The 41,130-nt window shown below is 65.7% G+C and carries 39 protein-coding genes, 1 tRNA gene and 1 riboswitch; of the genes, 34 read left to right on the top strand and 6 right to left on the bottom strand.

The window, feature by feature from the left end; genetic code table 11:
• Positions 1-182 precede the first annotated feature (182 nt).
• From DU475_RS08495 to DU475_RS08475, 5 genes are all read left to right on the top strand, one after another.
• The gene (locus DU475_RS08495; RefSeq protein ID WP_164631706.1) at positions 183-977 is read left to right on the top strand and encodes an ABC transporter permease; all 795 of its coding nucleotides are present in this window, start codon (positions 183-185) and stop codon (positions 975-977) included.
• Between the two features lie 58 nt (positions 978-1,035).
• On the top strand, positions 1,036-2,061 hold the full coding sequence (locus DU475_RS08490) for an ABC transporter substrate-binding protein (protein ID WP_164631704.1): 1,026 nt from the start codon (positions 1,036-1,038) through the stop codon (positions 2,059-2,061).
• A 10-nt stretch (positions 2,062-2,071) separates the two neighbouring features.
• Entirely contained in the window at positions 2,072-2,788 is a 717-nt protein-coding gene (locus tag DU475_RS08485; protein ID WP_047310015.1) for a hypothetical protein, read from the top strand.
• A 172-nt stretch (positions 2,789-2,960) separates the two neighbouring features.
• The gene (locus tag DU475_RS08480) at positions 2,961-3,251 is read left to right on the top strand and encodes a type II toxin-antitoxin system TacA family antitoxin (protein WP_164631702.1); all 291 of its coding nucleotides are present in this window, start codon (positions 2,961-2,963) and stop codon (positions 3,249-3,251) included.
• Positions 3,248-3,742 (top strand): GNAT family N-acetyltransferase, encoded by a 495-nt coding sequence (locus DU475_RS08475; RefSeq protein ID WP_164631700.1) that lies wholly within the window; start codon positions 3,248-3,250, stop codon positions 3,740-3,742. Before DU475_RS08480 ends, DU475_RS08475 begins: the two co-directional genes overlap by 4 nt.
• A 181-nt stretch (positions 3,743-3,923) precedes the next feature.
• Here the strand turns inward: DU475_RS08475 and bioB are convergent, their stop codons facing one another.
• Positions 3,924-4,934, bottom strand: a complete 1,011-nt coding sequence (bioB, locus tag DU475_RS08470) for a biotin synthase BioB (protein ID WP_013503150.1) — start codon at positions 4,932-4,934, stop codon at positions 3,924-3,926.
• A 249-nt stretch (positions 4,935-5,183) separates the two neighbouring features.
• On the opposite strand from bioB, the gene DU475_RS08465 reads away from it, so the two are divergent.
• The 17 genes from DU475_RS08465 (at position 5,184) to DU475_RS08385 (ending at position 23,827) form a co-directional block, all read left to right on the top strand.
• Positions 5,184-5,336 carry a hypothetical protein gene (locus tag DU475_RS08465; RefSeq protein ID WP_164631698.1) on the top strand — a complete coding sequence of 51 codons (153 nt, stop codon included), beginning with the start codon at positions 5,184-5,186 and terminating at the stop codon, positions 5,334-5,336.
• Positions 5,337-5,432: 96 nt separating this feature from the next.
• Positions 5,433-7,007 (top strand): 2-isopropylmalate synthase, encoded by a 1,575-nt coding sequence (locus DU475_RS08460; protein ID WP_164631696.1) that lies wholly within the window; start codon positions 5,433-5,435, stop codon positions 7,005-7,007.
• 225 nt (positions 7,008-7,232) lie between these two features.
• A complete protein-coding gene (locus DU475_RS08455; protein ID WP_013503148.1) occupies positions 7,233-8,231 on the top strand; it encodes a TRAP transporter substrate-binding protein in 999 nt (332 codons plus the stop codon).
• Positions 8,232-8,293: 62 nt separating this feature from the next.
• Positions 8,294-8,851: a TRAP transporter small permease gene (locus tag DU475_RS08450; RefSeq protein WP_047310017.1), complete on the top strand. Its 558-nt coding sequence runs from the start codon at positions 8,294-8,296 to the stop codon at positions 8,849-8,851.
• Positions 8,848-10,140, top strand: a complete 1,293-nt coding sequence (locus tag DU475_RS08445) for a TRAP transporter large permease (protein WP_047310018.1) — start codon at positions 8,848-8,850, stop codon at positions 10,138-10,140. Before DU475_RS08450 ends, DU475_RS08445 begins: the two co-directional genes overlap by 4 nt.
• Before the next feature lie 141 nt (positions 10,141-10,281).
• Positions 10,282-10,884: a Spy/CpxP family protein refolding chaperone gene (locus tag DU475_RS08440; RefSeq protein WP_047310019.1), complete on the top strand. Its 603-nt coding sequence runs from the start codon at positions 10,282-10,284 to the stop codon at positions 10,882-10,884.
• 348 nt (positions 10,885-11,232) lie between these two features.
• Positions 11,233-11,308, top strand: a tRNA-Lys gene (locus tag DU475_RS08435).
• A gap of 389 nt (positions 11,309-11,697) precedes the next feature.
• Entirely contained in the window at positions 11,698-14,055 is a 2,358-nt protein-coding gene (locus DU475_RS08430; RefSeq protein ID WP_164631708.1) for an Orn/Lys/Arg family decarboxylase, read from the top strand.
• A gap of 81 nt (positions 14,056-14,136) precedes the next feature.
• Positions 14,137-14,622, top strand: a complete 486-nt coding sequence (locus DU475_RS08425; protein ID WP_246700278.1) for a GNAT family N-acetyltransferase — start codon at positions 14,137-14,139, stop codon at positions 14,620-14,622.
• 120 nt (positions 14,623-14,742) lie between these two features.
• Positions 14,743-15,102: a hypothetical protein gene (locus DU475_RS08420; protein ID WP_164631692.1), complete on the top strand. Its 360-nt coding sequence runs from the start codon at positions 14,743-14,745 to the stop codon at positions 15,100-15,102.
• Positions 15,103-15,156: 54 nt separating this feature from the next.
• Complete coding sequence (gene ihpA / locus DU475_RS08415; protein WP_142882419.1) at positions 15,157-16,428, top strand: divalent metal ion exporter subunit IhpA; 1,272 nt, start codon at positions 15,157-15,159, stop codon at positions 16,426-16,428.
• The gene (ihpB, locus tag DU475_RS08410; RefSeq protein ID WP_164631690.1) at positions 16,425-17,420 is read left to right on the top strand and encodes a divalent metal ion exporter adaptor subunit IhpB; all 996 of its coding nucleotides are present in this window, start codon (positions 16,425-16,427) and stop codon (positions 17,418-17,420) included. Before ihpA ends, ihpB begins: the two co-directional genes overlap by 4 nt.
• Positions 17,421-17,450: 30 nt before the next feature.
• Entirely contained in the window at positions 17,451-20,630 is a 3,180-nt protein-coding gene (locus tag DU475_RS08405; protein WP_164631688.1) for an efflux RND transporter permease subunit, read from the top strand.
• Between the two features lie 85 nt (positions 20,631-20,715).
• On the top strand, positions 20,716-21,168 hold the full coding sequence (locus DU475_RS08400) for an NUDIX hydrolase (protein WP_164631686.1): 453 nt from the start codon (positions 20,716-20,718) through the stop codon (positions 21,166-21,168).
• Positions 21,169-21,390: 222 nt separating this feature from the next.
• Positions 21,391-21,555 carry a hypothetical protein gene (locus DU475_RS08395; RefSeq protein WP_013503134.1) on the top strand — a complete coding sequence of 55 codons (165 nt, stop codon included), beginning with the start codon at positions 21,391-21,393 and terminating at the stop codon, positions 21,553-21,555.
• A gap of 150 nt (positions 21,556-21,705) precedes the next feature.
• Complete coding sequence (locus DU475_RS08390; RefSeq protein ID WP_164631684.1) at positions 21,706-22,011, top strand: hypothetical protein; 306 nt, start codon at positions 21,706-21,708, stop codon at positions 22,009-22,011.
• Positions 22,012-22,054: 43 nt separating this feature from the next.
• A complete protein-coding gene (locus DU475_RS08385; protein WP_164631682.1) occupies positions 22,055-23,827 on the top strand; it encodes an SDR family oxidoreductase in 1,773 nt (590 codons plus the stop codon).
• A gap of 27 nt (positions 23,828-23,854) precedes the next feature.
• Here DU475_RS08385 and DU475_RS08380 read toward each other — a convergent pair whose 3' ends face one another.
• Complete coding sequence (locus DU475_RS08380) at positions 23,855-24,139, bottom strand: DUF2249 domain-containing protein (protein WP_164631680.1); 285 nt, start codon at positions 24,137-24,139, stop codon at positions 23,855-23,857.
• Between the two features lie 60 nt (positions 24,140-24,199).
• Positions 24,200-25,105, bottom strand: coding sequence for a ferritin family protein (locus DU475_RS08375; RefSeq protein ID WP_164631678.1), 906 nt, complete (start codon positions 25,103-25,105; stop codon positions 24,200-24,202).
• Positions 25,106-25,283: 178 nt separating this feature from the next.
• On the opposite strand from DU475_RS08375, the gene DU475_RS08370 reads away from it, so the two are divergent.
• The 12 genes from DU475_RS08370 (at position 25,284) to DU475_RS08315 (ending at position 38,147) form a co-directional block, all read left to right on the top strand.
• A complete protein-coding gene (locus tag DU475_RS08370; RefSeq protein WP_349644171.1) occupies positions 25,284-27,539 on the top strand; it encodes a 4Fe-4S binding protein in 2,256 nt (751 codons plus the stop codon).
• 17 nt (positions 27,540-27,556) lie between these two features.
• On the top strand, positions 27,557-29,494 hold the full coding sequence (nosZ, locus tag DU475_RS08365; RefSeq protein WP_013503129.1) for a TAT-dependent nitrous-oxide reductase: 1,938 nt from the start codon (positions 27,557-27,559) through the stop codon (positions 29,492-29,494).
• A gap of 2 nt (positions 29,495-29,496) precedes the next feature.
• Complete coding sequence (locus tag DU475_RS08360; RefSeq protein ID WP_164631674.1) at positions 29,497-30,861, top strand: nitrous oxide reductase family maturation protein NosD; 1,365 nt, start codon at positions 29,497-29,499, stop codon at positions 30,859-30,861.
• A complete protein-coding gene (locus tag DU475_RS08355; RefSeq protein WP_164631672.1) occupies positions 30,858-31,763 on the top strand; it encodes an ABC transporter ATP-binding protein in 906 nt (301 codons plus the stop codon). Before DU475_RS08360 ends, DU475_RS08355 begins: the two co-directional genes overlap by 4 nt.
• Positions 31,760-32,587 (top strand): DUF2705 family protein, encoded by an 828-nt coding sequence (locus DU475_RS08350; RefSeq protein ID WP_013503126.1) that lies wholly within the window; start codon positions 31,760-31,762, stop codon positions 32,585-32,587. Before DU475_RS08355 ends, DU475_RS08350 begins: the two co-directional genes overlap by 4 nt.
• Positions 32,584-33,135, top strand: a complete 552-nt coding sequence (locus DU475_RS08345) for a nitrous oxide reductase accessory protein NosL (protein WP_164631668.1) — start codon at positions 32,584-32,586, stop codon at positions 33,133-33,135. Before DU475_RS08350 ends, DU475_RS08345 begins: the two co-directional genes overlap by 4 nt.
• A gap of 11 nt (positions 33,136-33,146) precedes the next feature.
• On the top strand, positions 33,147-34,145 hold the full coding sequence (locus DU475_RS08340; protein ID WP_047309070.1) for an FAD:protein FMN transferase: 999 nt from the start codon (positions 33,147-33,149) through the stop codon (positions 34,143-34,145).
• A gap of 38 nt (positions 34,146-34,183) precedes the next feature.
• Positions 34,184-34,654, top strand: coding sequence for a membrane protein (locus DU475_RS08335; protein ID WP_013503123.1), 471 nt, complete (start codon positions 34,184-34,186; stop codon positions 34,652-34,654).
• An 86-nt stretch (positions 34,655-34,740) separates the two neighbouring features.
• Positions 34,741-35,031, top strand: coding sequence for a DUF2249 domain-containing protein (locus DU475_RS08330; RefSeq protein WP_164631667.1), 291 nt, complete (start codon positions 34,741-34,743; stop codon positions 35,029-35,031).
• Positions 35,028-36,308: a hypothetical protein gene (locus DU475_RS08325; RefSeq protein WP_164631666.1), complete on the top strand. Its 1,281-nt coding sequence runs from the start codon at positions 35,028-35,030 to the stop codon at positions 36,306-36,308. The genes DU475_RS08330 and DU475_RS08325 overlap by 4 nt, the downstream gene beginning before the upstream one ends.
• A gap of 16 nt (positions 36,309-36,324) precedes the next feature.
• On the top strand, positions 36,325-36,834 hold the full coding sequence (locus tag DU475_RS08320) for a hemerythrin domain-containing protein (protein ID WP_013503120.1): 510 nt from the start codon (positions 36,325-36,327) through the stop codon (positions 36,832-36,834).
• Positions 36,835-36,958: 124 nt separating this feature from the next.
• A riboswitch (cobalamin riboswitch) is annotated at positions 36,959-37,161 on the top strand.
• A 32-nt stretch (positions 37,162-37,193) separates the two neighbouring features.
• Entirely contained in the window at positions 37,194-38,147 is a 954-nt protein-coding gene (locus DU475_RS08315; protein ID WP_164631665.1) for an ABC transporter substrate-binding protein, read from the top strand.
• A 38-nt stretch (positions 38,148-38,185) separates the two neighbouring features.
• Here the strand turns inward: DU475_RS08315 and cobA are convergent, their stop codons facing one another.
• The 3 genes from cobA to cobM are packed head-to-tail and all read right to left on the bottom strand — an operon-like array spanning position 38,186 to position 41,062.
• Complete coding sequence (gene cobA, locus DU475_RS08310) at positions 38,186-38,935, bottom strand: uroporphyrinogen-III C-methyltransferase (protein ID WP_164631664.1); 750 nt, start codon at positions 38,933-38,935, stop codon at positions 38,186-38,188.
• Positions 38,935-40,296, bottom strand: a complete 1,362-nt coding sequence (locus tag DU475_RS08305) for a cobyrinic acid a,c-diamide synthase CobB (protein WP_164631663.1) — start codon at positions 40,294-40,296, stop codon at positions 38,935-38,937. The genes cobA and DU475_RS08305 overlap by 1 nt, the downstream gene beginning before the upstream one ends.
• Positions 40,283-41,062 carry a precorrin-4 C(11)-methyltransferase gene (gene cobM, locus DU475_RS08300; RefSeq protein WP_164631662.1) on the bottom strand — a complete coding sequence of 260 codons (780 nt, stop codon included), beginning with the start codon at positions 41,060-41,062 and terminating at the stop codon, positions 40,283-40,285. The genes DU475_RS08305 and cobM overlap by 14 nt, the downstream gene beginning before the upstream one ends.
• Positions 41,063-41,130 lie beyond the last annotated feature (68 nt).

The raw sequence follows: 41,130 nt of genomic DNA, 5'->3' as shown, positions 1-41,130 counted from the left end.
CCCTCTCCCGCTTGCGGGGGAGGGTTGGGGTGGGGGCGCCGCGCGGACGGCGCCTCGGTTCTGCGAAGCTCCAAGGATAGGCTCCCGCTGTGGACCCCCACCCCCGACCCCTCCCCGCAAGGGGGAGGGGAGAAGAGGGTGCCTCGCTTCGGTGCTACCTGGTCACTTGGAGGGGGTGCCGCATGTCTCGCGTAAAGCTCCTGACGCTGCAATTTCTCGTCGCGGTCGTCGCGCTGACGGTGTGGCAGGTGCTCACCACTGTGCCGATCGCCGGCAGGCTGCTGCTGCCGCCGTTCTTCTTCTCGACGCCGGTGGATGTGGCCAAGCAGGTGATCGCCTGGTTCGCTTCCGGGATGATCTGGAAGCATCTGTGGATCACGCTGCAGGAGTCGCTGCTCGCCTTCGTGATCGGCTCGCTCGCCGGCGTGCTGGTCGGGTTCTGGTTCGCCCGGCAGCCGCGGGTGGCGGCGGTGTTCGATCCCTATGTGAAGATGGTCAACGCACTGCCGCGCGTGGTGCTGGCGCCGATCTTCACGCTGTGGCTGGGGCTCGGGATCTGGTCCAAGGTTGCGCTCGGCGTGACGCTGGTGTTCTTCGTGGTGTTCTTCAACGTCTATCAGGGCGTCAAGGAGACCAGTTCGACGCTGGTCGACAACGCCCGGATGCTCGGGATGAGCGAGCGGCAGATGATGCGGCATGTGTTCTGGCCGTCGGCGCTGTCGTGGATGTTCTCGTCGCTGCATACTGCGATCGGTTTTGCGGTGGTCGGTGCAGTTGTCGGTGAGTATCTCGGCGCGGCCGCCGGGCTCGGCTATCTGATCCAGCAGGCGGAAGGGACCTTCGACGTCGCCGGCGTATTCGCCGGGATGTTCGTACTGTCTGTGTTCGTGATCCTGATCGACCTCGCGGTCAGCCTGGTCGAGCGGCGCCTGCTGGTGTGGCGGCCGCAGCCGAGCGGGGCGCAGCAGGCGGACTAGAGGGAGGCGCGGCTTTGGCTTATTGTCCTGGCCGCTTCGTCTGGGGAGAACCAACGCCATGAAGGCCGGCTTTCGACACCTCGCTGCGGCGCTTGCCGCGCTCCTGCTCACCGCCGGCGCCGCGCAGGCGCAGAGCAAGGTGACGATCGCGATCGGCGGCGGCGCCTGCCTGTGCTATCTGCCGACCGTGCTGGCCAAGCAGCTCGGCGAATACGACAAGGCCGGGCTCGCCGTCGAATTGGTCGACCTCAAGGGCGGCTCGGATGCGCTGAAAGCCGTGCTCGGCGGCAGCGCCGACGTCGTCTCCGGCTATTTCGACCACACCGTCAACCTCGCCGCCAAGAAGCAGGAGATGCAGAGCTTCGTGGTCTACGACCGCTATCCCGGTCTGGTGCTGGCCGTATCTCCGGCCCACACCGCGGAGATCAAGTCGATCAAGGATCTCGCCGGCAAGAAAGTCGGCGTCAGCGCGCCGGGATCGTCGACCGACTTCTTTCTGAAGTATCTTTTGAAGAAACACGGCGTCGATCCGAACAACGTCGCGGTGATCGGCGTCGGGCTCGGCGCCACCGCGGTGGCGGCAATGCAGCAGGGCCAGATCGACGCCGCGGTGATGCTCGATCCGGCCGTCACGATTTTGCAGGCGGCGCATGCCGACCTGCGCATCCTCAGCGATACCCGCACCGAACATGACACCCGCGAGGTGTTCGGCGGCGACTATCCGGGCGGCGCGCTGTATTCGACCGTGGCCTGGATCAAGGCGCATCCCAAGGAGGCGCAGAGCCTCACCAATGCGATCCTCGCCACACTGCAATGGATCCACAGTCACTCCGCCGAGGAGATCGCCGACAGGATGCCGCCGAACATCGTCGGCAAGGACAAGGCGCAATACGTTGCCGCGCTGAAGAACACGATCCCGATGTATTCGACCACCGGCCTGATGGATCCGAAGGGCGCGGACGCCGTGCTGACGGTGTTCAGCACCGGCTCGCCCGACGTGGCGAAGGCCAATATCGACGTCACCAAGACCTACACCAACGCCTTCGTCGAACAGGCGGCGAAGGGTGCGGGTGGTTCGAAGTGAAGGTGCGTGCGTGAGTGATCCGGGGCCCGTCACGATCCACCGGGTGAACAATCTCGATCTGTGGGTCAGTAGCTTTGCCTGGCCGTTCGCGGACAAGCGCCGCGCCGAGATCGACGCGCATTTTGCGCAGCGCCAGGTCGCGCAGCCGAAATTGTGGAACGGCCGTGTGCTACTCGGCCGCCGGCCGCGGTTCGACCGGGACTGCTTCAGTGCCGAGTATTTCGAGGTCGACTACGCCAGCTTCCTGTCCTGGCGGGACTGGGACTTTCCCGACCCGTCGGTGTTCAACGGCTTCGGCATGGGGGTGATCCGGGCCGCTGACGGCGCGATCGTGCTGGGCGAGATGGGCGCGCACACCGCCAATGCCGGCAAGGTGTATTTCGCCGGCGGCACGCCCGATCTGTCCGACGTTCGCAACCACCGCCTCGACATCGCCGCCAGCGTGACGCGCGAGGTCAAGGAGGAAACCGGACTGGTGCGGTCCGATTATCGCGCGGCGGATCACTGGCACTGCGTCGAGGCCGGCGCGCTGGTGGCGATGCTGCGGATCCTCGACGTGTACTTGCCGGGCGAGGCGCTGAAAGAACGGATCGAGGCGCATCTGGCGCGGGACGAAGAGCCGGAGTTCAGCCGCGTGCACCTGGTGCGATCGAAGGACGATTTCCTACCCACCATGCCGCGCTTCGTCACCACCTACCTGACGATGCTGCTGCGCGGGGAGGATTAGTCGTCACGATCGACCGGTCATATCCTGACGTTGCTGGACGCATCGCCGAGGTCGCCAACGACGACAACGCGCCGCGATCCAGGGCGGGTCCTCAACTCGGGATATATCGCGTCGCACGAAATGTCTTGACAATGTCTGGCGCACAGGCAGGGTGCGTTCAGGAGACCGCATCATGGCCCCACGCATCAACCGCACTGAAAAGCTCGACCTCCGGCTGACGGCGGAGGCCAAGCACACCCTGACGGCGGCCGCGCAAGCGCAGCGCCGCTCCCTGAGTGAGTTTGTGCTCGAGAGCGCCCTTCGCCGCGCCGAGGAAACTCTTGCCGACCGTCGCGTTTTCCAGCTTCCCCCGGAGCAGTGGGAAGCCTTCGTCGCCGCGCTGGATGCCCCACCGCGCGATCTGCCGCGGCTGCGTACACTGTTGGAAGAGCCGGGGGTGTTTGCGCACGGCAAGCAGGCGTGACAGTCTTTCGCATCGAAAAATTGCACCGCCGTCACGCCGTCGAGACATTTGATTGCGGCGAGGACGGACTGAATCGTTTTCTGGTTCGCTTCGCACTTCCGAACCAGATGGCGAACGCCTCGCAGACTTATGTCGGCCTTGCGGATGACGATATCATCGCAGGCTTTTACACGCTCGTTGTCGGAGAGGTGCGCTATGAGGGCGCGCCGGAGCGGCTAACCAAGGGGCTGGCCCGGCATCCTGTTCCGGTCATGCTTCTGGCCCGGCTCGGAGTAAGCCGGCAGTGGCAGGGCAGGAGAATAGGCGCGGGGCTGTTGCGCGACGCCGTTCTGCGCACGCTGCAAGTCGCCGACATTGCCGGCGTCCGCGCGCTCGCGGTTCACGCCAAGAACGACGCCGCACGATCGTTCTATGAGCGGTTCGACTTCCAGCCGTCTCCGACCGATCCGCTGCATCTGTTCGCGCTTATCAAGGACTTGAAAAGCCTCTGAACAACAAAGACGTCGCCACGCTCCGTGCCGCCGGTGCTACCCGCTGCTCATCCAACCATCAGCGAGAAATTTTCGTCGACGATCAGTTGCGCCACTGCCTCGAACCCGCCGGGTGCGAAGCGCCGTCTCGAACCATGAGGCCGTGCACGCCGCTCAGCACCATGTCGTGTTCGCCAGCCTCTCAGCCGTGGGCGTGAACGCCGAGGTCGTCGCGCGGGGTGATGCCGAGGCGGTTGAACAGCATGCGGTCCTTGCTGTCTCCCGGGTTCGGCGTCGTCAGCAGGGTGTCGCCGATGAAGATCGAGTTGGCGCCGGCGAGGAAGCACAGCGCCTGCATCTCGTCGCTCATCGCGGTGCGACCGGCGGCAAGGCGGACGTCGGACTTCGGCATCATGATCCGCGCCAGCGCGATGGTGCGAACGAACTCGAACGGGTCGACCGGCGTCGCGGTCTTGGCGATCGGGGTGCCTTCGATCGGGATCAGCATGTTGATCGGAACGCTCTCCGGATGCTGCGGCAGGTTGGCCAGCGTGCGCAGCATCTCGACGCGATCGGTCGGCTTCTCGCCGAGGCCGAGGATGCCGCCGCAGCACACCTTGATGCCGGCGTCCTGCACCTTCTCCAGCGTGTCGAGGCGGTCGCCGAAGCTGCGGGTCTTCACCACCGAGGCGTAAAACTCTTCCGAGGTGTCGATGTTGTGGTTGTAGTAGTCGAGCCCGGCGTCGGCGAGCTGCTTGGCCTGATCGTCGGTCAGCATGCCGAGTGTCATGCAGGCTTCCATGCCGAGCGCCTTGACGCCCTTTACCATCTCGATCACCGGAGCCATGTCGCGCTCCTTCGGTGAGCGCCATGCCGCGCCCATGCAATAGCGCGTCGCGCCGGCGTCGCGGGCAGCCTTGGCGGCTTCGATCACCTTGGCCGGCTCCATCAGCTTGGAGGCGGGCAGGGCGGTGTCGTGATGGGCGGACTGGCTGCAATAGCCGCAATCCTCGGCGCAGCCACCGGTCTTGACGTTGAGGAGCTGATTGCACTGCACCTGGTTCGGATCGAAGGTCTGGCGGTGGATGGTCTGCGCCCGGAACATCAGATCGGCGAATGGCGCGTGATAGATCGCCGCGGCTTCCTCACGGGTCCAGTCGTGGCGGATGGTGGGGCTGGCGGCGGCGAGCGTGGAAAGGTCGATCGAGTTCAACGTCGGTGCTCCGGTCGGGGTCGTGCGGCTGGTGCACAGCCATAAGCGGTTTCGGCGGGTGAAGAAACCCACGGCGGCGCATCGCCAACCCGACCATGGTTTAGGTCAGTGTTTCTGACGCTTTATCGCGGGTTTTGACCATGATTTGGCGTTGCGAAACGGTGGCGAGGTCGTTTACAAGATTAATCGTTCGGTCCGTCGGACACTTGCGTCAACCTTCTCTCAACAGAAGTCGACGACGATCGGGCCATGAAGGTGTCGGGAATGACGATGGGTCGCGCCAGTATCGGGATGGAAGGAACGGCGGTTTCCGCCGCGTCCGCGATTCCGACCGCGCCGATCTCGACCCTCGCGCTCGAAACCCTCGCGCTTGGCGGGCTGCTGCTTCTTAGCCGCCCCTGAGCGCCGTCTGGGCAGTTTTGCCTGGGCACTCAGGGGATCGCACGACAGTCAGCCCCTCATGCGCCCGCGCGGCGCCCCGACCAAAGGACATTCTTCATGACCACCACCACCCAGTCCGAACAGGACCGCGTCATCATATTCGACACCACCTTGCGCGACGGCGAGCAGTGCCCCGGCGCCACCATGACGTTCGAGGAAAAGCTGAACGTCGCCCGGATGCTCGACGACATGGGCGTCGACGTGATCGAGGCCGGCTACCCGTTTGCCTCCGATGGTGACTTCGAAGCGGTGCACGAGATCGCCAAGCGCTCGAAGAACTCGGTGATCTGCGGGTTGTCGCGCGCGGCCCACAAGGACATCGACCGCTGCGCCGAGGCGATCAAGCCGGCCGAGCGTGGCCGTATCCACACCTTCCTGTCCACCTCGCCGGTGCACATGAAGTACAAGCTGCAAATGGAAGCCGCCCAGGTCTACGAGATGGTGATCTCGTCGGTGACCCGCGCCCGCAATCACACCGACGACGTCGAGTGGTCCGCCGAGGACGCCACCCGCACCGAGTTCGATTTCCTGTGCCGCTGCATCGAGGCGGCGATCAAGGCCGGCGCCACCACCATCAACCTGCCGGACACCGTCGGCTACGCCGTCCCCGAGGAGTATCGCGAGCTGTTCCGCAAGGTGCGCGAGACCGTGCCGAACTCCGACAAGGCACGGTTCTCGGTGCACTGCCACAACGATTTGGGCCTGGCGGTCGCCAATTCGCTGGCCGGCGTCGAGGGCGGTGCGCGCCAGATCGAATGCACCATCAACGGCATCGGCGAACGCGCCGGCAACGCCGCCCTGGAAGAAGTGGTGATGGCGATGCGGGTGCGGCAGGACAAGTTGCCGTACTGGAACCGGATCGAGACCACGGTGCTGACCCACGCCTCCAAGACGGTGTCGGCGGCGACCTCGTTCCCGGTGCAGTACAACAAGGCGATCGTCGGCCGGAATGCGTTCGCGCACGAGAGCGGCATCCACCAGGACGGCATGATCAAGAACGCCCAGACCTACGAGATCATGACCCCCGAGACGGTGGGGGTGAAGGGTACTTCGCTGGTGATGGGCAAGCACTCCGGCCGCGCCGGCCTGATCCACAAGTTGGAAGAGCTCGGCTACAAATTGTCGCGGAACCAGATCGAGGACGTGTTCGTGCGGTTCAAGGCTTTGGCCGACCGCAAGAAGGACGTCTACGACGAGGACATCGAGGCCTTGGTCGACGAAGAGATGACGCTCGGCCAGGACCAGATCAAGCTGAAGTCGCTGACCGTCATCGCCGGCACCCACGGCCCGCAGCGCGCCACCATGAAGCTCGACGTCGACGGTGCGATCCGGATCGAGGAAGCCGAAGGCAACGGCCCGGTGGACGCGGTGTTCAACTGCATCAAGGCGTTGGTACCGCACGACGCCAAGCTGGAACTGTATCAGGTCCATGCCGTCACCGAGGGCACCGACGCGCAGGCGGAAGTCTCGGTGCGGCTGAGCCACGAGGGCCGCTCGATGACCGCACGCGCCGCCGATCCGGATACCCTGGTGGCGTCGGCGAAGGCGTATCTGGGGGCGCTCAATAAGATCGTCGCGAAGCGTCAGCGCAGCTCGCGCGAGGAGACGCCGGCGGTGGCCGTGGCCGGCTGATTGTGTGAAATGGTCGCACAACCGGACGCGCGACCCACAACTTTTCGAATGTGACAAACAGGGCGGTGCCGTTGTGCACCGCCCTTTCTTTCGCGTTGCAGCAGTTGTTGACGGCACCCCTGCGAAGGGGCAATAGCCTTTCGTAGTGCTTCTCTGTATTGGTGCGGCTGGTAATCGAATGGGCGGGAACGCGGGTGCGTTCCTCACAAGGAATCGGGAGAAAACATGCGAAAATCCATTCTAGCACTCGCGTCGATCGCCGTGTTCGGGCTGGTGGGACCGGCCGCAGCGCAGTCGCCGATCGTCATCAAATTCAGCCATGTAGTAGCTCCCAACACTCCGAAGGGCTTGGCCGCGGAGAAGTTCAAGGAGCTGGCCGAGAAGTACACCGACGGCAAGGTCAAGGTCGAAGTCTACCCGAACTCGCAGTTGTTCGGCGACGCCAAGGAGATGGAAGCGGTCGCGCTCGGCGACGTGCAGTTCATCGCGCCGTCGCTGTCGAAGTTCGACAAGTTCACCAAGAAGATCCAGTTGTTCGATCTGCCGTTCCTGTTCGACGACATCGCAGCGGTTGATCGCTTCCAGGCGGGGCCGGCCGGCCAGGAGCTGTTGAAGTCGATGGAGGCCAAGAACTTCCTCGGCCTCGCTTACTGGCACAACGGCATGAAGCAGATCTCGGCGAACAAGCCGCTGCTGGTGCCGGAAGACGCCAAGGGCCTCAAGTTCCGCATTCAGGCGTCCGACATTCTCGCCGCGCAGTTCCAGCAGCTCGGCGCCGTGCCGCAGAAGCTCGCGTTCTCGGAAGTGTATCAGGCGCTGCAGGTCGGCACCGTCGACGGCCAGGAGAACACCTGGTCGAACATCTACTCGCAGAAGTTCCACGAAGTGCAGAAGGACATCAGCGAGTCCAACCACGGCGTGATCGACTACATGGTCGTCGTCAATGCCAAGTGGTGGAACGGCCTGTCCAAGGAGATGCAGGGCCAGTTGAAGAAGGCGATGGACGAGGCCACCAAGGTCAACAACGACGTCGCCAACAAGCTCAACGAGGAAGCCAAGCAGAAGATCGAGGCCTCCGGCGTGAGCAAGGTGCATCAGTTGACTCCCGAGCAGCGCAAGCAGTGGGTCAACGCGATGAAGCCGGTCTGGGCCAAGTTCGAAGGCGCCATCGGCAAGGATCTGATCGACGCGGCGGTCGCATCCAACCAAACGAAAACCAACTAGTCGAACGGTCGGCCGCGGTGATCCGCGGCCGACCTCGTCTCGGCTGACATAGGGGGCGCGCGGTGACGCTGCGGAAGATCTTCCACCGCGTCGAGGAGGGGCTTATCGCCTTCATCCTCGGCGCGATGACTTTGTTGACCTTCGTGCAGGTCGTGCTGCGCTACGGTTTCAATTCCGGTTTCATCTGGGCGATGGAGGCGAGCTTCTACATGTTCGCCTGGCTGGTGATGATCGGCATCGCCTATTGCGTGCGGGTTCGCGCCCATATCGGCGTCGACGCCCTGGTCAACCAGTTGCCTCCCACGCCGCGCCGGTTGGTCGGACTGCTGGTGGTGGCGTTGGCCCTGCTTTACGCCGGGCTGATGATCTACGGCTCCTACGAATACGTGTACCGGCTGTTCATCATCGACGTCGAGGCCGAGGACATTCCGGTCGCGCGCTGGATCCTGTCGCTGTGCCTGCCGATAGGATTCATCTTGCTGGCGGTCCGGCTGATCGAAATGGGCTGGCGCATCGTCACCGGCCGCTCCGGCGGCTACGAACTCGCCGACGAGGCGCGCGAAGCGGTTCACCACGTGCAACATCATCCCGAACTCGACGCCACGACGGTGCAGCGATGAACACCATCTTTCTGTTCGCCTCGCTGTTCAGCTTTCTCCTCATCGGCATGCCGATCGCGATCTCGCTCGGCCTGTCCTCGATTCTCACGATCCTGCTGTTCCAGAACGACAGTCTGGCGTCGCTGTCGCTGAAATTCTTCCAGACCACCGAACAGTTCACCCTGCTGGCGATCCCGTTCTTCATCCTTGCCGGCAACTTCCTCACCACCGGCGGCGTCGCCAAGCGAATGATCAATTTCGCGATCGCGGCGGTCGGGCATCTGCCCGGCGGTCTGGCGATCGCCTCGGTGCTCGCCTGTATGCTGTTCGCGGCGGTGTCCGGCTCGTCGCCGGCAACCGTGGTGGCGATCGGCTCGATCGTGATCGCCGGCATGGTGCGGGTGGGCTACTCTCAGGCTTTCGCCACCGGCGTGATCGTCAATGCCGGCACGCTCGGCATCCTGATTCCGCCTTCGATCGTGATGGTGGTGTTCGCCGCGGCGACCGAGTCGTCGGTCGGCCGGCTGTTCGTCGCGGGCGTGATTCCCGGCCTGCTGCTCGGTCTCGCCCTGATGGTGGCGATCTATGTCGCCGCGCGGATCAAGAAGCTGCCGCGACAGCCGAAGGTGCCGTGGCGCGAGCGGCTGACGCTGTTCCGCGAGGCGCTTTGGGGCCTGATGCTGATCTTCATCGTGATGGGCGGCATCTACGGCGGCGTGTTCACGCCGACCGAAGCTGCCGCGGTGGCGGCGGTCTATGCCTTCATCGCCGCCGTCTTCATCTACCGCGATCTCAGGATCGTCGACGTGCCGCAGGTGCTGCTCGACTCCGGGCGGGTGTCGGTGATGCTGATGTTCATCATCTGCAACGCCTTCCTGTTCGGCCACGTGCTGACCACGGCGCAGATTCCGCAGGACATCGCCCGGCTGATTATTGATGCGCAGCTTCAGCCCTGGCACTTCCTGCTGATCGTCAACATCATCCTGCTGGTCGCCGGCAACTTCATGGACCCGACGGCGATCGTGCTGATCACCGCCCCGATCCTGTTCCCCACGGCGATGCAGCTCGGGATCGACCCGATCCATCTCGGCATCGTTTATGTCGTGAACATGGAGATCGGGCTGGTGACGCCGCCTGTGGGACTCAACCTGTTCGTGGCGTCCGGTATCACCGGAATGCCTCTGATGCAGGTGGTGCGGGCCGCGCTGCCGTGGCTGATGGTGCTGCTCAGCTTCCTGATCCTGATCACTTACGTCCCGATCATCTCGACGTTCCTGCCGGATTTGTTGTTCGGTCCAGCGCTGAAATGATCTAGTCGATCGCCGATCGCGCGATGGTCTCGAAAGCGGCCGGGTTACCGAAAGGTAATCCGGCCGTTTCTGTCCAAACCTTAAGTTGCACCCCGGCCTGCGCCGAACGATCCTTGCGGCACCTTTTCGAAGGAGGTTGCCATGAAGAAGGTTCTGCTCGCCGGCGTCGCCGCGCTGGTGTTCGCCGGCTCGACTGCCGCCTACGCCGATCACCGTGGCTGGTTCGGGCACGGCCGGCACGCATTCAGCGCTCAGGATCGCAGCGCGTTCGCCGATGCCAAGATCGCTGCGGTGAAGGCCGGGCTTCAGCTCACGCCGGATCAGGAGAGGCTGTGGCCGCCGGTCGAGGCCGCGGTGAAGGACATGGTCAAGCTGCGGATCGACCGCGCCGAGGCGCGGATGAAGGCGCGCAACGACGACCGCGATCCGCGCGACGTCGATCCGGTGGCGCGGCTGCGCGACCGCGCCGAGCAGATGGCCGCCACCGCCGCCGCGATGAAGAAAGTCGCCGACGCCGCCGACCCGCTGTACAAGTCGCTCGACGACGGCCAGAAGCGCCGGCTGCGGGTGCTCACCCGCATGGAGGGCGGCGGCTTCGGTTGGCACCACCATGGTCACGGCTTCATGCATCGCGACCGGGACGGCGACGACGATCGCGGCCCGCGCTGGGAGCGCGGCGGCCGCGGTCCGATGATGGATCGCCGCGGCCCGATGGACGATGGCGACGGCCCCAGCCGGCTCTAGGACGGACTGCAGGATTGACATCCGGCGCGCCGCTGCGCGCGCCGGATGCTCTCTTCGCAGGTCGGTGACGGCATTGTCCCTGCGACCGGCCATGCGCCTGCGGCGCAGCGCCAGCCGAGCGCCGGAAACGCTCGCCGTGGCCTGTCTTGACATCGGCGAGGCGGGGAGGCGCCGCAGCGCGCACCCGGGCCGCCTTCGGGCGCTCAAAACCCGCTGAAACCGCAGCTATTTTCGTCCGCCGAATATTCTCGTCACAGAACCGAAAAAAGTCGTCCGCATTGCTGGACATCCCGGGTGGGCTTTGCTAAACGACGCCGTCCCCGCAAGGGACCCAGCCGAAACGGCTGCGGGCGCATAGCTCAGTTGGTAGAGCAGCTGACTCTTAATCAGCGGGTCCTAGGTTCGAGCCCTAGTGCGCCCACCAAGCCCACCCTTAAGACGAGACATAGCAATCAAAGGGTCGGTTTAGGTGGTGTCCGCCGCAATCTTCAGTGCGAGCCGGTTTCTCAATCTCTTTCGATGCTCAGCGAATACGGCTTGACGCGTGTCGCGGATATGCTCGCCCCCGTGGGGCTCGTGCGATTTACTTGGTCGTCGTGGTGGCCATGGGACCGGCTGATTAGTCCGCAGGCCCATCGTCCGCATTGCGAGGCCTTGAACTCGCACCAGAAGTCCAATGGGTCGATCCAATCTGAAGCTTTCGCCGTTGGCTGTTGCGGCCGGCCTCGCGCCATCCTGCGCGTCTAAGGTTCACGTCACCACACTGTCACACAACCCGGCGAGAGAGTGTCGGCGATTCACGTGGGCACCCTCATGGACTATTTCAGGCGTTTCACCTTCCTGTTCTCGGCCCCCACCTTCGAGGCGGATGATCTCGAGGGCATCCGGTTCAACCAGATCGTCGCCGAGATCGAGCGGTCCGGCTTCGAGATCGTCAAGGCGCGCAAGCTCGAAGATGCCGAGATCGCGGTGCAGACTGACGCTGCCATCGGCTGCATGGTGGTCGACTGGGGCAAGAAGGGACTCGAGGGCAAGACCGCCGCGCTGATCAACCTGATGCGCCGACGCGGTCTCGATTTTCCGATCGTGCTGCTGATCCGCCGCAAGCGGTTCGAGGAAGTGCCGGTCGAGGTGCTGGATTTCATCGACGGCTACGTCTTCCTGTCCGAGGAGACACCGACCTTCATCGCCCGCAACCTGATCAGCCGGCTGAAGCAATATGCCGACACGCTGAAGACGCCGTTCTTCGGCGCGCTGGTCGACTATGCGGAGGAGGGCAACCAGCTCTGGACCTGTCCCGGCCATAACGGCGGCATGTTCTACAGCCGCAGCCCGATCGGCCGGGTGTTCATCGAGCATCTCGGCGAGGCGGTGTTTCGCGACGACCTCGACAATTCGGTACTCGACCTCGGCGATCTGCTGACACACGAGGGGCCGGCGCTGCGCGCGCAGAAGGAAGCCGCGCAGATCTTCGGCGCCGAGAAGACGTACTTCGTGCTCAACGGCACCTCGACCTCCAACAAGGTCGCGCTCGGTGCGCTCGTCACCGACGGCGACCTCGTCCTGTTCGATCGCAACAACCACAAGGCGGCGCATCACGGCGCGCTGATGATGGCCGGCGGGATTCCGGTCTACATACCCACCGTGCGCAATGCATGGGGCCTGATCGGACCGATGGCATGGGGCGCGCTGGACGAAGACGCGCTACGCGAACGCATCCGCAGCCATCCGCTGGTCAAGGACCCGGAAGCGTGGCGCAGGCCGCGTCCGTTCCGGGTCGCGGTGGTCGAGCAGTGCACCTATGACGGCACCATCCACAGCGCCGAGATGATCCTGCGCCGCATCGGACATCTGTGCGACTACATCCTGTTCGACGAAGCCTGGGCCGGCTTCATGAAGTTTCATCCGCTGTATGCGGGCCGTTTCGCGATGGGGCTCGCTAATCTCGGCGAGGACGCGCCCGGCATCATCGCGACACAGTCGACCCACAAGCAGCTCGCCAGTTTTTCGCAGGCGTCGCAGATCCACATCAAGGATCGCCACATCCGCGGCCAGAAGCGGCGGGTCGAGCATCGGCGCTTCAACGAGAGCTTCATGCAGCACGCCTCGACGTCGCCGTTCTATCCGCTGTTCGCTTCCCTCGATGTCGGCGCGCAGATGATGAAGGGCCGCTCCGGCGAGGTGCTGTGGGACGATACGATCCGGCTCGGCATCGAGCTGCGCAAGAAGATCCGCGCGGTGCGGCGCGAGTTCGAAGAGAAGGAGGCGAGGCCGGAGCGGCGCTGGTTCTTCGATCCGTTCGTGCCCGATCGGGTGACGATCGCCGACACTGCGCGCGAAGGCGCGGTGCACGACGTCGCATGGGAGGCGGTCAGCACCGATCAGCTCGCGACCCATCCGGCGTTCTGGCAGATCGCACCGGACGCGAGCTGGCACGGCTTCGCGAACATGACGCCAGGCTTCGTCATGACCGATCCGAACAAGCTGACGCTGCTGACGCCCGGCTTTGATCGCGCCACCGGCCGCTATGCCGGGCACGGCATTCCGGCGCCGGTGGTGGCGCAATATCTGCGCGAGAACCGCATCGTTCCGGAGAAGAACGATCTCAACTCGCTGCTGTTTCTGCTGACGCCCGGCGTCGAGGCGAGCAAGGCCGGCACGCTGATCAGCGGCTTGGTCGCTTTCAAGAAGCTGCACGACGACAATGCCCCGCTCGAAGAGGTGATCCCGGAGTTCTGCCGGCGCCGGCCGGCGCGCTATGCGGGCGTGCGGCTGCGCGATCTGTGCGGCCAGATGCATAGATTCTTCCGCGACGCCGATGTCAGCGGCCTGCAAGCCAAGCAGTTTCTGGCCGAACACCTGCCCGAGATCGCGATGTCGCCGCACGACGCGGCGCGCTGCCTGGTGCGCAACGACGTCGACTATCTGCCGATCAGCCGGATTGCGGGCCGGATCGCCACCACGCCGTTCGTGGTGTATCCGCCGGGGATCGCGACCATCGTGCCCGGCGAGCGGCTGAGCGAGCGGGCCAAGCCGATGCTCGATTACTTGCAGATGTTCGAGCGCAGCTTCAACGAATTCCCCGGCTTCGACGTCGAGATTCAGGGCGTCTATCGCGAGTTCGACGAAGCCGGCCGGGTGTGTCTCCACACTTACGTCGTGGCCGAATAGGCTCGTCCCGTTTTCGGAGTTGCCGTGGACAGCGCCTTGCCGATCCTGATCCGTTCGTCGCACGACGGCGATGTCGAGGCGATGCTCGACATCTATCGCTACTACATCCGTCGCGGGCTTGATGAAGGGATCGACGACAACGGCATGCCGCAGCCGGACGATCTGAAGGAACGGCGCAAGAACCTGCGCAACCGCCGCTTTCCGCATCTGGTGGCACTCCGTGGCGAGGCGGTGGCCGGCTATGCCTACGTCGTGCTGTTCCGCAAACGGCCGGCCTATCGCTACACCGTCAAGCATTCGATCTATGTGCACCCGGATCACCTTGGCTGCGGCATCGGCCGATTGTTGATGCACGAGCTGATCGATGCCTGCGCCGCCGCGGGATTCCGCCAGATGATCGGCTATATCGACGCCGACAACACCGCCTCGCTCGGCCTTCACCATAGTTTCGGCTTCGCCACCGTCGGGCGGCTGCCCGGCGTCGCCTATCGCTACGGCCGCTGGGCCGATACGGTGATGGTGCAGCGATCGCTCGGCGCGGGGGCGACCACGCCTCCGGTGGTTTGATCGCCAGCGGCGGGTTCCACGGCTGCGACAGATCGATCCGACGCCATGTGTTACGTTATTGCGGATCGACAGCGATGCAAAACGCGTGTTATCCGCTGGTCTCGACCCGTGAGAGCCATCGTGACGCCATCCGCCAGCATCTTTCAGCATCGCCTGCTGCGCATCTCGCGCAGAGTCGTCGCTGCGTTCGTGCTGGCGGTGTATCTGTTCGCGGGCGCCGTGCACGGGGTGCACGACCTCGATGTAACCTCCGGTTCCGCCACGGCGATCGTGACTCTGGCGTCCTCCGGCGGCGATCATTCCGACCAGGCGATCGTGGGCGAGCACCATTGCCACGGCTGCTTCTCGGTGTCGCTGCCGAGCCCAAGCGTTGTGGCGACCACATCCGAGCTCACCAGCGCGCCGCTGCGGCATCAGGATGCCGAACGCCGCAGCATCCTGCGCGTCATCGATCCCCCGCCACCAAAAGCCCTGATCTGAATATGACCGCCGGGCGCAGCGCGCCCTGAATCCGTCGTTCGTCAGGTCTTCATCATGCTGTTTCCGATCGCCACGCGGTTCGCGTGCGCGACTGTCTTGATCGCCGGTTGTGTGCTGGCGGGACAGGCGTGCGCGCAAACGCTGACCATGGGCAATGCGCTGCAACGCGCGCTCAACGCCAGCCCGCGGCTCACCGCCGCCGAACGCGACGTCGGCATCGCGCGCGGCCAGCGCATCCAGTCGGGCGCGCTGATCAATCCCGAAATCTCCTACGAGCAGGACAATTCGTTCGGCTCCGGCGCGTATCGCGGCACCCGTTCGGCGGAATCGACGCTGCAGATCAGCCAGATGTTCGAGCTGTGGGGCAAGCGCGACGCCCGCATCGCTGCCGGTCAGGCCGGGCTCGATGCAGCCTCTATCGGCCGTCAGGCGGTGCGGCTCGAAGTGCTGTCCGAAACCGCGATCGCCTTCGTCACCGTGCTCGGTCTGCAGCGGCGAGTTCAGATTCTCGACGAGCAGATCGCCGCGATCGACGCCATCACGCCGCTGCTGCAGCGCCGCGTCGAAGCGGGGGCATCGTCGGTTGCCGAGACCGGCCGAGCCGAGGTTGCTTCCGCGCTGGTGAAGGCGGACCGCGAGCGGACCAAATCGGCTCTGCACACCGCGCGCCGCGAACTGGCGATCCTGATGGGCGACACCGCGCCGAAATTCGCCGCGGTATCCGGACGGCTGGAGGCGATCGGCAAGCCGCCGGCGTTCAGCTCGGTGGTCGCGGCGATCGACGCCAATCCGCAACTGGTGCGCTGGAAGGCGGTGTACGCGCAGCGCAATGCCGAGCTGTTGCTGGCGCGGCTGAAGCCGTATCCCGACGTCACCGTGTCGGCCGGACTGCGCCGCTACAATGAGACCGGTGACAGTGCCGTCCGCCTGTCGGTATCGGTGCCGATCCCGCTGTTCGATCAGAACCAGGGCAACATCCTGTCGGCGCAGCAGAACCTGGCGAAGATCGCGGCCGAGCGTCAGGCCAATCGTAACACCCTGATCGTGGTCGCCGGCCGCGCCTACGACTCGCTGCAAGGCGCGCTGCGTGAACTGGCGATCCTGCGCGACACCGCGATCCCGAAAGCCAGAGATGCCGCCGCCGCGATTTCCGAAGGCTACGGCCAGGGGCGCTACTCGCTGCTCGAACTACTCGATGCACAGTCCAGCGTCGCGCAGGCCAGGCTGCGCGAGCAGGAGGCGCAACAGAATTTCCATGTCGCCGTCGCCACCATCGAGGGGCTGGTCGGCAATCCGTTCGCACTGGCGCGGGGAGGCGCGCGATGATGAAGCCGTTGATGATGATCTGCGGCGCCGCCGCGATGTTCGCGCTCGGCGCCGCCGTGTCCGCCTACGCGCCGATCGGATTCGGCCATCCGCCGCACCAGGAGTCGAAAGTCACCAAGGGGCACGCCCACGGCGAAGGCGAGAAGGGCCACGATCACGATGGCCACGGCGAGGACGGCGTGGTGGAGATGAACGACGCCAAGGTGGCGGCGTCGGGCATCGAGATCCGCACCGCCAAGGCCGAGACGCTGCACGACTCGCTGGTCCTGAACGGTATCCTGCAGCCCAATCAGGAGACGCTGGTTCAGGTCACGCCGCGGTTTCCCGGCGTGGTCCGCGAAATCAAGAAGCGGATCGGCGACACGGTCGACAAGGGCGAACTGCTCGCCCGGATCGAAAGCAATCAGAGCCTGAGCGTCTACGAGATGCGCGCGCCGATCTCCGGCACGGTGATCGATCGCCAGATCTCACTCGGCGAATACGCCTCCGAGCAGAAGCCGGCGTTCATCGTCGCCGACGTTTCAACCGTGTGGGTCGACCTGTCGGTGTATCGGAGCGATCTGCCGCGGGTGAGGATCGGCGACCAGATCCTGATCGATGTCGCCGACGACGGCGCGCCGATCGAAGCGCGGCTGTCCTACATCTCGCCGGTCGGCAGCAGCGACACCCAGAGCGCGCTGGCCCGCGCTGTCGTGCCCAACGACGGCTTGCGTCTGCGCACGGGTCTGTTCGTCTCGGCGCGGCTGATCCTCTCGGCAAAGCCTGTGCCGGTTGCGGTGCGCGCCTCGGCGATCCAGACGATCGAGAACCGCAGCGTGGTGTTCATCCGCATCGGCGACACATTCGAGAGTCGCCACGTCGAGCTCGGCGCCCGGGATGGCGATCACGTCGAGATTGTCGCCGGCCTGGACGACGGCGACCGCTACGCGGCCGGTAACAGCTTCGTCGTCAAGGCGGAACTCGGCAAGGGATCGGCATCGCATGAGCACTGAATTGGTACTGCCGGTGGCCGGGGGGCGCGCATGATCGACCGGATTCTCGCATTCTCCGTCCGGCAGCGCTGGCTGGTGATGATCGGCGCGCTGATGATGGCGGCGTTCGGCGCATGGAATTTCACCCGGCTGCCGATCGACGCGGTGCCGGACATCACCAACGTCCAGGTTCAGATCAACACCAATGCGCCCGGCTATTCGCCGCTCGAGGTCGAGCAGCGGATCACGTTTCCGATCGAGACCGCGATGGGCGGGCTGCCCCGCCTCGTCAACACGCGGTCGCTGTCGCGCTACGGGCTCAGCCAGGTCACCGTGGTGTTCAAGGAGGGCACCGACATCTACTTCGCCCGGCAACTCGTCAACGAGCGCATTCAGCGCGCCAAGGACGTGCTGCCGGCCGGAATCGACACCGCGATGGGGCCGGTCTCGACCGGCCTCGGCGAAATCTACATGTACACGGTCGAGGCGAAGCAGGGCGCGACGCGCGCGGATGGCAAGCCGTTCACGCCGAGCGATCTGCGCACCGCGCAGGACTGGATCGTCAAGCCGCAACTGCGCAACGTTCCGGGTGTCAGCGAAGTCAACAGCATCGGCGGCTTCGCCAAGCAGTTCCACGTGCTGCCCGATCCCGCACGGCTGATGGCCTACCGACTCAGCTTCCGCGACGTGATGACGTCGCTCGCCGCCAACAACGCCAATGTCGGCGCTGGCTATATCGAGAAGAACGGCGAGCAGTATCTGGTGCGCACCCCGGGGCAGGTCAGCGACATCGAGGAGATCCGGCAGATCGTGATCGGTTCGCGCGGCGGCGTGCCGGTCCGGATCATGGATGTCGCCGAGGTGGCGGAGGGGACCGATCTGCGCACCGGCGCCGCGACCCTGAACGGTCAGGAGGTCGTGCTCGGCACCGCGATGCTGCTGATCGGCGAGAACGGCCGCACCGTGGCGCAACGTGTCGCCGCGAGGCTGGAGCAAATCGAGAAGTCGCTGCCGGAAGGCATGTCGCTGCGCGCGGTGTACGACCGTACCCACCTGATCGACGCCACCATCGCCACGGTGGAGAAGAACCTGGTCGAAGGCGCGCTGCTGGTGATTGCGATCCTGTTCCTGATCCTCGGCAATTTCAAAGCGGCGATCGCCACCGCGCTGGTGATCCCGCTGTCGATGCTGTTCACCGTCACCGGGATGTTCCAAAACAAGGTCAGCGCCAATCTGATGAGCCTCGGCGCGATCGACTTCGGAATCATCATCGACGGCGCGGTGATCATCGTCGAAAATTGCCTGCGGCTGCTGGCTCACGAGCAGCAGCGGCGGGGCAGGCTGCTGAGCCGCCAGGAACGGTTCGACACCATCATCGCCGGCTCGCGCGAAGTGATCAAACCGAGCCTGTTCGGCACGCTGATCATCGCGGTGGTGTACCTGCCGGTGCTGACGCTGACCGGCGTCGAAGGCAAGATGTTCACCCCGATGGCGCTCACCGTGCTGATGGCGCTGCTCGGCGCCAGCCTGCTGTCGATGACGTTCGTGCCCGCCGCGGTGGCGCTCCTGGTCACTGGGAAAGTGTCCGAGAAAGAAAACTGGTTCATGCGCCTGGCGCACCGCGCCTATCTGCCGCTGCTCGATCTGGCGATCCGGATGCGCGGCTTCGTTGTGGTTGTCGCGGTGGCGCTGGTGGTGGTGAGCGGCACCGCCGCGACGCGGATGGGCGGCGAGTTCATCCCGAGTCTCGACGAAGGCGACGTCGCGATCCAGGCGATGCGCATCCCCGGCACCAGCCTGACGCAGTCGCTCGACATGCAGATCGCGCTGGAGAAGCGCGTCCTGGCGATCCCGGAGGTGAGCAAGGTGTTCGCCCGCACCGGCACCGCCGAGGTCGCGACCGATCCGATGCCGCCATCGATCTCCGACGGCTACGTGATGCTGAAGCCGCGCGCGCAATGGCCCGATCCGAACAAGCCGAAGGCCGATGTAGTCCAGCAGATCGAACTGGCGGCCGAGCAGGTGGCTGGCAGCCTCTACGAATTGTCGCAGCCGATTCAATTGCGCTTCAACGAGCTGATTTCCGGCGTCCGCAGCGACGTGGGTGTCAAGATCTTCGGCGACGATCTCGATGTGCTGATGCAGCTCGCCGGTCAGGTGCAGTCGGTGTTGCAGAGCGTCAAAGGCGCCGCCGACGTCAAGACCGAGCAGGTCGCTGGGCTGCCGGTGCTCACCGTCAAGCTCGACCGCAGGGCGCTGGCGCGCTTCGGCATCAATGTCGCCGACGTCCAGAATCTGGTGGAGATCGCGGTCGGCGGCAAATCGGCCGGGCTGGTGTTCGAAGGCGACCGCCGCTTCGATCTCGTGGTCCGGCTGCCGGATCGGATCCGCACCGATATCGCAGCGATCAAGGCGCTGCCGATCCCACTGCCGCCGATCGAGGGGCAGGCCAAGCCGACACCGGCGACGTTCGGCGTCTCATCGCTGGCGCAGATGCGCTACGCGCCACTGTCCGAGCTCGCCGAGATCGTGGTGGCGCCGGGGCCGAACCAGATCAGCCGGGAAAACGGCAAGCGCCGCATCGTGGTCTCGGCCAATGTGCGCGGCCGAGACCTCGGCTCGTTCGTCGGCGAGGCGCAGCAACTGATCGCCGACAGGGTCAAGCTGCCGGCTGGCTACTGGATCGGCTGGGGCGGGCAGTTCGAGCAGCTCGTCTCGGCGACGCAGCGCCTGACCATCGTGGTCCCGATCGCGCTGCTGTTGATTTTCCTGCTGTTGTTCATCAGCCTGGGTTCGGCGGCCGACGCTCTGCTGGTGTTCAGCGGCGTGCCGTTGGCGCTGACCGGCGGCGTCTTCGCGCTGCTGCTGCGCGACATTCCGCTGTCGATCAGCGCTGGCATCGGATTCATCGCGCTGTCCGGCGTGGCGGTGCTCAACGGCCTCGTGATCATCACCTTCATCGAGCGGTTGCGGACCGAAGGGCGACGGATCGTCGAGGCGGTGCGCGAGGGAGCGCTGACGCGGTTGCGGCCGGTGCTGATGACCGCGCTGGTGGCCTCGCTCGGCTTCGTGCCGATGGCGCTGGCCACCGGTGCCGGTGCCGAAGTGCAGCGGCCGCTGGCTACGGTGGTGATCGGCGGCATCGTGTCCTCGACCTTGCTGACGCTGCTGGTGTTGCCGGCGCTCTACATCCTGTTCCGCCGCGAAACGACCGATCGATCTCGTTCCTAGTGGACTTCCGACCCCGATCGGTCGCGCCGGGACAGGAACTGCGGCCGTGCCGCTGCGTTCTTTGCGCTTTCGAGGATGGATCAGCATGAAGGTCAAGCAGTACGGCGCAATCCCGTTCCGCATCACGTCGCGCGGCACGGAGGTGCTGTTGGTGACCACACGCACCAAGGGTCACTGGTCGGTGCCGAAAGGCTGGCCGATCAAAGACCATCCGCCGCACAAGACCGCCGAGATCGAAGCGATGGAAGAAGCCGGCCTGCACGGCGAGGCCGCGCTGGTCCCGGTCGGCCGCTTCACCAACAAGCGCTTGAAGCATGGCCAGCCGATCCGCTGCAAGGTCGACCTGTTTCCATTTCGGGTGATCGCCGAATTCGACAACTGGCCTGAACGGTTGCAGCGGCAGCGCCAATGGGTGGATGCGACCACCGCGACGACGATGGTTCGCAAGCGCGGACTAAAGCGGGCGATCCGCAGCCTGATCGAGGCGCAGGGTCGCGATTGCGCCGGCTTTTCGCACGACGAGATTGAAGTCTCGTAACGAGCGATCTGCACAGTGCGTCTTTGGTACGCTCCCCCGATTTAGGAACGTGCTCGCGAGCGCCAGATTGTCGTGAGACGATCGCCGCGCAATCGGCAGACTGGAGCGTCGAACCTCGCCGGATGCAGCCTTGCGAGGGGCCTGATGCTGTTTGTTTCGGTGTCCGTATAGGCGCCCGTACAATACCACATCTGGTGAAGTGACGAGAGGAGGGTGACCTCGATGCCGCCCGATATCATTGCGGCGCTGCCGTGGACCTTGCTGGCGCTGATGCTGCTCCATTTGGTGTGGAGCTGGAGAAGCGCGGTGTTCGTCGGATTCGTCGCCTCCCTCATCATGGTGGCGCAGCTCGTGCCGGTGCAGAGCTTGGCGCAGTTCGGCGATTGAAATCGGTTCGATGACATTGAAGTAGCGCGACGATGGTGAAGCGCGAATCCGCGCTTCCGCGTGCCGGCCGTTGCAGCGGATGTCGTCGTGGACAGGAACAGGTTCGTCCGAGCCGGGTTGCGGACAACGCGACAACCGATGGAGACGACGATGCAGAGCAAGATCACCGGCCAGTTTTCGACCAGGCGCGAGGCGGAGCTCGCCGTAGAGCGACTGGTGCAGGAATTAGGTGTCGAGAGATCAGCGGTTTCGGTCCAGCCGCGCGGAGCGGCCAACAGCGCCGGGACGCGGCTCGCGGGCGCCGACGTGGAAAGCGGCCATCCCGGGCTCGAGAAGCACGGGGAAGCCGAGCTGAACGACGTCATCGAAGTGGCGATCGACTGCAGTCATGCGGATGCCGCCAAGGTTGAAGCGGCAATGACGGGCGCCGGTGCCAGGGCTATCGCCACTCACTGAAGAGGCGGCGACCGACGCGGAAAGCCGCGGGCGCGGAGGACGTATGGCAGACGTTTCCCAGAATCAATCCAAGCATCATTCCAACAATCAGTACGGCGATCGCATCGACTCGGTGGCCGACGACGTGTGGATCGTCGATGCCCCGCGGATCGTCGCGGCGGGATTGCCGCTGCCGATTCGAATGACGGTGATCCGTCTTTCCAGCGGTGATCTTCTCCTGCATTCACCGACGCAATATGCCCGCGAACTACACGACCGGATTGCTGGTCTGGGACGGATTCGCTATCTGGTCGCGCCGAACGTCGCGCACTGGATGTTCATCCAGGATTGGCAGGCGGCCGTTCCCGACGTGTTGACATTCGCCGCGCCGGGCTTGGCAGAGCGTGCGCAGGTGCAGCGCGCGAAGTTACACATTGATGAGGAACTTCTCGACGGCGAGCCGGAGGCTTGGGCGGGTGAAGTGGAGACGTTCCTGATTCACGGTGCGTTCTATACCGAAGTCGCGCTGTTTCATCGGCCGAGCCGCAGCCTGATACTCACCGATCTGGTGCAGAATATCGATCCGCGTCGGCTGCCGATTCCCGCCGCGCTCACCACCGAAGCGATCGGGTCTGCTGCGCCGGGCGGAATGGCGCCGGCGTATCTGCGCTGGCTGCTGCGTCTCGGCGGTCGGCCCGTAAAGGAGGTGGCTCGGCGATTGATCGCTTTGGCGCCGGATCGGGTGATCTTCGCGCATGGTGACTGGTTCGACACCGCCGCGACGGAGCGGCTGGCGCATTCGCTGCGCTGGCTCGGCCGCGACGTTCAGGAGCCTCGTTCGAATACGATGGAAGGTCTTCGTGTGGTGATCGCGGGCGCGTCGAGTGGAATTGGCCGCGCAGCCGCGCTCGCTTTCGCACGGCGGGGCGCCACCGTGGTTCTGGCGGCGCGCCGGATCGCAGTACTCGAACGGCTGTCGGCGGAATGCGAAGCACTGGGTGGGCGGGCGCTCGCGATCGAAACCGACGTGACCGATCCGGACGCTGTACAGCGTCTCGCCTCTAAAGTGGACCAAGACCTCGGCGGCGTCGACGTCTGGATCAACAACGCCGGCACCGGTGTGTTCGGCGCGTTCCAGAATGCCGATCTGGCGCTGCATCGCCGTACGATCGAGGTCAATCTGCTCGGCACTATGTACGGCAGCTACGCGGTGCTGCCGATCTTCTTGCGGCAGAAAAGCGGCGTGCTGATCAACACGATTTCGCTCGGCGGCTGGGTTCCGACTCCGTTCGCGGCGGCCTACACGGCCAGCAAGTTCGGGCTGCGCGGCTTCACATCGAGCCTCCGGCAGGAACTCGCAGACACCCCCGACGTGCATGTTTGCGGGGTGTTTCCGGCCATAATCGATACGCCGGGCTTCATTCACGGCGCCAATCATTCGGGCCGAACCCTCGATCCAGGACCGCTATTATATCCGCCGGAGGATGTCGCGGAAACGTTCGTCGATTTGGTCGATCGTCCCCGCGTCGAGGTGGCCGTCGGCTGGCCGGCGCGAGCCGGGCAATTGTCCTATGCGTTAGCGCCGAAGATCACTGAACAAATCATCGGAGCCGGAATGCGCCGACTTCTCGCCCGCGCTGGACAAGCGCCGTCCAGTGACGGCGCGATGCGGTTGCCGGTCGCGCGCGGAACCGGCACGTCGGGTGGCTGGCTCGCTCGCCGCGGCCTGCCGCCCGCCGGAGAGATCAGTAAGCTCGCGGTGTTGGCCGGAGTGGCGCTGCTGGGGGTGGGAGCGATCATCGCGGGACGCAGAGCGCGGGAGCCGGGCCGAGGATGAGCCGGTGCCAGTGGCGGCTTGCGCCTCTCACCCGGCTGCGGCGGCGGAGTCGGACGCGGCGGCGAGTTTGCGGATGCGGACTCGCCAAACGGTGGATCCGGCTTGCAGATAGTCCCAGTGGAAGCTCCCGGTGCGCCTGACGTCGAACAGATAGCGGAGCGGCCGCGGGTCGTGGTCGCTCAGTAGTTCCAAGGAATGCCCTGGCGCGAGCTGATCGAACAGGCTGAAGACGGTCGGGTGCCGCGACGAGCGGGGAAGAGTCCTGACATCGATTGATGGGACGAGTTGCTGTTGTTTCATGCCGAGCAGCATCGAGGCAACAGCCTGCGGCTTCGTTGTCGAGGCGCAAAGAACCTGAGAATTTCAAACTGGTCAGTGACGAAGCGAGTTCGCGAACGCTCGCAAGCGCGCCAGTCGTGCGATCGAGGACGATGCGAGCGTCTGCGCCAATTCCAGTTCGGCCTGATCTGTGGCGCGGTCGGATTCGTCGAGGTACATCGACGTCAGTTGCTCGGCATAACGAACCACGCGCCGCGGCACCTCCGCCGGCGTGTCGCCGTCCGGCAGGCCGGGAAGCTCGGCGCCGATCGCAGCGAGGTCCGCTGTCGCAACGCCGCTCGAGCTCAACAATCGTTCGCGCTCAGGAGGCATCAACACCTGTGCCCACCGTGCGATCTCCTTGAGCAGCAGGCTTTCGATCAGCGCGGCCGAGGACATCTCGCCGAAGTTCCGCTCGTCTGCGTCCGTTCCCTTGGCAGCCCGCTCAGCGCGCCAGGCCAGCCGCCGTTCGCGCCGCAGCAGATCGGCATCCGTCAACGCCTCCCGCGCCAAGGTCTCCGCTGCGATGCGAAGCTCGGGGTCGGTGGCGTACGCTGCGACGTAGGTCCAGAACACGAAGGCGCGCTGGCGATGCCGGACGGAGATCGCCCATGCCTGAAAAGGAGTTGATAACGACGAATCTGCAAGTTCGGTGAGTTCCTGCTCTGGAACCAGATTCTCGATCGCCGCCGGTGGGACTTCGGAAACAGACCGCTTGCGAGCAAGAGTGGAGCGACGTAGCCTGATTTCGGCGACACGATCCTGTTCGCGTTCGCGCAGTGTCTCGAACACGCAACGAACGGGCTCTTTGGTGTGGTCGCTGTCGTCGGTCAGCGACGCAGCCATCCGATCGTAACTGGTGGCGGCGCGCTCTGCCTGCACCAGCGCAATAGCATAGAGCTCGGCAAGATCCTTCACCGCGTGCGTCGGTGTCGATGTCAAGAGCGGAGTGTTACGCATGGTCGTCTCTGGTTGAGCCGTTTAGTCATTATGTGCCGAATTTGCGCTGGCGCAAATCGGTGTCTTTGTCGGCTGCTATCGAGAGCTGACCACGCGATCCAGAACAACGGCGTTCTGTCCACTACTTGGAACCGAACCGTTGAGCAGATTGCGCCCGATCCTTGCCCTTTTTTTGCTTGTGTTCGCTCTTGCGGGCGGCGTCACGGTTGCGAACGCCGCAAGCCGTCTCGGCGATTATCTCAGCCGTGCCACACCGTCCGAACTCGTGCCGGGCGCGGACCGCTTCGGATCGATGCAGGGCGATCCTGCGCTGGCGCCGGCATACCAAGGCGACCGGTTGCTCGGCTTCGCCTATCTGAATTCGGATTTTGTCAACGCCACCGGATATTCCGGCAAGCCGATCCAGATGCTGGTCGGCATCGATCCGAACGGTGTCATCACCGGCCTGAAGCTGGTCGATCATAAAGAGCCGATCGTTCTGGTCGGGATTCCGGAAGCCAAGATCCTCGCCGCCGTCAACAAGCTGATCGGTGCCGATCTGGCGCCGGTGGCACGCGGCAAGGCGGCGGCGCCCCAGGTCGACATCGTCAGCGGTGCAACCGTCACCGTGCTGGTGATCGGCGACAGCGTGGTCAGATCGGCCACCAAGCTGATCAAGAGCGGCCGGATCGGCGGCGGGCAAAGCGAAGTTGCGCAGCCACCGCCCGTCACCAAGACCATCGATCTCGCCAGGAGCGAGGTACGGGACTGGGAGAGCCTGGTCGGTGACGGCTCGGTGCGCCGGCTGGTGCTGACCAATGCGGATGTCGATCAGGCGTTCGAAAAGTCCGGCAACCGTGCAGCGGCGGATCGCCCCGAACCCGGCGAGCCGACCGACACCTTCATCGAACTCTATGCGGCGGACGTCGCCGTGCCGACGATCGGACGCAGCCTGCTCGGCGACGACGGCTATCGACGGCTGACCTCGCGACTGAAGCCGGGGCAGCAGGCGCTGGTGATCGCCGGCCGCGGGACCTATTCGTTCAAGGGCTCCGGCTATGTTCGCGGCGGCATTTTCGATCGGATCGAACTGATCCAGGACGGCAACAGCATCCGCTTCCGCGATCGCGACCACACCCGTCTCGGCGACCTCGCGGCGGAAGGCGCGCCGGATTTCCCCGAGATCGGGCTGTTCCTGGTGCCGACCGAGTTCGGCTTCGATCCGACCGAGCCGTGGTCGCTGCAGCTTCTGGTGCAACGCGTGATCGGCGCACGCGACAAGGCGTTCCTGACCTTCGATCTCGGCTACACGCTGCCGGACGGCTATATCAAGCGAGAGCAGCGGGCGGTGACGGTGAGCGATACGCCTGCGCCGACGGTGACGCCGGCGGCTACGCCGAGCGTTGCGGCCGCATCGCCGCCACCCTCGCAGGCCGAGGCCGAGCAGGACGAGCCGCTGTGGATGCGGATCTGGCGCGGCGATCTGGTGCGGATCGGCATTCTCGCGGTCGCGCTGGTGACGCTGACGCTGATCTTCTTCTTCCAGAACCAGTTGGTGCGCAGACCGACCGTGTATGTCTGGGTGCGCCGCGCGTATCTGACGTTCATTCTGGTCTGGCTCGGATGGTACGCCAACGCGCAGCTCTCGGTGGTCAACGTTCTGACCTTCACCAACTCGCTGATCGCCGGCTTCAGCTGGGATTACTTCCTGTCGGCGCCGTTGATTTTTGTGTTGTGGGCATCGGTGGCTGCGGCGCTGCTGTTCTGGGGGCGGGGACCGTTCTGCGGCTGGCTCTGTCCCTTCGGGGCGTTGCAGGAGCTTCTCAACAACATCGCCAAGGCGGTGAGGATTCCGCAGTTCAATGTGCCGTGGGGGCTGCATGAGCGGCTGTGGCCCATCAAGTACATCGTGTTCCTCGGTCTGTTCGGCCTGTCGATCTACTCGACCGCGGCGGCCGAGCATCTCGCCGAGATCGAGCCGTTCAAGACTGCGATCATCCTCAATTTCGCGCGCGAGTGGCCTTTCGTAATCTACGCGGCGACGCTGCTCGCGGCCGGCCTGTTCGTCGAGCGGTTCTTCTGCCGCTATCTGTGCCCGCTCGGCGCGGCGCTGGCGATTCCCGGCCGGATCCGGATGTTCGAATGGCTCAGACGCTGGCCCGAATGCGGCTCGCCGTGCCAGCGCTGCGCCAAGGAATGCCCGGTGCAGGCGATCCACCCGGAAGGCCACATCAACGTCAACGAGTGCATCTACTGTATGCACTGCCAGGAGCTGTATTTCGACGACCACCGCTGCCCGCACATGATCCAGCTTCGGCTGAAGCGGGAGAAGCGCGAGGCGCTGTCGTCGACATCGATGCGCGGCGGCAAGGGCCCCGCCACCGTGATCCTCGCCGGGGGAAAGCCAGTCGGCACCCCGACCGCGGACGCGATTTCGTCACCTCCAGCACCGTAAAACCCAAGGAGAACAACATGGGCGACCAGGATCACGGACACGGCCTCAGCCGGCGAACGCTACTCGGAACCAGTGCGGCGGCTGCCGGCGTCGGCATTGTCGGCGGTGCGGCCCTCGGCACCGGCGGCACGCTGATCGCGACCGCTGAGGCGCAGACCAAGCCGGGTCTGCCGGCGCGGCCGGCAATTCAGAAGACCGAGGTCCATCCGGGCGAACTCGACGAGTACTACGTGTTCTTCTCCAGCGGTCAGTCCGGCGAGCTGCGGATCGTGGGTCTGCCGTCGATGCGCGAACTGATGCGGGTGCCGGTGTTCAACCGCTGCAGCGCGACCGGCTGGGGCCAGACCAACGAAAGCCTCAAGGTGCTGACCGAAGGGCTGCTGCCGGAGGCCCGGGAGTTCCTGAAGACTCGGGGCGGCACCTACCTCAACGGCGACCTCCACCATCCGCATCTGTCGTTCACCGACGGCACCTACGACGGTCGCTACGCGTTCATGAACGACAAGGCCAACACCCGCGTCGCGCGCGTCCGGCTCGACGTGATGAAGTGCGACAAGATCATCCAGTTGCCGAACCAGCACACCGTGCACGGGCTCCGGGTGCAGAAATATCCGCGCACCGGCTATGTGTTCTGCAACGGCGAGGACCGCGTGCCGCTGCCGAACGACGGCAAGAACCTGACCAAGACCAAGGACTATCACGCCGTGTTCACCGCGATCGACGGGGACACCATGAAGGTGGCCTGGCAGGTGATGGTCGACGGCAACCTCGACAACGTCGACGCCGACTACCAGGGAAAATATGCGTTCGCCACCTGCTACAATTCGGAAGGGGGCGTCACCGCCGCGGAGATGACCGCCAACGACCAGGACTGGGTGGTGATCTTCAATCTGAAGCGGATCGAAGAGGCGGTGAAGAAAGGCGACTTCAAGGAGATGGGCGGCGTGCCGATGATCGACGGCCGCCACGGCTCGCCCTACACCCGCTACGTCCCGGTGCCCAACGGTCCGCATGGCATGAACACCGCACCCGACGGCATTCACATCGTCGCCAACGGTAAGCTGTCGCCGACCGCGACGGTGATGGACGTGCGGTTGTTCGATCAGTTGTTCGACGACAAGATCAAGCCGCGCGACGTCGTGGTCGCCGAGCCCGAACTCGGCCTCGGGCCGCTGCACACCGCCTATGACGGCAAGGGCAACGGTTACACCACGCTGTTCATCGACAGCCAGATCTGCAAATGGAACATCGATCTGGCCAGGCGCGCCTACAAGGGCGAGAAGGTCAATCCGATCATCGACAAGCTCGATGTGCATTATCAGCCGGGGCACAATCACTCGTCGATGGGGCAGACCAAGGAAGCCGATGGAAAGTGGCTGATCTCCTTGAACAAGTTCTCCAAGGACCGTTTCCTCAACGTCGGTCCGCTGAAGCCGGAGAACGATCAGTTGATCGACATCTCCGGCGAGAAGATGAAGCTGGTGCACGACGGCCCGAGCTTCGCTGAGCCGCACGACGCCACCATCGTTCATCGCTCGAAGATCAACCCGATCTCGATCTGGGAGCGGGCCGACCCGATGTTCGCCGATGCGGTGAAGCAGGCCAAGGCCGACGGCGTCAATCTCGAGGAAGACTCCAAGGTGATCCGCGATGGCGACAAGGTGCGGGTCTACATGGTGTCGACCGCGCCGAATTTCGGCCTCACCGAGTTCGACGTGAAGCAGGGCGATCACGTCACCGTCTACGTCACCAATATCGACACGGTCGAGGACCTCACCCACGGCTTCTCGATCGTCAACTACGGCATCCAGATGGAGGTCGCGCCGCACGCCACCGCGTCGGTGTCGTTCACCGCCGATCGTCCCGGTGTGTACTGGTACTATTGCTCCTGGTTCTGTCACGCCATGCACATGGAGATGAAGGGCCGGATGCTGGTCGAGCCGAAGAGCGTCTGAGCATGGCGATGACGGTGCGATCGATGATCGCGGTGGCGGCGGCGCTGGTTAGCGTCGCTGCGGCCGGCGCGGCCTCGGCCGCGCGGATCGACGTCGTGCCGTCGTCGGACCTGCAGGCGGTGCTGGACGGCGCCAGCGACGGCGACATCGTCGCGCTGACGCCGGGAGACTATCGCGGGCCGATTCGGATCGAGCGCAGGCTCGCGCTGATCGGTCAGCCCGGCGCTGCCGTGCTCGGGCATGGACAGGGCAGCGTCATCACCGTGGTGGCGCCGGACGTCACGGTGCGGGGCCTGACGGTGCGCGGCTCGGGCCGCGACCCGCAGGCGATGGATTCGGGGATCTTCCTGACCCAGACCGCCGAACGGTCGCTGATCGAGGGCAACCGCCTCGACGACAACCTGTTCGGCGTCAACATCCACGGCGCCCGCGGGTCGCGGGTCGCCCACAACATCATCGACGGCCTGCGCGGTGTCCGGCTCAACGATGCCGGCAACGGCGTGCGGGTGTGGAACGCGCCGGACGTGGTCGTCGACGGCAACACCATCCGCTACGGCCGCGACGGCATCTTCTCGGTGACGAGCAGCAAGGATCGCTTCATCAACAACCGGTTCGAGAAGGTGCGGTTCGCGGTGCACTACATGTACACCAACGACAGCGAGATCAGCGGCAACGTTTCGATCGGCAATCACGGCGGCTATGCCATCATGTATTCCAACCGGCTGACGATCCTCGGCAACGTCTCCGAGCGCGACCGCGATTTCGGCCTTCTGTTCAACTATGCGAACTTCGCCCGGATTGAACGCAATCGCGTCGTCGGCGGACCGCTGTCCGGAATCAGCGCCGATTTCGAAGGCGTCGCCGCCGACAAGGGCATGACGCCGGTCGAACGCGGCGCGGTAGATGCGCAGTTCGGTCCGACCAAATGCGTGTTCATTTACAACGCCAACAAGAACCGGTTTCGCGACAATTGGTTCGAGGGCTGCGAGATCGGCGTGCATTTCACCGCCGGCTCTGAAGGCAACGAGATCGTGGGAAATGCATTCATCGGCAACCGCAATCAGGTGAAATACGTCGGCACCCGCGACCTCGACTGGTCGAAGGACGGGCGCGGCAACTATTGGAGCGACAATCCGGCGTTCGACCTCGACAACGACGGCATCGCCGACGCGGCGTATCGGCCGAACGATCTGGTCGACCGGGTGCTGTGGACCGCTCCCGCCGCCAAGCTGCTGATCAACAGTCCGGCGGTTCAGGTGCTGCGCTGGGCGCAGAGCCAGTTTCCAGCGCTGTATCCGGGCGGCGTGGTCGATACCCGCCCGCTGATCGCTCCGCCGCCGCGGCCGATGCCGGGAGTGGCGCCATGACCGCGACTGTCGCCATCGAGCATGTCGAGAAGCGCTACCGCGCGGTGCGGGCGCTGCACGACGTGTCGTTTGCCCTCGAGCCTGGGCGGCTCAGCGCCCTGGTCGGGCACAACGGCGCCGGCAAGACCACGCTGATCAAACTGATGCTCGGCCTGATCCGTCCGGACAAGGGATCGATCCGCGTGCTCGGCGAGAACCCGGCTGCCGGCGAATTTGCGGGCCGCCGCAGCCTCGGCTTCCTGCCGGAGAACGTTGCGTTCAACGCCGCGCTGACCGGGCGCGAGACGCTGGCGTTCTATGCGCGGTTGAAGGGCAGCGACGCCAAGCAAGGCGCGGCGCTATTGGAGCGGGTCGGCCTCGGCGAAGCGTCGCGGCGGCTGGTCGGCACCTACTCCAAAGGCATGCGGCAGCGGCTCGGGCTGGCGCAGGCGCTGCTCGGTCGGCCGCGGGTGCTGCTGCTCGACGAGCCCACCACTGGGCTCGATCCGGCGCTGCGGCTGACGTTCTACGAAATCCTCGACGAGCTGCGGCGCGACGGGGCCACGGTGCTGATCTCGTCGCACGCGCTCGACGAGCTCGAAGGCCGCGCCGAACAGGTGCTGATCATGAACCGCGGCATCCTGGTCGCAGACGGCACGCTGGCGGAGCTGCGTGCGCTGGCGGGGCTGCCGATCCGGCTCAGGTTGAAGCTGGCTGCCCCTGCCGCACGTCCGGTCTGGTTCCCGAACGAGGTGGTCATGGAGCACGATTGCTGCGAGATCGGCGTCGTCGATCACGCCGGCAAGATGCGGTTGCTGCGGCAGGCGGCAGGCGACCCCGCCGTCGCTGATATCGTCGTTGCAGAGCCGACCCTCGACGAGCTGTACGCGCATTTTCTTCGGCGGCAGGAGCGGGCGGCATGAAGCCCATCGCGGTGATCGCTCTGAAGGAGATTCAGGAAGGCTTGCGCAATCGCTGGGTGTTTGCCGCGACGCTGCTGCTCGCCGGATTGTCGCTGTCGCTGACGCTGCTCGGCAGCGCTCCGACCGGCCATGTCGGCGCCGCCGCGCTCGACGTGGTGATCGTCAGCCTGTCGAGCCTGACGATCTTCCTGCTGCCGCTGATCGCGCTGCTGATCTCGCACGACGCCATCGTCGGCGAGATGGAGCGCGGCACCATGATCCTGCTGCTGAGCTATCCGGTCGCACGCACGCACGTCGTGCTCGGCAAGTTTCTCGGCCACGTCACCATCCTGAGCTTCGCGACGCTGGTCGGTTACGGCGTCTCGGCGCTGGCACTGGTGATCAGCGGCACGCCGGTGTCGTCGCAGAGCTGGGCGGCGTTTGCCGCGATGCTCGGCACCTCGGTGCTGCTCGGCGCGGTGTTCGTCGCGCTCGGCTATGCGGCGTCCAGCCTGGTACGCCAGCGCGGCACCGCGGCCGGCATCGCGGTCGGGATCTGGCTGTTGCTGGTGCTGGTGTTCGACATGGCGCTGCTCGGCGTGCTGGTGGTCGATCAGGGCCGGCTGATTTCCAGCGGCGTGCTCAACGTGCTGCTGTTCTTCAATCCGACCGATCTGTACCGGCTGAGCAATCTGACCGGCACCAATGTCAGCCAGTTCGCCGGCATGGCGGGCCTCGCCGGCACCGTGCATCCCAGTTTCGTCAGCCTGCTTGCGGGCATGGCGGCATGGGTCGCGGTGCCGCTCGGCCTCGCCATCTTGGTATTCGCCCGGAGGGAGCTATGAGAATTTCAGGTTGTATCGTCTTGCTCGCGGCCGCGCTGCTGCTCGCGGGCTGCAACGACAAGTCCGGTTCGGCCGTGATGCCGCCGCCGGTGGCGCTGAACGACGAGGCGATGGGCGTGTTCTGCGGCATGAACCTCGTCGAGCATCCCGGTCCGAAGGGGCAGATCATCACCGCGAGCCGGATCGATCCGTACTGGTTTTCCTCCGCGCGCGATGCGGTTGCCTTCACGTTGATGCCGGATCAGCCGCGCGACATCCGCGCGATCTACGTCTCGGACATGGGGCGGGCGCCGAACTGGGATCAGCCGGGCGAAACCAACTGGGTCGATGCCAGGAAGGCGTTCTTCGTGATCGACAGCCGCAAGCGCGGCGGGATGGGGGCGGCCGAGACCGTGCCGTTCAGCGACCGTGGCGCCGCCGAGGCCTTCGCCGCCGCGAACGGAGGGCGGGTGGTCGCCTTCGATGCTATTCCCAGCAACTACGTCCTCGGCAGCGATGCGTCGTCCGCCAGCGATCATCACGGTGCGACCGAGACCCGGATGAATTAGCGAGAAATGCCATGACGCAGTCAGCACTCAACCGGCGGCGCTTCGTCACCATCGCTGCCAGCGCGTTCGGCGTCGCCATGCTCGGGCGTGCGGTGCCGTCGCAGGCGGGCGGGCCGGTGCGCTGGCGCGGTTCGGCGCTCGGCGCACAGGTGTCGATCGAGATCCACCATCCTGATCGCGTCGCCGCGGCGAGGCTGGTCGAGGCCAGTGTGCACGAAGTGCGCCGGCTCGAGCAGATGTTCAGCCTGTACCGGCCGGACTCGGCGATCTGCGTGCTCAATCGATCCGGGGTGTTGATTGCGCCGGATCCGGACATGGTGGCGCTGCTGCAGACGACGTTGGATCTTGCTGCGCTGACCGGCGGTGCGTTCGATCCCACTGTTCAGCCGTTGTGGGAACTCTATCGAAGCCACTTCGAGCGGTCCGGAGCTGATCCTGCCGGTCCGGCGAAGGCGGAGGTCGCAAGCGCGCTGGCCAAGGTCGGTTACCACGATGTGCTGGTGTCGGCTGATCGCATCGCATTGAAACGACCGGGCGCCGCCATCACGCTCAACGGCATCGCGCAAGGCTTCGCTACCGATCGCGTGGTCGATCTGCTGCGGAAGGGTGGCATGACCGCCACGCTGGTTGACATCGGCGAGATCCGGGCGATCGGCGCAAAGTCGGACGGTGCGCCCTGGCGGGTCGGCTTGGCCGATCCGGAGAAAGCCGGCGTCGAGCTTGGTACCGTCGAGTTGGTGGATCGTGCTATCGCAACGTCATCCGGCGCAGGCTTTCGCTTCGATCCGGCGGGTCAGTTCACGCATCTGTTCGATCCATCGACGGGACGCTGCCCCTCGTCGTATCGTTCTGTCAGCGTGGTCGCGCCAACCGCGACGGAGGCCGATGCGCTGTCGACCGCCTTCAGCGTGCTCGACCGCAGCCGCATCGTCGCGATCCTTCGCGCGCGGGCGGGCGTCGAAGTGTTGCTGGCGGATGCAGAGGGGAGCGTGCAGTGGCTGCGCGCCTAAGGAAGCGCGTGCTGCTCTGACGCCGCGGTGATGTCGTGATGCTGGATTGGCCGACCGTCTTTCGTATCATCCATGTGCTCGGCGTGGTGCATTGGATCGGGGGACTGCTGTTCGTCACCTTCGTGATCCTGCCGAGCCTTCTGGACATGGAAGCGACGAAGCGGCTGCCGTTGTTCGATGCGTTGGAGCGTCGCTTCGCCGCCCAGGCGCGGATCTCGACGCTGCTGGTCGGGATCTCCGGTTTCTACATGCTGTACGCCTATGACCGCTGGGATCAGCTCGCTGATCCGCAATTCTGGTGGCTCGGCGCGATGCTCGGACTGTGGGCGATTTTCATCGTGATGCTGTTCGTGGCCGAGCCGCTGTTTCTGCACGCCTGGTTCGACGCGCGGGCGCGGCGCGATCCCGACCGCGCCTTCCGGGTGGCGCTGCGCGGCCATCGGGTGCTGAGCACGATTTCGCTGATCACCGTGCTCGGCGCGGTCGGCGGTGTGCACGGGCTGTTCTGACCCGCCATTCGCGATTGAGCTTGCGGCAGAACAAAGATGGCTGGGTTCGCCCGGTTAGCGTCGGCTGAGCCATGGAGTGAGCCGCGATGAGCCGCAGCAACGCACGAACCGAACGAGGACGCCGCTGGTACGTCGGCGACCGGCTGCATGTCGACGTCCGCGGCCTGCCGTGTCCCGAGCCCTTGGTGGCGGTGCTTCGCCTGATCGACGGCGGCGAGGCGGGGGACGGATTGACGGCGCTCGTCAGTCAGGAGCCGCTGCTGTTGTATCCGGAGCTCGACGCGCGGGGCTGGCGCCATCGCATGGTGACGCCGGCCGCTGACATGCCGCTGCGGGACGGCGAGGTGCTGCTTGAGATCCAGCGAGGCCCCGTATGATCGCTGCCAGCGGATTTCTCGCGACGGCCAAGAGCCGGCTGCTGCCCGCTTCGGTTCCGTTCCGGTTCTTCGTCGCCGCCGCGGTGTGTCACGTTCTGCTTTGGGGCGCGGTGTTGTTGGCAGCGGACGACTTTCCGCGGTTTCGCGGCGGGGCCGGTCCGTCGCTGGCCGCGGTGCATCTGTTGACGCTCGGCGTGTTGACATTCACCGCGGTCGGCGCTGCGGTGCAGCTTCTCCCGGTGGCGACGACGCGGCCGTTGGCGGCGGTGTGGCCGATCCGGTTGGCATCCTGGCTGCTGATCCCGGGCGCGGTGGTGCTGATCGCCGGGATGGCGGCTGCTGATAGCATCTGGATGATCGGCGGTGCTGCGGCGACGACGCTGGGACTGCTGCTGTTCGCCGTGCTGCTGGCCGACAATCTGCGGCGCGCCGGAAGTATGCCGGTGGTACGCGCCTATGGCTGGGCGGCACTCGCCTCGCTGATCGCGCTCGTGGCGCTGGGCCTCGCACTGTCGCTTGACCATCGCTTCGGGGTTTTCGTTGATCACGCCGCGGCGGCGCGCGCCCATATGATCCTCGGTGGATTCGGTTTCATGGGAATGCTGGCGCTCGGTTTCAGCCACGTGCTGATCCCGATGTTCGCGCTGTCGAACGCGCCGGATCAGCGGACGGCATGGTTCGGCTTCGGCGCCGCCACCGCCACCGTGGCGCTCGGCACGATCGGTGCGCTTGACGATGTCGTCGCACTGCAGATTGCGGCCTGCGTGGTCGGCGCGGTCGCGGTCGGCCTGCATCTCGGGTTGATGCGCGTCGCGCTGGCGAGCGGCATGCGCAAGCGCCTCGGCCTGTCGTTTGTGCTGATCCGTTTCTCCTGGGTCATGCTGGCGCTGACGCCGCTTGCAGCGCTTGCTGCGCTACAGGGCTGGGCCGGCCTCGGCGGGCCGACGCTGTTCGGGCTGGTGGCGCTCGGCGGCTGGCTGATGACGTTCCTGCTCGGCGTGCTGCAGCGGATCGTGCCGTTTCTGGCCTCGATGCATGTCAGCCGCGCCAGCGGCGGACCGCCGCTGCTGACAGACCTCGGCGTCGCTGCCCCGCTCAAGGCGCATGCGGTCTGCCATCTGATCGCGATCGCCGTGCTGGCGTTGGCGATCGTGCTCGACATTCCGCAGCTCGCTGCCGGTGCTGCGGTGGTTGGCGCCGCCGGGGCGCTCGCCTTCGCCGCCTACATCGCCAGCATTCTGCCGTCGCTCACTTCGGGCCGCACCCGCAACTGTTAGTTTCAAGGAGCCTGCCATGTTTGCCAACCGCATCAGCCAGACCCTGCACGACGAGCATCGCGCCACCATCGCGCTGATGGAGCGGCTCGAGGCGGCGATCTCGCGTCGTCAGCCGATCAGCGTGGCCGATCCCGCCGGCGCGCGGCTGCTCGCCGATCTCTCTGCGGCGATCGAAGCAGATACGTTGCGGCATTTCGACTTCGAAGAGACGCAGTTGTTCACGATGTTCGATTCGGTCGGCGATCAACTGATAGGCGACCATCTCACCGAGGAGCACAATTTCATGCGGCCGCTCGGCGAAAAGCTGATTGCGCAGGCCCGGCGTGCGCAGGCAAACGGCTTCGACGCCGATAGCTGGCGCGAGTTCAGCCGCGCCGGCGCCGAGCTGGTGCAACGCATGGTCGTGCACGTCCAGAAGGAAGAGATGGCACTGCTGCCACTGCTCGATCAGACCATGGACGATGCCACGGAGGCACGCCTGTACGACGCCTATGTCAGGGCGTCCCAGGGCGCGGAAGCGTCATGAACAGGGGGCAGGCTGCGACCCTCGCTTTGCTGTCGGGCGGCCAGACGGTGCCACCGGCAGTGGCCCGCCCCGGCGGGCGACCATTCGGCGGATCGTCTGCCTTGTGCGGCCCGGGGCGGCGTGCTTAACCGAAACCAGTACCGGTGCCCCTCGCACGAGGGGTGAAACGGGAATGCGGTGCGGGGTGTCGTTGCCCCAATGCCGTGGCTGCCCTCGCAACTGTGGGCGGATCGGAGCGTCCTCGAATGCCACTGGCCGGCTTGGCCGGGAAGGCGGACGCGCCGGATATCCGCGAGCCAGGAGACCGGCCGGTACAGGTGTGCAACTCGTTCGGCGATGGGCCGGCGGAGGATGTCGTCTTGACCAGAACAACTGCGCGGCATCGCGGCGCTTGTGCGCCCGTCGTTTCGGGCGAGCAACGGTTGACCCCTTGGCTACGCCATCTGGCGCTGCCGGTCATCGGACTGATCAGCCTCGGTGTGATCGGCCTGCTGTCATCGCCGGTGTTCGCCGCACCGAAGCGGATCGCCTCGATCAATATGTGCACCGATCAGTTGCTAATCGCCTTGGCCGATCCGGAGCAGATCATGGGCCTTGGGCCCTATGCGCGTGACCCGCGGCTGTCCTGGCTCGCGAACGAGGCAAAGCGGTTTCCGTCGCTGTCCGGCGAGGCGGAGGATCTGTTGATGCTGGCGCCCGACGTGGTGCTGGCCGGCCGCTACGGCAAGCGCGCCACCCGCGAGCTGCTGCGCGCGCAGCACATCCCGCTCGAGGAGTTTGACGTGCCGCGGACGATCGACGAGGTCAAGGCGCAGATCGTTCGGGCCGGCGAGCTCGTCGGCCATCCGCAGCGAGCGGACGCGATGATCGCTGCGATCGACCGGGCAACCGAGCGCGCGCGGCAAACGGCGTCACGCTGGCAGGGCCGGGTGCTGGCGCTGTCGCGGCGCGGCTGGGTGACCGGCGGCGACAGTCTGCTCAGCTCGTTGCTGCACACGGTGGGGCTGTCGAATGCCGCCTCGGATCTTGGCCTCAGCTATGGCGGCTTCGCGTCGCTTGAAGCCATCGTCGCTGCGCGGCCGGATCTGTTGCTGGTGTCGGAGCAGCAGCCGCAGGCTGAGGATCAGGGCAAGGCTTTGCTGCTGCATCCGGCGATTCAGCAGGCCTATCCGCAAACCCGGCGGATCGTTGTCCCCGATCAGCTCACGGTCTGCGGCGGTCCGATGCTGCCGGCCGCGCTCGATCGGCTGTCGGATGCGATCGAGCAGATCAGCCGGAGGCACGGCGTTGCTTCGGCCGCGGCACACGATTGAACGAAGCTTGGTGACAGCTCGGTCCGGCGCGCCGGTTCTCAGCCTTCTTCCAGCGCGGCGCCGTACAGGATCATGCAGGGGCCGGCCGGCCGGTCGGCGGTGAGGCGAGCGGCAATCTCGCTGACGGTGCCGCGCTCGACATTTGTGGTGCCAGAGCCGAGGCTCTCGACCATCACGGCAGGTGTCGTAGCGCTCAGGCCGCGGGCGATCAGTTGCGCCGCGAGGGCCGGGAAGGTGGCCTTGCCCATATAGACGCAGGTTGTGGCCGTCGCGTCCGCCAGGGCCGCGAGGTCGAGATCGCGCGGCAGGCGGCCGTCGACATCGTGGCCGGTGACGAATTGCACCCGGCGCGCGACGCCGCGCTTGGTCAGCGACGCGCCGATCGCGGCGGCGGCAGCGGTTGCGGTGGTGATGCCAGGCACGATCTCGACCGCGATGCCGGCCTCGCGCGCGGCGCGGAGCTCTTCGTCGGCGCGCGCGAACAGCGTCGGATCGCCGGCCTTCAGCCGCACCACATGCTTGCCACGCAGCGCGTAGCTGATCGCGAGCCGGCTGACTTCATCCTGGCGCGGTGAGGGATGACCTGCGCGCTTGCCGACCGCGACCATCTCGGCGTTAGGATCGAGATACGCCATGAAGTCTTCGCCGGCGAGGTCGTCGTACAGCACGACGTCGGCGGCCTGCAGCCGCTTGATCGCCCGCAGCGTCAGCAGGTCGGCATCGCCCGGGCCGGCGCCGACCAGCGTGATGCGGCCGTTGGCGGCGGCGCTTTCGATTGACTTGAACATCAGGCGATCGCCTCCTCGGCGACAGCGATCAGCTGGACGCAGGTGCCGGGGACGGGTCCGCGGCGGCTGCCGGTCTCATCGGTGAGCTGTCCGGCGGGATCGCGGATCTCGGCGAGCGGCTCGTCCGCCACGGTGACGACGCGCGCGTAGTGATATTCGTGGCCGCGCAGCACGCTGCCGGCGGCGTACCCGGCGGCGGCGGTATGCAAGGTTGCGCGGCGGTAGCCGAGATGCAGCTTGCGGGTGGCGAAGTCGGTTTCGAGGCCGAGTAGTCCCGCCATCGCATGGCGCGTGCCGTCGGCATCGATCAGGCCGGCACCCAGCGTCATGTAGCCGCCGCACTCGCCGTGCACCGGGCGGGTTTCCGCGAATGCGGTGAGCACCGTCTTGAATCGCGTCGCTGCCGCGAGGCGTCCTGCGTGCAGTTCGGGATAACCGCCAGGCAGCCACGCGGCATCGCAGGACGGATCTGGGCCTTCGTCGTTCAGCGGCGAGAACGGCACGATCTCGGCGCCGGCCGCGCGCCAGCCGGCGGTGAGGTGCGGATAGATGAAGGAGAATGCATCGTCGTGCGCCAGCGCGATGCGCTGACCCGGCGGCGGCAGTGGCCGGATCGACGATGCGATCGGGCGCGCCGGTTGCGCGGAGCCGATCACCGCGTCGAGATCGATGCTGCGCACGGCGCTGTCGGCGAGTTGCTGCAGGCGGGTGTCGAGCCTCGCGGTCTCGCGTGCCTGCACCAAACCGAGATGGCGGTTCTTCAGCGTGAGATCGCGCTGCCGCTCAAAGCTGCCCAGCACCGGAATGTCGTGCGCGGCGAAACCGTCGCGGACCAGCGCTTCATGGCGCGGGCTGGCGACGTTGTTGAGGATGACGCCGGCGATGCGCACATCGCTGCGATAGCGGGCGAAGCCGAGCGCCAGCGCGGCGGCCGATTGCGCCTGGCCTGCGACGTCGATCACCAGCACCACCGGCCAGCCGGTGAACGCGGCGATATCGGCGGTCGCGCCGTTGCCCCAGGCGCCAGATGCGCTGCCGCCGTCGAACAGCCCCATCACGCCTTCGGCGAGGCAGAGGTCTGCGCCGGCCGCGGCATCGAGCAGGGAGGTGATGCGGTCCTGGCCGAACGACCAGGAGTCCAGATTGTAGCAGGGGCGACCGGCGGCGATCTCGTGGAACGCCGGATCGATGTAATCGGGCCCGCATTTGTAGGGCTGCACGGTGAGGCCGCGGCGGCGCAGCGCCGCGTGCAGCGCCAGCGTCACCGTGGTCTTGCCGCTGTTGGTCGACGGCGCCGCGATGATCAGCCCCGGTGGTCGGCCCTTCTTCGCTGTTGGAAGTACGTGATCAGTCACGGTCACGGCCGTCCTCCGCCGAGCGGCGATAGCGGCGGTCGTAGTCGGGGGCGTACAGCGAGCTCTCGCGGAAATCGGTGGCGGCGAGCGACGGCCCGACCAGGATCAACGCGGTGCGGTCGATGCCTTCGGCTGCGACCTGCGCGGCGATCGAGCTGAGCGTGCCGCGGATCACCTGCTGTTCCGGCCAGCTCGCGCGCACCACTACGGCGACCGCGCCGTCGTCGCCGTAGTGTGGGCGCAGCCGTTCGACGACGTCGGGAAGGACGTGGATCGACAGATGGATCGCCAGCGTCGCGCCGGTGGCTGCGAAGGCTTCCAGCGTCTCGCGCGGCGGCATCGCAGAGGCGCGGCCCGAGGTCCGGGTCAGCACCACCGTTTGGGCGACCTCCGGCAACGTCAGTTCGCGGCCGAGCACCGCGGCGGCCGCCGCGAACGACGGCACCCCGGGTGTGACGGTGTAGGGGATGCCGTGCTGCTCGAGGCGGCGGATCTGTTCGCCCATCGCACTCCACACCGACAAATCGCCGGAATGCAGCCGGGCGACGTCGTGGCCGGCTTCGGTAGCGGCGACGAACTCCGCCGTGATGGCGTCGAGATCGAGCGGCGCGGTGTCGACGACGCGCGCGTCTTTCGGGCACAGCGCCACGATCTCGCGCGGGACTAACGAGCCGGCATAGAGACACACCGGGCAGCGCATCACCAGATCGCGGCCGCGCACGGTGATCAGATCGGGCGCGCCGGGGCCGGCGCCGATGAAGTGGACGGTCATGGCAGCGGCTCCTCGATCGCCACCGCCGCCGTCGCGAGACGATCCTGTGAAATCAAACGGGATACGAT

This window comes from Rhodopseudomonas sp. WA056, assembly GCF_010906995.1.
Classification (GTDB): Bacteria; Pseudomonadota; Alphaproteobacteria; order Rhizobiales; family Xanthobacteraceae; genus Rhodopseudomonas; species Rhodopseudomonas palustris_G.
Note: the sequence above shows the minus strand (reverse complement) of the source record. Positions and strands in the feature narration are given on the sequence as shown.

Bases quoted from the DNA above. Each gene is read 5' to 3' on its own strand.
- DU475_RS08430 (WP_164631708.1), top strand. From the start codon at position 11,698: ATGGACTATTTCAGGCGTTTCACCTTCCTGTTCTCGGCCCCCACCTTC.
- DU475_RS08400 (WP_164631686.1), top strand. From the start codon at position 20,716: ATGAAGGTCAAGCAGTACGGCGCAATCCCGTTCCGCATCACGTCGCGC.
- DU475_RS08360 (WP_164631674.1), top strand. From the start codon at position 29,497: ATGGCGATGACGGTGCGATCGATGATCGCGGTGGCGGCGGCGCTGGTT.
- cobA (WP_164631664.1), bottom strand. From the start codon at position 38,935: ATGTTCAAGTCAATCGAAAGCGCCGCCGCCAACGGCCGCATCACGCTG.
- DU475_RS08440 (WP_047310019.1), top strand. From the start codon at position 10,282: ATGAAGAAGGTTCTGCTCGCCGGCGTCGCCGCGCTGGTGTTCGCCGGC.
- cobM (WP_164631662.1), bottom strand. From the start codon at position 41,062: ATGACCGTCCACTTCATCGGCGCCGGCCCCGGCGCGCCCGATCTGATC.
- DU475_RS08445 (WP_047310018.1), top strand. From the start codon at position 8,848: ATGAACACCATCTTTCTGTTCGCCTCGCTGTTCAGCTTTCTCCTCATC.
- DU475_RS08455 (WP_013503148.1), top strand. From the start codon at position 7,233: ATGCGAAAATCCATTCTAGCACTCGCGTCGATCGCCGTGTTCGGGCTG.
- DU475_RS08375 (WP_164631678.1), bottom strand. From the start codon at position 25,105: ATGCGTAACACTCCGCTCTTGACATCGACACCGACGCACGCGGTGAAG.
- DU475_RS08380 (WP_164631680.1), bottom strand. From the start codon at position 24,139: ATGCTGCTCGGCATGAAACAACAGCAACTCGTCCCATCAATCGATGTC.
- DU475_RS08385 (WP_164631682.1), top strand. From the start codon at position 22,055: ATGGCAGACGTTTCCCAGAATCAATCCAAGCATCATTCCAACAATCAG.
- DU475_RS08490 (WP_164631704.1), top strand. From the start codon at position 1,036: ATGAAGGCCGGCTTTCGACACCTCGCTGCGGCGCTTGCCGCGCTCCTG.
- DU475_RS08340 (WP_047309070.1), top strand. From the start codon at position 33,147: ATGACGCAGTCAGCACTCAACCGGCGGCGCTTCGTCACCATCGCTGCC.
- ihpA (WP_142882419.1), top strand. From the start codon at position 15,157: ATGCTGTTTCCGATCGCCACGCGGTTCGCGTGCGCGACTGTCTTGATC.
- nosZ (WP_013503129.1), top strand. From the start codon at position 27,557: ATGGGCGACCAGGATCACGGACACGGCCTCAGCCGGCGAACGCTACTC.
- DU475_RS08345 (WP_164631668.1), top strand. From the start codon at position 32,584: ATGAGAATTTCAGGTTGTATCGTCTTGCTCGCGGCCGCGCTGCTGCTC.
- DU475_RS08395 (WP_013503134.1), top strand. From the start codon at position 21,391: ATGCCGCCCGATATCATTGCGGCGCTGCCGTGGACCTTGCTGGCGCTG.
- DU475_RS08405 (WP_164631688.1), top strand. From the start codon at position 17,451: ATGATCGACCGGATTCTCGCATTCTCCGTCCGGCAGCGCTGGCTGGTG.
- DU475_RS08425 (WP_246700278.1), top strand. From the start codon at position 14,137: ATGCTCGACATCTATCGCTACTACATCCGTCGCGGGCTTGATGAAGGG.
- ihpB (WP_164631690.1), top strand. From the start codon at position 16,425: ATGATGAAGCCGTTGATGATGATCTGCGGCGCCGCCGCGATGTTCGCG.
- DU475_RS08350 (WP_013503126.1), top strand. From the start codon at position 31,760: ATGAAGCCCATCGCGGTGATCGCTCTGAAGGAGATTCAGGAAGGCTTG.
- DU475_RS08330 (WP_164631667.1), top strand. From the start codon at position 34,741: ATGAGCCGCAGCAACGCACGAACCGAACGAGGACGCCGCTGGTACGTC.
- DU475_RS08335 (WP_013503123.1), top strand. From the start codon at position 34,184: ATGCTGGATTGGCCGACCGTCTTTCGTATCATCCATGTGCTCGGCGTG.
- DU475_RS08355 (WP_164631672.1), top strand. From the start codon at position 30,858: ATGACCGCGACTGTCGCCATCGAGCATGTCGAGAAGCGCTACCGCGCG.
- DU475_RS08460 (WP_164631696.1), top strand. From the start codon at position 5,433: ATGACCACCACCACCCAGTCCGAACAGGACCGCGTCATCATATTCGAC.
- DU475_RS08495 (WP_164631706.1), top strand. From the start codon at position 183: ATGTCTCGCGTAAAGCTCCTGACGCTGCAATTTCTCGTCGCGGTCGTC.
- DU475_RS08325 (WP_164631666.1), top strand. From the start codon at position 35,028: ATGATCGCTGCCAGCGGATTTCTCGCGACGGCCAAGAGCCGGCTGCTG.
- DU475_RS08465 (WP_164631698.1), top strand. From the start codon at position 5,184: ATGAAGGTGTCGGGAATGACGATGGGTCGCGCCAGTATCGGGATGGAA.
- DU475_RS08390 (WP_164631684.1), top strand. From the start codon at position 21,706: ATGCAGAGCAAGATCACCGGCCAGTTTTCGACCAGGCGCGAGGCGGAG.
- DU475_RS08320 (WP_013503120.1), top strand. From the start codon at position 36,325: ATGTTTGCCAACCGCATCAGCCAGACCCTGCACGACGAGCATCGCGCC.
- DU475_RS08480 (WP_164631702.1), top strand. From the start codon at position 2,961: ATGGCCCCACGCATCAACCGCACTGAAAAGCTCGACCTCCGGCTGACG.